The 53,958-nt window shown below is 57.3% G+C and carries 42 protein-coding genes, 6 tRNA genes and 1 riboswitch; of the genes, 14 read left to right on the forward strand and 34 right to left on the reverse strand.

The genetic code is table 11. The annotated features are described in order from the left end of the window. Window positions 1-109: 109 nt before the first annotated feature. A riboswitch (Lysine riboswitch) is annotated at window positions 110-282 on the reverse strand. A 52-nt stretch (window positions 283-334) separates the two neighbouring features. Then, window positions 335-1,363, forward strand: coding sequence for a tRNA preQ1(34) S-adenosylmethionine ribosyltransferase-isomerase QueA (gene queA, locus ACMLHZ_RS06990; RefSeq protein WP_418667051.1), 1,029 nt, complete (start codon window positions 335-337; stop codon window positions 1,361-1,363). Between the two features lie 167 nt (window positions 1,364-1,530). On the opposite strand, the gene ACMLHZ_RS06995 is transcribed toward queA, so the two are convergent. Continuing rightward, window positions 1,531-1,932 (reverse strand): NifB/NifX family molybdenum-iron cluster-binding protein, encoded by a 402-nt coding sequence (locus ACMLHZ_RS06995; RefSeq protein WP_418667052.1) that lies wholly within the window; start codon window positions 1,930-1,932, stop codon window positions 1,531-1,533. Window positions 1,933-1,975: 43 nt separating this feature from the next. Next, a complete protein-coding gene (locus ACMLHZ_RS07000; protein WP_418667053.1) occupies window positions 1,976-2,386 on the reverse strand; it encodes a DUF134 domain-containing protein in 411 nt (136 codons plus the stop codon). 443 nt (window positions 2,387-2,829) lie between these two features. Here ACMLHZ_RS07000 and ACMLHZ_RS07005 point away from each other — a divergent pair, with 443 nt between their 5' ends. The 4 genes from ACMLHZ_RS07005 (at window position 2,830) to ACMLHZ_RS07020 (ending at window position 11,274) form a co-directional block, all read left to right on the forward strand. Continuing rightward, window positions 2,830-4,299, forward strand: coding sequence for a GntR family transcriptional regulator (locus tag ACMLHZ_RS07005; protein WP_418667054.1), 1,470 nt, complete (start codon window positions 2,830-2,832; stop codon window positions 4,297-4,299). 73 nt (window positions 4,300-4,372) lie between these two features. Continuing rightward, window positions 4,373-6,505 (forward strand): hybrid sensor histidine kinase/response regulator, encoded by a 2,133-nt coding sequence (locus ACMLHZ_RS07010; RefSeq protein ID WP_418667055.1) that lies wholly within the window; start codon window positions 4,373-4,375, stop codon window positions 6,503-6,505. 14 nt (window positions 6,506-6,519) lie between these two features. Beyond that, window positions 6,520-8,391, forward strand: a complete 1,872-nt coding sequence (locus tag ACMLHZ_RS07015; protein ID WP_418667056.1) for an extracellular solute-binding protein — start codon at window positions 6,520-6,522, stop codon at window positions 8,389-8,391. A 72-nt stretch (window positions 8,392-8,463) separates the two neighbouring features. Continuing rightward, entirely contained in the window at window positions 8,464-11,274 is a 2,811-nt protein-coding gene (locus ACMLHZ_RS07020; protein WP_418667057.1) for an ATP-binding protein, read from the forward strand. Between the two features lie 126 nt (window positions 11,275-11,400). On the opposite strand, the gene ACMLHZ_RS07025 is transcribed toward ACMLHZ_RS07020, so the two are convergent. Next, entirely contained in the window at window positions 11,401-12,891 is a 1,491-nt protein-coding gene (locus ACMLHZ_RS07025; RefSeq protein ID WP_418667058.1) for a GntR family transcriptional regulator, read from the reverse strand. A 170-nt stretch (window positions 12,892-13,061) separates the two neighbouring features. Here ACMLHZ_RS07025 and ACMLHZ_RS07030 point away from each other — a divergent pair, with 170 nt between their 5' ends. The 8 genes from ACMLHZ_RS07030 (at window position 13,062) to ACMLHZ_RS07065 (ending at window position 23,223) form a co-directional block, all read left to right on the forward strand. Next, a complete protein-coding gene (locus ACMLHZ_RS07030) occupies window positions 13,062-15,677 on the forward strand; it encodes an EAL domain-containing protein (protein ID WP_418667059.1) in 2,616 nt (871 codons plus the stop codon). A gap of 12 nt (window positions 15,678-15,689) precedes the next feature. Then, complete coding sequence (locus tag ACMLHZ_RS07035) at window positions 15,690-16,043, forward strand: Hpt domain-containing protein (RefSeq protein WP_418667060.1); 354 nt, start codon at window positions 15,690-15,692, stop codon at window positions 16,041-16,043. Between the two features lie 157 nt (window positions 16,044-16,200). Further along, the gene (locus ACMLHZ_RS07040) at window positions 16,201-18,351 is read left to right on the forward strand and encodes a hybrid sensor histidine kinase/response regulator (protein ID WP_418667061.1); all 2,151 of its coding nucleotides are present in this window, start codon (window positions 16,201-16,203) and stop codon (window positions 18,349-18,351) included. Window position 18,352: 1 nt separating this feature from the next. Continuing rightward, window positions 18,353-20,134, forward strand: a complete 1,782-nt coding sequence (locus ACMLHZ_RS07045) for an extracellular solute-binding protein (RefSeq protein ID WP_418667062.1) — start codon at window positions 18,353-18,355, stop codon at window positions 20,132-20,134. A gap of 187 nt (window positions 20,135-20,321) precedes the next feature. Continuing rightward, window positions 20,322-21,455 carry a tRNA guanosine(34) transglycosylase Tgt gene (tgt, locus tag ACMLHZ_RS07050; protein WP_418667063.1) on the forward strand — a complete coding sequence of 378 codons (1,134 nt, stop codon included), beginning with the start codon at window positions 20,322-20,324 and terminating at the stop codon, window positions 21,453-21,455. An 85-nt stretch (window positions 21,456-21,540) separates the two neighbouring features. Then, window positions 21,541-21,876, forward strand: a complete 336-nt coding sequence (yajC, locus tag ACMLHZ_RS07055; RefSeq protein WP_418667064.1) for a preprotein translocase subunit YajC — start codon at window positions 21,541-21,543, stop codon at window positions 21,874-21,876. 57 nt (window positions 21,877-21,933) lie between these two features. Next, window positions 21,934-22,374 (forward strand): TIGR04086 family membrane protein, encoded by a 441-nt coding sequence (locus tag ACMLHZ_RS07060; protein WP_177563830.1) that lies wholly within the window; start codon window positions 21,934-21,936, stop codon window positions 22,372-22,374. Window positions 22,375-22,638: 264 nt separating this feature from the next. Continuing rightward, window positions 22,639-23,223 carry a hypothetical protein gene (locus ACMLHZ_RS07065; protein WP_418667065.1) on the forward strand — a complete coding sequence of 195 codons (585 nt, stop codon included), beginning with the start codon at window positions 22,639-22,641 and terminating at the stop codon, window positions 23,221-23,223. On the opposite strand, the gene ACMLHZ_RS07070 is transcribed toward ACMLHZ_RS07065, so the two are convergent. The 19 genes from ACMLHZ_RS07070 to ACMLHZ_RS07160 all read right to left on the reverse strand — a co-directional run bounded on the left by ACMLHZ_RS07070 (window position 23,197) and on the right by ACMLHZ_RS07160 (window position 40,408). Next, window positions 23,197-24,273 (reverse strand): tyrosine recombinase XerC, encoded by a 1,077-nt coding sequence (locus tag ACMLHZ_RS07070; protein ID WP_418667066.1) that lies wholly within the window; start codon window positions 24,271-24,273, stop codon window positions 23,197-23,199. The genes ACMLHZ_RS07065 and ACMLHZ_RS07070 overlap by 27 nt on opposite strands. A gap of 352 nt (window positions 24,274-24,625) precedes the next feature. After that, entirely contained in the window at window positions 24,626-26,017 is a 1,392-nt protein-coding gene (gene radA, locus ACMLHZ_RS07075; RefSeq protein WP_418667067.1) for a DNA repair protein RadA, read from the reverse strand. Between the two features lie 22 nt (window positions 26,018-26,039). After that, window positions 26,040-26,528 carry a deoxycytidylate deaminase gene (locus tag ACMLHZ_RS07080; protein WP_418667068.1) on the reverse strand — a complete coding sequence of 163 codons (489 nt, stop codon included), beginning with the start codon at window positions 26,526-26,528 and terminating at the stop codon, window positions 26,040-26,042. A 110-nt stretch (window positions 26,529-26,638) separates the two neighbouring features. Further along, window positions 26,639-29,161, reverse strand: coding sequence for a response regulator (locus tag ACMLHZ_RS07085; RefSeq protein WP_418667069.1), 2,523 nt, complete (start codon window positions 29,159-29,161; stop codon window positions 26,639-26,641). Window positions 29,162-29,169: 8 nt separating this feature from the next. Then, on the reverse strand, window positions 29,170-30,459 hold the full coding sequence (locus ACMLHZ_RS07090) for an ABC transporter substrate-binding protein (protein WP_418667070.1): 1,290 nt from the start codon (window positions 30,457-30,459) through the stop codon (window positions 29,170-29,172). 266 nt (window positions 30,460-30,725) lie between these two features. Beyond that, window positions 30,726-30,800 (reverse strand) — tRNA-Cys (locus ACMLHZ_RS07095). Between the two features lie 32 nt (window positions 30,801-30,832). Then, a tRNA-Gly gene (locus ACMLHZ_RS07100) sits at window positions 30,833-30,908 on the reverse strand. Between the two features lie 4 nt (window positions 30,909-30,912). Then, window positions 30,913-30,988: transfer RNA gene (locus ACMLHZ_RS07105), tRNA-Phe, on the reverse strand. A gap of 3 nt (window positions 30,989-30,991) precedes the next feature. Continuing rightward, window positions 30,992-31,068: transfer RNA gene (locus tag ACMLHZ_RS07110), tRNA-Asp, on the reverse strand. A gap of 3 nt (window positions 31,069-31,071) precedes the next feature. Continuing rightward, window positions 31,072-31,147: transfer RNA gene (locus tag ACMLHZ_RS07115), tRNA-Val, on the reverse strand. Window positions 31,148-31,150: 3 nt separating this feature from the next. Further along, window positions 31,151-31,226 (reverse strand) — tRNA-Gly (locus ACMLHZ_RS07120). 212 nt (window positions 31,227-31,438) lie between these two features. Further along, window positions 31,439-32,305 (reverse strand): Hsp33 family molecular chaperone HslO, encoded by an 867-nt coding sequence (hslO, locus tag ACMLHZ_RS07125; protein ID WP_418667071.1) that lies wholly within the window; start codon window positions 32,303-32,305, stop codon window positions 31,439-31,441. Then, window positions 32,298-33,068, reverse strand: coding sequence for a class I SAM-dependent DNA methyltransferase (locus ACMLHZ_RS07130; RefSeq protein WP_418667072.1), 771 nt, complete (start codon window positions 33,066-33,068; stop codon window positions 32,298-32,300). The genes hslO and ACMLHZ_RS07130 overlap by 8 nt, the downstream gene beginning before the upstream one ends. A 4-nt stretch (window positions 33,069-33,072) precedes the next feature. After that, a complete protein-coding gene (gene yihA / locus ACMLHZ_RS07135; protein WP_418667073.1) occupies window positions 33,073-33,663 on the reverse strand; it encodes a ribosome biogenesis GTP-binding protein YihA/YsxC in 591 nt (196 codons plus the stop codon). An 18-nt stretch (window positions 33,664-33,681) separates the two neighbouring features. Beyond that, window positions 33,682-36,126, reverse strand: a complete 2,445-nt coding sequence (gene lon / locus ACMLHZ_RS07140; RefSeq protein ID WP_418667074.1) for an endopeptidase La — start codon at window positions 36,124-36,126, stop codon at window positions 33,682-33,684. A 187-nt stretch (window positions 36,127-36,313) separates the two neighbouring features. Further along, window positions 36,314-37,633 carry an ATP-dependent Clp protease ATP-binding subunit ClpX gene (clpX, locus tag ACMLHZ_RS07145; protein ID WP_418667075.1) on the reverse strand — a complete coding sequence of 440 codons (1,320 nt, stop codon included), beginning with the start codon at window positions 37,631-37,633 and terminating at the stop codon, window positions 36,314-36,316. A gap of 24 nt (window positions 37,634-37,657) precedes the next feature. Then, window positions 37,658-38,242, reverse strand: coding sequence for an ATP-dependent Clp protease proteolytic subunit (locus ACMLHZ_RS07150; protein WP_177564105.1), 585 nt, complete (start codon window positions 38,240-38,242; stop codon window positions 37,658-37,660). A gap of 112 nt (window positions 38,243-38,354) precedes the next feature. Beyond that, complete coding sequence (tig, locus tag ACMLHZ_RS07155; RefSeq protein WP_418667076.1) at window positions 38,355-39,659, reverse strand: trigger factor; 1,305 nt, start codon at window positions 39,657-39,659, stop codon at window positions 38,355-38,357. A gap of 65 nt (window positions 39,660-39,724) precedes the next feature. Then, window positions 39,725-40,408 carry a metallophosphoesterase gene (locus ACMLHZ_RS07160; RefSeq protein WP_418667077.1) on the reverse strand — a complete coding sequence of 228 codons (684 nt, stop codon included), beginning with the start codon at window positions 40,406-40,408 and terminating at the stop codon, window positions 39,725-39,727. Window positions 40,409-40,471: 63 nt separating this feature from the next. Between ACMLHZ_RS07160 and ACMLHZ_RS07165 the strand changes: the two genes are divergently transcribed. Further along, entirely contained in the window at window positions 40,472-40,633 is a 162-nt protein-coding gene (locus ACMLHZ_RS07165; protein ID WP_177564114.1) for a DUF1540 domain-containing protein, read from the forward strand. A gap of 74 nt (window positions 40,634-40,707) precedes the next feature. Here the strand turns inward: ACMLHZ_RS07165 and thrC are convergent, their stop codons facing one another. From thrC to ppk1, 12 genes are all read right to left on the reverse strand, one after another. Continuing rightward, on the reverse strand, window positions 40,708-42,177 hold the full coding sequence (gene thrC / locus ACMLHZ_RS07170) for a threonine synthase (RefSeq protein WP_418667078.1): 1,470 nt from the start codon (window positions 42,175-42,177) through the stop codon (window positions 40,708-40,710). A gap of 49 nt (window positions 42,178-42,226) precedes the next feature. Next, window positions 42,227-42,592 carry a YraN family protein gene (locus ACMLHZ_RS07175; protein ID WP_418667079.1) on the reverse strand — a complete coding sequence of 122 codons (366 nt, stop codon included), beginning with the start codon at window positions 42,590-42,592 and terminating at the stop codon, window positions 42,227-42,229. Between the two features lies 1 nt (window position 42,593). Beyond that, window positions 42,594-43,199: a ribonuclease HII gene (locus ACMLHZ_RS07180; protein WP_418667080.1), complete on the reverse strand. Its 606-nt coding sequence runs from the start codon at window positions 43,197-43,199 to the stop codon at window positions 42,594-42,596. Beyond that, a complete protein-coding gene (gene ylqF, locus ACMLHZ_RS07185; RefSeq protein WP_418667081.1) occupies window positions 43,180-44,085 on the reverse strand; it encodes a ribosome biogenesis GTPase YlqF in 906 nt (301 codons plus the stop codon). Before ylqF ends, ACMLHZ_RS07180 begins: the two co-directional genes overlap by 20 nt. Next, window positions 44,082-44,621, reverse strand: coding sequence for a signal peptidase I (lepB, locus tag ACMLHZ_RS07190; protein WP_418667082.1), 540 nt, complete (start codon window positions 44,619-44,621; stop codon window positions 44,082-44,084). Before lepB ends, ylqF begins: the two co-directional genes overlap by 4 nt. 133 nt (window positions 44,622-44,754) lie before the next feature. Next, window positions 44,755-45,096 (reverse strand): 50S ribosomal protein L19, encoded by a 342-nt coding sequence (gene rplS, locus ACMLHZ_RS07195; protein ID WP_418667083.1) that lies wholly within the window; start codon window positions 45,094-45,096, stop codon window positions 44,755-44,757. Between the two features lie 151 nt (window positions 45,097-45,247). Continuing rightward, a complete protein-coding gene (locus ACMLHZ_RS07200; protein ID WP_418667084.1) occupies window positions 45,248-45,892 on the reverse strand; it encodes a TIGR03936 family radical SAM-associated protein in 645 nt (214 codons plus the stop codon). Beyond that, the gene (locus ACMLHZ_RS07205) at window positions 45,864-47,726 is read right to left on the reverse strand and encodes a TIGR03960 family B12-binding radical SAM protein (protein WP_418667085.1); all 1,863 of its coding nucleotides are present in this window, start codon (window positions 47,724-47,726) and stop codon (window positions 45,864-45,866) included. Before ACMLHZ_RS07205 ends, ACMLHZ_RS07200 begins: the two co-directional genes overlap by 29 nt. 31 nt (window positions 47,727-47,757) lie before the next feature. Beyond that, window positions 47,758-48,219, reverse strand: coding sequence for a peptidase (locus ACMLHZ_RS07210; protein WP_418667086.1), 462 nt, complete (start codon window positions 48,217-48,219; stop codon window positions 47,758-47,760). Continuing rightward, window positions 48,216-49,055 (reverse strand): M23 family metallopeptidase, encoded by an 840-nt coding sequence (locus tag ACMLHZ_RS07215; RefSeq protein WP_418667087.1) that lies wholly within the window; start codon window positions 49,053-49,055, stop codon window positions 48,216-48,218. Before ACMLHZ_RS07215 ends, ACMLHZ_RS07210 begins: the two co-directional genes overlap by 4 nt. A gap of 113 nt (window positions 49,056-49,168) precedes the next feature. Then, window positions 49,169-51,319: an N-acetylmuramoyl-L-alanine amidase gene (locus tag ACMLHZ_RS07220; protein WP_418667089.1), complete on the reverse strand. Its 2,151-nt coding sequence runs from the start codon at window positions 51,317-51,319 to the stop codon at window positions 49,169-49,171. 832 nt (window positions 51,320-52,151) lie between these two features. Beyond that, window positions 52,152-53,958: polyphosphate kinase 1 (gene ppk1, locus ACMLHZ_RS07225; protein WP_418667088.1), on the reverse strand; the 1,807-nt coding region annotated here is incomplete at its 5' end.

Raw genomic sequence — 53,958 nt, forward strand, 5'->3', positions numbered from 1 at the left:
TTTCGTTCCCACAAAAGCACCCTTTATTTTTTGTTTTTGAACGCCGGATACAAAAAAAACCGGCTTGAAAACCGGCAACGTATGCAATATAATAAATTAGATTGCATAACACATGCACAGCGCACCATGCCCTGTGGGGCATGACAGCTTCAGGCCTTTCGGCGTTGAAGCCAGGCACGTGGTTGCCGAACACGTCCTTCGGCGGTTGCCCCTTTCACCCCCAGCATATGGCTTGGCAGCCAGCCGGACGCTACTCATGAAAACCGCGCCTCTGTACATGTTCTTACTATAGCATTGCGCTTTTGCAATGTCAATTAAGAGAGGCAAATTATCCATGCTGAAAAAAGATTTTTGGTTTGATCTTCCCCAGGAGCTCATTGCGCAGCAGCCGGCCGACCCCCGCGATTCCGCCCGGCTGCTGTGCCTGGACCGCGCCACCGGCGAAATGCAGCACCGCGTATTCCGCGACCTGGTTGACCTATTAAATGCCGGTGATTTGCTGGTTGTGAACAATTCCAAGGTTTTGCCTGCCCGTTTGATCGGTGCAAAACCCGAAACCGGCGGCATTTGTGAACTTTTGCTGCTGCGCCAGGTGAAGGGGGATGTGTGGGAGTGCCTGGCAAAGCCGGGCAAGCGCCTGCGCCCCGGCCAGCGGGTAATGTTTGGCGACGGTACCCTGACCGCCGCCGTTTTGGAAACCGCAGAGGACGGCAACAAACTGGTGGAATTCACCTACGACACCCAGACCCTGTATGAAAAGCTGGATGCGTTCGGAAAAATGCCCCTGCCGCCCTATATTACCGAGCAGCTGGAGGACCAGAGCCAGTACCAGACCGTGTACGCCAAGGAGCTGGGCAGCGCGGCTGCGCCCACGGCGGGCCTGCATTTTACCCCGCAGCTGATGGAAAGGCTTCAGCAAAAGGGGGTGGGCATTGCCGAGGTGACGCTGCATGTGGGGTTGGGGACCTTCCGGCCGGTCAAGGAGGAGGACATCGCAGACCACCAGATGCACTCGGAGTGGTACAGCGTGAGCGAGGAGACCGCGCGGCGCATCAACGAGACAAAGGCCGCCGGCCACCGGGTGATCTGCGTGGGGACCACCAGCTGCCGCACCCTGGAATCGGTGGCGGCAAAATACGGCGAGATTCGGGCGTGCAGCGGCGATACCGATATTTTTTTGTACCCCGGGTGCGAGTTCCGCTGCATGGACGGCCTGATCACCAACTTCCACCTGCCCGAAAGCACGCTCATCATGCTGGTGAGCGCCTTTTGTGGCTACGAGCGCACCATGGCCGCCTACAAAGAGGCGGTGGACCGGCGTTACCGCTTTTTCAGCTTTGGGGACGCAATGCTCATAGTATAAATGAAAATCCCGGCATAAAAGAACCCGCAAAAGCCCAGTAAGCCTGGGCTTTTGCGGGTTCTTGACGTATGATCTCAAAAAACTTTTGGGGCGTTTGGGGCCAAGATCGGGATGAAAACTCTTTGGGGCAGCCGGAGAGCAGGGAAGAATACCGGGTGCGCTTTCCTTTATGCGCCGCAGGTATGCCCGCCGCCCCCACATCCATGCTCACCGCAGGCTTGGCCCTGCTCATGGCTGTGATGGCCGCAGTTGGCCTGGGTGCTGAAGGCCAATGTGCCGCTGAGCAGGTTTTTCACCGCTGTGTCGGCATCGCCGGACACGCCTGCATATAATTTTATACCGACCCGGGCCAGCGCCGTCTGGGCTCCGCCGCCAATGCCGCCGCAGATCAGGGCGCCCACGCCCTGATCTGCAAGGAACCCCGCCAGGGCGCCATGGCCGCTGCCGTTGGTATCCAGAATTTCGCTGCGCACCACTTTACCGTCTGCTGCCTCATAAACCTTAAAGTGCTCGGTGTGCCCGAAGTGCTGAAAGATCTGGCCGTCGCTATAAGTTACTGCGATCTTCATTTTGTGTTTTGCTCCTTTTAAAATCATTTTTTGCAACACGCTGTCAGAGCTCCCGGCGGGGCGGTGGAGGCTTTCGGTGTTTTTTACAGCCTTTGCGACAGCACAGGCCGCCGTGGCCGGCTTTTGCCCTTTCACACAGGCGATAATTCCCGCCATCTATTGTCAATCGCTTTCCATTGACCAGCGCGTCGGCCAGTTTGCGGCGCGCGCTGTTGTAGATGTTGGTCACCGTGCTGCGGGCGATCTCCATCTGCGCGGCACATTCCTCCTGGGTCAGCCCTTCCAGATCCAGAAGCCGCAGAGCTTCGTATTCGTCCACGCTCATCACCACGGCTCCTTCCCCGCAGTCGGACATGCCCGAAGGCATAAAACCCGTACAGCGGGGGGCAGCGCATACAAGCCTGCATTTCAGCGGTCTGGGCATAAGTTCCACCTCATATCTGACATATGTCATCTATAGTTTAACCCCTTTTATGGCATATGTCAATAATGCCGGCGTGCCCATTTCAGAATGGTGCGTTTGGGCTGTATGCCGGTGATCGGGCCGCAACGCGCCATGGATCGAGCTTACGAGCGGCAATTGAGCCGGAGGATCAAATTCCTCCGGCTCAATTTTCCCATATGGCCTCTGGCATGTCGTTTGCCGAAAATCGGTGCATTTCGTTGACTTTTGCAATCTGGGGTGCTAAGCTTATTTGGTACAGGTACACAGAGTGCTGCTTGCTTGCACACGACCATTTTTTATAAAAACACAGAACAAGTTATTATTGCCCCAACACGATCAAAGGTCGATGCGGCAGCTCTTTATGGCGCAAGGCAAAGGGCAGGGGCGGTATTGTAGTTATGGCGACTTTTGCCCGTTCCCTCAAAAGAAATGCTTCGTGAGGAACAGATGAGATGAAATACGATAAATTTCAATATGACAGGATATTTGGAATTTTAAAAAACAAAATCGAATCCGGTCTTATGCCGAAAGGCACGGCCCTTCCTTCTTATACCGAGCTTTGCAAGGAATACAATGTATCCAACAAAACGATACGCCGCGTGGTGGCAATGCTGGCCGACGCGGGGCTCATTGAGACAAAGGAGCGGCAGCTTTCAGTGGTCGTTTTTGAGCAGGCAGACCCCGAAGGCGATCGTGCGGACAATTTGGAAGAGCCGAATGTTTCTGTTATGGCAGATATCCTGAAAACAGCGGAAATTCTTTACTATCCCTTTATATGCCACGGAATTTCTCTGTGCGATAAGTACGATTGGGATATCCCCGAAAAAATTGTTCGGCAATTGAACCCTGAGATACCAAAACTTTTTTGGAAAAACACCAAACTGGTCTGGCGCTTTTTTATTGCCAGATGCGAAAACGAGTTGAGCCTTCATATCGTTGATGCGCTTGGCTTTTTGGGGGTTGAATACAGGGAAAACAACTTTTACTCACGTGTTTTATATCAGCAGACACTCCTCGAGTTTATTCAAAGAAGCCGGATCTCGGCACCTGCAAGCAACGCTGTGAGAGGTTTTCTTGCGCATATCCATTCGATCACGATCTCAAGAGAAGATTTTCAATGCTATGTTCCTGCTGATTCGCCCTTCCGCATCGGTGTTCAGGGGCTTGATCAGTGGATGAAAACAGCGGAAGAGCGTTATTCCAGCGTATACCTGGATATCCTGGGGCTTATCGCGATCGGTTATTATCGGCCGGGAGACAGGCTTCCTTCTCATGCCCAGATGCAAAAGCAATATGGCGTCAGTGTAAATACCATGACCCAAGCCATTCAATGCCTGCAAAAATGGGGCATTGTAGAGGCGACCCGAGGGAAAGGGATTTTTGTTTCTACAGATTTGGCGGCGTTAAACGATATTCATGTGGACCCCAGGTTAATTGCCAGCCATCTCAGAAGATATTTCGAGTGCCTGGAACTTCTTTCCCTCACGGCGGAGGGAGTGGCTTACCATGCTGCAGCTCATGTTTCTTACGCGGAAACTGAAAAATTACTGCGGCGACTGGACGAAACGAAAAGCTGCGATGGTTTATACCAACCTGCGCCTGTTATTTTGCTGGAATTTTTAACAGAACATATTCCTTTTGACGCCTTGCGATCGGTCTATACGATCATGCTTAAAAACTATCGGATCGGCCGAAAAATACCAAAACTGATCAACCGGGCCAACGCATCCGGAAAATTGGAGATACACCACAAGTGTGCCGAAGCGGCAAACGCACTGCTCCGCGCAGATCAAAGCGCCTTTGCAGAGCAAGCTGCGGAGATGTTCAAGTATACCCATCGACTCATCATCGAGGAGTGCAAAAAGCTGGGGTACTGGAGGACGGTCGGGGATCTGTATGATGGTTCCCAGCTGTGGAAATAGGATCGATCCTGTAATTTCACATATCGACCGGTAAGCACAGCGCCATTCTATGCCGAGAGGGCGGGAGAGCAAAATGAAAAGAAAAATGAATGGCGGGGCAAAAAATGCGAGAGAAGAGATCCTGCCGCGGGTAAGAAAAACAACCATTCTGCTGGCGGCTCTGCTCATCTCGGAGATCTTTATCTTTACCGCTACATATCGCCATTTGAACCAAGCCATTCAAAACGAACGGATCGACTCCATCGAGCAAATGAGCACTCTTATTTCGGAAAAGCTGCTTCTGTTGAGGAAAAGCTATGTGGACAAGGTACGGCAGGCCGCCCTCGTCATCTCGAGCAGTCAGATCCGGTCGTTGGACTATGGGCAGGAACAGCTTTTGGGGTTTGAGCAGTTGTACCTGTTGGCTGAAGACGGTTCCTGCGTCTCGTTGGCGGGAGAAAAAATCGTACTGTCCGAATCGGAAGAGGTCAAGAAGCTTAAAATTTCGGACGAGGTTCGGACGGACTTCTGCACGGTACAGACCAAAGGCGATTTTTGGGTTTTTATGGCTCCTCTCTCCCAGGTGACGATAGGCGGCGAAGAGTTCTTCGGCGTTATCATGCTGGTGGATTCAAATACCTACGCGGAGACCGCGGCCACTGCCTTATATGAGAATCAGGGCGCTTCTTATGTGGTGAATCAGCTGGGGGTGATCGAACTGCGGCCGGCAAAGTCAACTGCCAACGATTGTTTTGGCGGCTACAACCTGCTCCATACCCTGCGGGAGAAAAAGGTGGACGAACAGCACATTCTTGCGCTGCAGCAGGGGCTGGAACAGCAGCACAAGGTGGAATTTATTACAAAAATAGGCGGGGAAACCTGGCGTATTCAAAGCTTTCCGGAAAGCGAGGGCAACAGCATCGTTATTGCGGTGCCCGTTTCGATCACCGCCAAGGCGACCTTTGACGGGATGCGGCATGTGATCATTATGATCGTGCTCACCCTCTCAACCGTGGTGGCCATAGCTGTGGCCTGGATTTACTACTACGTGAAAAAAGGGCAGCAAGTGAAGCTGGAGCAGGCAAAAGCCACTCTAAAGAGCGACTTCATGAATAAGGTCTCCCATGATATCCGCACACCGCTGACCGCCGTGATCGGGCTGAACGACCTGCTGCTGCACAATGCGGACAACCCGGATATTGTAGCGGACTGCGCGCACAAAGCGAAAAAGTCCGGCGAATATCTGATTTCCATTATCAACGACGTATTGGATATGAGCCGGATCGAAAGCGGCAAGCTGCGGATCTCCCATACGGTTTTTGATATGAAGGAGCTGCTGGAGACTGTTATTCAGCTGGAGACCTATCCTTCAGGCGAGAAGGCGCTGCGCTTTCGCCTGGACTGCCCGGACAACTTCCACCGGGGATTTTTGGGAGATGCTGTCCGCATCAAGCAATGCCTTGTAAACTTGATTTCGAATGCCATTAAGTTTACCCCCGAGCATGGAGCCGTGACCCTTACCTACCGGGAAAACCCGGAACGCGGCGGGTATACACGCGCCTGCTTTATTGTGGAGGACACGGGGATCGGCATGAGCGAAGCGTTTATGCAGCAGATGTTCCATCCTTTTGAACAGGAACAATCTTCTCTCATCTCCGCCCATGTGGGCAGCGGTTTGGGGCTGGCGATCGTACACAGCCTTGTGAGCCTGATGAACGGTACCATCTGCGCAGAAAGCAGCCTGAACAAAGGGAGCAGATTTGTTATGGAGCTTCCTTTGGAACGAACCGAGCTGAGCGAGCCGGCCCTCCAGAACGGGCGTGCCGATGAATTGCCCGGATCTATGCTTGGAAAAAGGATCCTGCTGGTAGAAGATAACCAAATCAATCGCGAAATCGTTGCCGCACTTTTGGCGGGGCTAGGCTTTGCGGTCGATGGGGCGGTGAACGGCGCAGAGGCTGTGAAGCGCTTCGAACATTCTTCCAGAGGGTATTATTCCATCATTTTAATGGACATCCAAATGCCGGTGATGAATGGCCTGGAGGCCGCCGCAGCCATTCGCGCCTCCGCTCATGCGGACGCTCAAAGCATCCCCATCATAGCCTTGTCGGCAAACGCTTTTGAAGAGGATGTGGAAAAATCGCTTGCCCACGGCATGCAGGCCCATATCAGCAAACCGGTGGATATAGAAGTGGTAAAAAAAATATTCGTGGAGTATATCCGTTAAGAAGGGGGCCCCCTGTGAAAAAGCAAAAACTATTGAGCTTGTTGCTGGCAGGCGCCATATTGCCGGGGGCAACCGGCTGCACTGCGGCACCGCACAAAACAGGCATGGAGGCGCGCTTTTGCGCGGGCAATGAAATTTTGAGCTATGAACCGGTGGATCTTGATAAAACAGTTATCACCATTGGGACATACGCGCCCTGCAGCGCAAAGCCGGTGGAGCTGGCCATCGAAACCGAATTTCCAAATGTTGACATTGTTGTTCTGGAACAGCCCAGCATCCCCGATATTCAGGAATATGTGAAAAACCCCGAGGTGCAGGGGGACCTGGAGGATATTATTTTTACAGGCGCCATAAAAGACATGGCGATAAACAGCAACATTTTTTATGATTTGTCGGCAGAGGATTTCACTTCCCGGTACAATCAATCCGCACTGAACAGTTTGAGCTCTGAGGGGAAGCTCTATCAGCTCCCGATCAACAGCTCGGTACAGGGGATCTTTTACAACAAAACCCTATTTGATGCCCACGGCTGGGAAATCCCGGAGACCATCGATGCGTTTTACACCCTGTGCGATGAAATTTCCGCCCAAGACATCCGCCCTTTTGTACCTTGTTTTAAATACTCCATGGAAGGGGTCGGCCTGGGGTTCAGCAACCGCACCCTCTTTTCGACTGCGGAAAAGAGGGAACAATACGCGCTGTTTTGCAACGGACAGGCCTCCTGTGAAGGGGTGTTGGAACCCTATTTTGCCGTCCATAAAGAATTGTATGACCGTGGCATCGTGGTGGACGACGACTTTTCCTCCAGCCTGACAAAAAACCGCCATGCCTTTTATGCCGGCGAGATCGCCATGCTGCCGGAACAACTGACCATGTTTTCCCTGTACGAGGATGAGCAGCCGGAATGTGAGGTCGGCTTTTTTGGCTACCCCACCGACACGCCCGGGGAACGCTGGATGCAGATGACGCCGGGACGCAGTATGGCACTGTCGAAAGCATCCATGGAGGATGCCAATAAAAGGCAGATATTGCTGGATATCTTTGCATTTTTGAGCACCGATAAAGGACAGCAAGCCTTGCTGGAGCTCTATTCGGGGCTGAGCAGCGTGAAATCCGCCCAAGCGAATTTGAGAGAAGAATTTTGGGACGTGCAGAAGTGTATTGAAAGCGGACAGATCTTTTTCGCAGACAGCATGGGCGATGCTCTCCAGAATCAAACAATGAAAGAGTATTTAACAGGCGATCTGACCCTGGAGCAGGTCATTGCCGAAACGGACACCACGGTTGAAAAAGCCAAGACCGGCCAGGCGCTGGAAGAGCCTGCCGGCACCGCAACAGAGGAGTTTACCGTTCTTGAAACCAGCAGCTTTGTTGCCGACGCCATGCGTTCCGCCACTGGGGCGGAGATCGCTCTGATCCCCCACCGCACCTATTATACCGGGAATTTTGCCAAATTTTATAAGGGCGATGTTACAATGCTGTATCGCTTTTATCTGAGAGGCCTGAGTGATGACGACCACCTGACCACTTATGGGATCACCGGGGCGAACCTGAAAGCCCTCATGGAGCACCCCATCATCAACGGAGAGGAGATCAACGCCATGTATGCGTTTTCCGGCCTTGCCATGGAATACGCTCCCTGGCGGGAGAAAAGTGAAAATGTTATCAAGTTGACCTTGGCCGACGGCAGTGAGATCGAGGACGGCCGGATCTATACCGTGGCCGCCTGGGCCAGCTCCATTGACGAAGCGTATATATTTTCCACCGTAAACGTCCATGGCGAGGCCGGCAGCAATATTGATCTGGTGACCGCCACCGTCAGGCAGGCGGGAACCATCTCCCCGGCAAAGGATGGCCGGCTTACACTGCGGTGGGATCAAGAGTAAGAGCACACACAGGGAAATATCTCACAGAAACAATATGTTTTTGCAAAACATCTATTTTAAGTAGGAGTCTATATGAAACATTGGGTCAAACAGTCAAAAAAACATAATGTGAAAGTTTTTTCTGTGGCGATCTTGCTTGCTGTTTTGCTTTCAAGCGCCGTTCCGTCTTTTGCTGCCCCAGAGCCGCCCGTTCGCCTCAGGGTCCCATTCCCGCAAGCGGAAGGCTTTACGATGACCGACGAAAACGGGAAGCGCTTCGGCCTGGTGGTGGATTATTTATATGAAATCGCAAAATACACCGGTTGGTCCTACGAGTTTATTGATACCGACGCCAATGACATGACGAGGGATTTTATTGCCGGTCAATATGATATTATGGGCGGCACCTACTATTCACAGGCGTTTGAAGAGTACTTTGCCTACCCGGATCACAGCTGCGGCAATACCAAGGCGGTATTGCTGGCCCGCCAGGATGACACCGCCATTAAGGGCTATGATCTCAGGGATCTGAACGGAAAAACCATAGGCGTTGTGGAGAGGGCAACCGAGAATGTGCGCCGGCTGAAAGAGTACCTTTCGGCCAATGGCCTGAACTGCACCCTCAAACCCTATACCTCCAAAGAGGTCGCCGCCGATCAAATCGATCTGGATCTGGAAGCCGGAAAAATAGACCTGAAGCTTGGAAATGCAACGGACGACACCGGTAGGTTCCGCGCGGTAGTATATTTCGACGCACAACCTCATTATCTGGTGGTGCAGCCGGGCAACCAGGAGCTGCTTGATCAGCTGAATTGGGCAATGGAGCGCATTGCGTTATCAGACCCTCACTTTTCAGAAGAAGTGTATAAGCGATATTTTGATGATACAGGCGTGGAAAACCTGCTGCTGACCGAGGAAGAAAAAGACTATATTGAACAAAAGGGCACAGTGACCGTGGCGGTCCCCAACTATTTTCATCCGCTTTACTGCATTGGTTATGAGGACGGCGACCACGTTGGCCTGGTTCCGGAGCTGCTGGATAAAATCGCTGCGCGGTATGGGATCAAATTTTCCTACATATTTGCGGATTCCTATGCCGACGCGCAACAACTCGTTATCCAAGGCAAAGCCGATATGGCCGGCATCTTTTTCGATGATGCCGCGGATGCCATGCGGAGTGAACTGGCACAGACCAAACCCTATGCCGCGTTGAACGACCTGATCGTGCGCAACCGTTCCGTGACCTATCCGGAGGACGGATTGACCTGCGGCCTTTTGGAAGGCCGCCAACTGCCTTCTTATGCCAAAGCGAGTAAAGTGACGTATTTCAGGACCATTGAAGAGGTTTTGGCTGCCGTGAATACCGGTAAGGTGGATTTTGCCTGTGGGCTTTCCGCGCGGGTGGAACAGATGATGCAGGACAACGTTTATACCAACGTGGTCCCTGTTACCTTATCGGCAAACCGCATGAGCATCAGCTTTGCGATGCCCATGCCCGCAAATCCGGAACTGCTGTCCATTATGAACAAAGGCATCAACAGCTTATCCGAAGATGACCGAAATTCTCTTTTGGACCACAATCTGGTCTCGATCGGAGATGCCAAGGTATCGCTGAAAAATTTTGTGGAGACCAACCCCATTTTATCGATCACCGCTATTTCGGCTTTTTTGCTGCTCGTCACAACGGTGATTGTGATAATGGCGAATATGCGTGTAAAGAACGCCAATATGCAAAAGGATATTGCGAAAGCAGAGGCGGATAACAAGGCAAAAAGCGCCTTTCTTTCCAGAATGAGCCACGAAATCCGCACGCCGATGAATGCCATCGTTGGAACCACCGCGCTCATTGCCATGAAGGACGATGTGCCTGAAAGCATAAAAGGAAATTTGGCGAAACTGAGCTCAACTTCACAGTATTTGTTGGGGCTGATCAACGACATTTTGGATATGAGCCGGATTGATAACGGGATGCTTTCCATTGCAGCGGAAGACTTCTGCCTGCGCCAGCTGCTCGATGAACTTTGCAGCATGATGCAAACACAGGCGCAGGCCCGGGAAATAGAGCTTTGCTGTGAAACGGATTTCAGGCATTCTGATCTGAAAGGAGATGCGATCCGGTTAAAGCAGGTTTTAATGAACTTGCTTTCCAATGCCATTAAATTTACGCCGCCGGGGGGAACGGTGCGGCTGAGCGTGGAGGAAACGGAGGCCTCCGGCCAGCAAGCCATCTATTTGTTTAAGGTTTCGGATACCGGCATTGGTATCAAAGCAGAGGATCTGGAACGTATTTTTGAATCCTTCGAACAGGTCGGGAGCAATCAAATGCGCAGCCAAGGGACTGGGCTGGGCCTGCCGATCAGCCGGAACATCGTGCACCTTATGGGCGGCGCTTTGAATGTGAAAAGCAAAATAAATGCTGGCAGCGAATTTTTCTTTTGCATTCCACTTTCCTTTGGAAAGCCCATGGAATTCAAAATGCCGCTTGCGTCTTCTGTCCATTTTGAAAATGTGCGGGTCCTGTTGGCTGAAGATCACCCCATCAATGCAGAGATCGCTATTGACATATTGGAGTCAAAGGGGATAAAGGTGGAGCTTGCCAAGGATGGTGCAAAGGCAGTTCGCTGCTTTGAGAAAAGCAGCCCCGGATATTTCGACCTGATTTTGATGGATCTGAGGATGCCCAACATGGGCGGTGTGGAGGCAACGAAAACAATACGGGTCTCCAGCCACCCTGACGCGAAAAAGATCCCCATTATTGCCCTGACCGCAAACTCATTTCAAGAGGATAAAGACATGGCAAAAGAAGCGGGAATGAACGATTTCCTTTCTAAACCATTGGAAATAGATCTGCTTTATGCGGTGCTTCAAAAGTGGATGCCCGGCAAACAGAATGCCCGGCAATAACCTGCGGCTTGACGGCGTTAAAACCCAGGCATAAAAAACAGCCCGGCTGAAGGAAACACCCCCGGATCAGTGATCCGGGGGTGTTTCCTTCAGCCCGTTCCATCGGGCGAAGCAGCAAAGCTGCCCTTAAGCCTCAAATTGGGGCGCCGTTGGGCTGCCGGTCTGGTAATACCGCCGGGCAGACGGGGACATTTGGAGCGCCGTGTGTTCAATTCCGAAGAGATTGAGATATTTTTCTATGGAAGGAAGCGCAATGGAGATAAACTCTCTGAACGCGGCGGCACAGGAACCCATGTCATCTGCCGTCAAGTGCTGCACAAGAGACTGCGCCAGCCAGACCGCTTTGTCGTCAACAGCAGGATATTTTTCCCGCGAGGTTTTTAAAGGATACCCCCAGAGGGCCAGGCCGTAAATGTTTGCGTAGATCTCCCGGATCCCCTGCAGAGGCGCCCGCATCGCCACGGTGATAAAGATACACCAGGGAGCAAGCTCGCAATTTCCTGCATCAATATAGCTTTTCAGCTGCCGGATCAATTTGCCTTTTTCTTCTTGATCCAGCAACGACAGGGTGCGGCGGACAATCTCCTCGCAGGAATAAAGCAGCAGCTCGAACGACTGAAAGAAAAGGGCCAAATTCCGAACGATGGCCGGAACGGTCAAATCCGGCTGCTCGGTACGCTCTCCCAAGGAAAAAACCCGAATCCCTTTGCCGCTTATAGGGCAGGTCACACCAAGGTGCGTGAGCAAGCGAATGGTCCGGCGCACCGTATTGACCGACACACAGTATTCCTGCGCCAATTTTTCATAAGAGGGGAGGAACCGCTGCCCCCGATAACGCCCCAGATAAATCTCATACATGAAACGGGTCGCCAGATTGTAACAAATTTGCGGGCGGCCCCGGTAGATCCGCCAGGAAAAGGAAATCTGCCGGTCTGCCGGTATGGGAAGCAAGGAAGGCCCAATGGAGTTTGCTGCCGACGTCACAAACTCTTTCCAGAAGGCGGACAAAAGTTCATCGAGCCGCTGCCAATCCTGTGCTTTTGCTGTGCAGATGATCTCCTGCAAACGTTTTTGCGCAATCGCCGCCGAATAATGTTCCAGAGTGCGGTCGCTGATATAGGGAAAGCCCAAAAACAGCAGGCACTCCCAAAACAGATTCATGATCAATGGATTTTTCATTTTTTGCAGAGCAAAGCAATAAAAGTGGATCAGATTTTCAAGGTCCGCCCGCTCCGCAAAAGAAGAAAGAAGGGCAAAATCGCTCGGATCAAGCCGCCGAAAGCTCTCTATAAGCAACGGCTGAAAAACGACCTCCACCGTTTGGCCCAGATCCGAAAAAACATTCCATCGCTCCGAAAAAAATTGGCGGATATACGCATTGCTCTGTTCCTCGGTCTGCTGAAAAATGACCCGGGCGGGCCTGCCCCGCTGGACCGAGATATAGCCTTCTTCCCGCAACTGTTTCAGCGCGGACTTCACCGTCTGGTCAGCAACATTGAATTTTTTACAACAAATGTTGACAGAAGGAAGGGCGTCTGCGTATCTGTAGCGCTGGAAGTGAAAGCATTTGAGAAAATATTCATAGATAAAACCGGTAAAATCCTGTGCGCTCTCCATTTTTACCCCTCCCTTGCCCATGTTCCTTATTTTAACATTCTTCGAGCCGAAAATCCACAAAACCAGTTGAAAATCCGGCGTTTATTCTTTATAATATAAGTTAGGTAATTATGGACAAGGTTCGCGCTTTTTCCATTTGGACTTGCCGAGGAAAAGGGGGTGACATGCAGATGCCCATGCTGAAGACCGTATTGATCGTGGAGGACAACGAGATCAATCGCGAGGTGCTGCACAGGTTGTTGGCTTCTGAGTATCAGGTTTTAGAAGCAGAAAACGGACAGGCAGCGCTTGATGTTTTACAGGCCCATTATGAAGAGATCGCGCTGATCCTATTGGACATCAATATGCCCATTATGGATGGATACACCTTTCTTTCCCATATCAAGGCCAATTCGACCTTTTCCTCGATCCCGGTCATTGTGACGACCCAGAGCGACAGTGAGGCGGATGAAGTGAGCGTCCTCTCCCACGGGGCCAGCGATTTTGTGCCCAAGCCATATAAGGCCCAGATCATCCTTCACCGGGTCGCCAGCATTATCCGCCTGCGTGAGACCGCCGCCATGATCAATCAGTTTCAGTACGACCGCCTCACCGGGCTGTTCAGTAAGGAATTTTTTTACCAGCGGGTGCGGGAAATGCTGCAGCGATATCCGGAGCGCCAGTTCAATATCATCGCCTCCGATATTGAAAATTTTAAACTCATCAACGACATTTTCGGCGTGGCGGCGGGAGACCGGCTTTTGCAGGGCATTGCGGAGCAATATCGCCGGATCGTGGGGGACAAAGGCATTTACGGGCGCCTGAATGCAGACCAATTTGTCTGTTTGATGGAAAACAGCTGCGAGTATACAGCCGGCATGTTTGCCCAGGCCCTGGAAAAGGTCAATGCGCTTCCCAACGCCCAAAACGTTGTGATGAAGTGGGGGATCTATTATGTTGAAGACCGAAGGATCCCTGTGGAGCAGATGTGCGACCGGGCGCTGCTGGCGGCGCACAGCATCAAAGGGCAATACGGAAAGCATTTTGCAGCGTATGACGATAAGCTGAGGGGGGAATTGCTGCGCCAGCAGGCCATCATCGCCGGCATGGAAACCGCCCTGGCGGACGGTCAGTTTTTGCTTTATTTCCAGCCCAAATACAGGATCAGGGATCACAAGCTGGTGGGCGCGGAAGCATTGGTCCGCTGGGATCATCCGGAATGGGGATTCCAGTTTCCAGCCAAGTTCATCCCCCTATTCGAAAAGAACGGTTTCATTACCAAACTGGATCAATTTGTCTGGGATAAGGCCTGTGCCATTTTGCGTGAATGGGACGACAAGGGTTATCTGCCCATATCCATCTCGGTCAATGTATCCAGGGCGGACATTTACAATATGAATATTTCCGAAATCCTGATGGATATGATCCGCAGGCATGGGCTAAAGCCTTCCCGGCTCCATCTGGAGATCACGGAAAGCGCCTACACGGAACAGCCCACCCAGATTATCGAAACCGTTACAAAACTGCGCAAACTTGGTTTTGTGATCGAGATGGACGATTTCGGCAGCGGGTACTCCTCGCTGAATATGCTCAACCAAATGCCTCTCGACATTTTAAAGCTGGATATGAAATTTGTTCAGGGGGAAGCGGGAAAAAGCGTGGGCCAGGGGATCTTGCAGACCATTGTGGAGCTTGCGCGCCGGATGCGGCTGAGCGTAGTGGCGGAGGGGGTGGAAACCCAAGAGCAGCTGAACCGGGTGGCAGAAACCGGATGCGATTATGTGCAGGGGTATTATTTTTCCAAACCCATGCCAGCTCAGGAATTGGAATTGCTGTTAAAGGAAAAGCAAACCGTTGGGCTGCGGGAGGAGGAGGCTGCGCGCTGCGAGGGGCCGCACTTTGGCATGAGGCTCAGACCCAGGCGGCAGCTGCTTTTAATTGCCGACGAAGATCCGGATTATCGGAATGAGGTAAAAAAAACATTTTCCACGCATTTTCAGGTCGAGCATTGTGCACAGGCGGATGCCGCGCTGGCCTTTGTCACCCGGTATAAAGACCAGCTTGCCGCTGTTCTGCTAAGTAAGTCGCTGCCGGGCCTGCACAGCCCTGTTGTATATGAAATGCTGAAAGATGAACTGGCCGTGTGGAATATACCGGTTTTGGTAACGGGAACGCAGGATCCGCAAGCGGAGGAGCGAGCGCTTGAACTGGGCGCTTTGGACTATGCGGGCAAGCCGCACACAGCAAAGAGCCTGCTTAAAAGAACTCTGCATGCGATCTGGCTGTCGACCTTTCATGAGCGGGAAAACGCGCTGCAAAACGAGGCCAACCGGGATCATATGACGGGGTTTCTCAACCGCCGTGGGCTGGAAACCGCGATCCATACAATGAAAAAGGAAGATGCTCCGTTCGCGTTTTGTCTGTTTGATCTGGACAATCTGAAGCAGACCAATGATACGCTGGGCCATATACAAGGGGACCGGCTTATCGAAGAGGTCACCAAGCTGATCCGCGCGCAATCCAGAAAAAGCGACATTTTGGCCCGTTACGGCGGCGACGAGTTTATTGTGATCCTAAAGCAAATACAGTCTGCCGATGTGGTGGTGAAAAAAGCGGAGGGGATCTGCCAGGCGCTGAAAAAGATCGCGTTTGAGCAGGATATACGGGCCTCTGCTTCTGTGGGGATTGTGATCTCAGATAATATGGACAACGGGATGGATGAAGTGTTCAAGCAGGCGGATATGGCGCTTTACCGCGCAAAATCAAACCATAAAGGCAGTTGCTGTTTATGGGAAAGCGAGGATTAAGGATTGCAAAGTTTGAGAGAAATTTTGGAAAGTTACGGCTCCAACTATGAAGAGACCATGGAACGATTTTTGGAAGATGAAACCTTCTATTTGAAAATACTGGGAATGCTGCTGAAAGACGCAAGCATGAAAAAACTGCATGATGCGCTGGACAGCAAGGATGTGGCCGCCGCATTTGATGCCGCGCACACGTTGAAGGGCATTTCGGGCAATTTGGGGCTGACGCCGTTTTATGCCGCAGTTTGCACAATGGTGGAAGCGCTTCGCGGCAGGGATCCGGAAGGGGACTATTTTGCCCTTTACCAATGTGTTGAAGCCGAATACAAAAGAGTGGAACTGCTTTGGCAGGAGCTGCACGAAATATAGCAGGGTATGAGCAGGCGGGACCGACCGCCCAAGATCGCGGCTTTGACGGAAATCAGCAAATTACAGCGATGCTGCCATTTCCCCCAACGGAGTGTGGCGGCATTTTGCTTTATCCGGGGTGAAGCGCTTCGGGATCAAGTTTAGAGGGGGGATGCCGGTGAGCGACAAGATGAAAAAAGCGGCCCTTCACAAGCGCAATTACATTCTTCCGTTGATGCTGATCGCGGTTGCATTGGTGCTGGTGCTATGTGCGCTTTTTGCCGCCTCATTGGATGAACAGTTATACACCCAGCGGCTGTATAGCATGGAACAGAATGCAAAAAAGAGTTCGGAATTGGTCAACCTTTCCATTCGGAGCGAATGGGAAAAGCTGCATCAGCTGGTCTATACCATACAGCGGTTTCCAGCGTGCAGCTCCCAGCAGCTGATGGAGAGCCTTGTGGATATGAGCCAAAACAGCGATGGTCACTCCCCCTGGACTTTCGGCTGCATTGATTCCAACAGCAACAGCTATAACTGGGACGGTACCGTCACGCGCTGGCCGCTGCCAAAAATGCTGCCAGCGGATCTTCCTGACCACCAGATCGCAATCCGTGAATCCAGTATCGCTGCCACCGAGCAGATGCTCTTCCTTCAGCGGCTGCCGCACCCCATAATGCTTGCCGATGGAGTGGAGCTGACACATGTCACCCTTACAATTGATATGCATATTCTGCTTCCCGAACTGGAAGTTTCCTCCTTTGGCATAGGCAACGCCACCTACATCACAAAGACAGACGGCACGCGGCTGTATCATCAAACCTCCAGCGTGGAGATCCTGCCGTCCTATAATGTTGTAACCGCGCTGAGAAACGCCGAATTTTTATATGATACCAGCCACGAGGCGTTTGAAAAGGCAGTACAGACCCAGGGCTTTTTTACGGGTGAGGTCGTCTTTCAGGGGATGCGGTATTTCGTCTCCAGCGCCCCTGTGGCGCAGCGTTGGACGATGATCCTATTTGTACCAGAGGAAAATGTAAGCGGCGGCACCATGGAACTGGTGCAGAAGCTGATCCTGCAGATGGCGGGGATCGCCTTTGCGCTGTCTGTTGTGCTGATCTTATTCATGCGCCTGAATGCACACAGAACGCTGCAAGCACAGCGGGCAGCCCTGCAGGCGGCGGAACAGGCCAGCCAATCCAAGAGCAATTTTCTTTCCAATATGTCCCACGACATCCGCACACCCCTCAACGGCATTATGGGGATGTGCCATCTTGCCATGCGGGACTACGACGACCCGGGGGGTTATCTGAGCAAGATCAACCAAAGTTCCCATCAACTAATGCTGCTGATCAACGATGTTCTGGATATGTCCCGGATCGAACAGGGCAAGGTGGAGGTCCACGCAGCGCCCCTGGACATTCCGGCACTGCTGCGCGGGTGTATTACCAACATCGAGGCTTTGGCCCGAGAAAAAAACATTGCGGTCCGGGTAGAGACCAGCGGTCTGAAAGACTGCTGTGTGGAGAGCGACGAACTGCTGCTCAATCAAATTTTGACCAACCTGCTGGGCAATGCGGTAAAGTTTACCCCTGAAAAGGGCGTCATCGACCTGCGCGCCGCCCAAAAGGAGCCCCGGGATGGGCTTGCGCTGTATACCTTTGAGGTGCGCGATACCGGGATTGGTATGTCCGCGGAATTTGTGACCCGTATGTTTGAACCCTTCAGCCAGGAAAACAGCGGCAGCCGCACGCAGTATAAAGGCACAGGATTGGGGCTGTCCATTGTAAAAATCCTGGTGGAAAAGCTCCAGGGAGACATTCAGGTGGAGAGTGCCCCTGGAAAAGGGAGCTGCTTTTCCGTGACCCTGCCCCTTACCATCGCGCCGCCGATCCAGGTGCCTGAGGAGGTGGGGGAGCTGACGGACCAGGCATCCGGCATGCGGGTGCTGCTGGCGGAGGACAACGAGCTCAACTTGCTGATCGCATCGGACATCCTGGGTGAGTTTGGTGTGACCGTGGATACGGCCGCCGACGGGCAGCAGGCCGTGGATCGGTTTGCCGCCTCCCCCGAGGGGCAGTACCATCTCATATTCATGGATCTGCGCATGCCTGTGATGGACGGCCTGGCCGCCGCCTGCGCCATCCGCAGCATGCCCCGCGGCGACGCCAACGTGCCCATTGTGGCGATGACGGCGGATGCTTTTGCCGAGGATGTGGAGAAGACCCGGGCGGCCGGCATGAACGATCACCTTGTAAAGCCCCTGGATCTCGACCGGCTCAAGGCCGTTCTCTATAAATACCACCCTGACCGAAAAAAAGGAGAGTAGGATGAAAAAAATATCCGCCTTATCCCGCGCAATGGCCACAGCGCTGACCGCCGTGGTGCTGGCGAGCACCTTTTCCGGGTGCGGCAGCACGGCGAAGGATCATTCCCTCAGCATTCTGACCCCAAGCCAAAGCATTGAGCCGCTGATAAACAAGCTGACTGCGGAAACCCCCGGCGTCACCTTTGATGTGCAGCCCTATTTTGGAGCCGGCGTATCTGTGCATATCCAGGAGCGATTTAAGCAGAACGATCTGCCCGACATCATTCTTGCCACCTACGCCCCCGAGGGCAGCATCCAGAAGGAGACCTTGCTGGACCTGTCCGGCTACGGCTTTGTGCAGAACTATAAAGCCAGCGTTCTGTCCAACCTTTCGGTGGATGGCGGAATCTACCTGCTGGAGGGTCCCTCGACCCCGCGGGGCATCGCCTATAACAAAACATTGTTCGCAGAAAAGGGTTGGGAGGTCCCCACCAATCACGAGGAATTTATCTCCTTGGTAAAAACCATCCGTGCCGAGACCGACATACTGCCCATGACGCTGCCCGGGCTGTATTCCGGCACTTACTTTACCCTGATGAGCGAGTTGTCACACTGCGATTTTTTGATGACAGCGGACGGCGTTACCTGGGCTCAGGAGTTCGCCCAGGGCCAGGCATCCTCCAGGCAGGGCTTCGGCACCGGCATTGAGCTTGTGAAGGATTGGGCGAACGCGGGGGTGTTCGATGCGGCGCAGGTGGATATGAGCGATCAGCAGGGCATCAAAATGCTGATCAACCGAGAGTGCGCCATGACGTATCTGGTGGGCGGGCAGTCCTTTTTTCTGGGAAAGATCAAGGAGTCCGCGGACGAGTTTGGGACCTTTCCCCTACAGGGCCTGGGAAGTGACAGTGAGTTCTGCGCCACCAACTACGGCATTAAAATAGGTCTTAACAAGCGCCTGGGCGAGCCGGGCAACGAGAAGAAACTGGAAAGCGCCCTGAAACTGTTGGAGCTTTTCTCCACCGAGGAGGGCCAGGAAATGTTCCGATCGAGCGAAGCGGACATTCTGCCCCTTGCCGGCACGGCCGCCCGGCTGCCGGAGGAGTTCATTCCCCTGAACGAGACCATGAACCGGGGACATGCGGCGCCATTTTTGTACCCCGGGTACGAGGATGTGCTGGCCGTTACGGGAGAATACCTGCGGGAGGCCATCACTGCCGGCGGCGACCTGGATGGGGTGTTTGAGCTGATGGATTCCATTCGCCAGAACACCATCCAAGAGCAGGATACCGGTAATGCACTGGCTGTGGTGAGCGAGGATCTGACCGAGGAGCAGACCGCCAGGCTGGTGGTCAACGCCCTCTATGCCACGGGAATAGGGGACATTGCACTGTGTACGGTACAGCGGTATACCCCGGGCATTCGCCTGGCTGCGGCGGCCAACGGCAAATACTATCAGGGCGAGCTGGACACCACGAACATTGATGTCCCCATCGGTCCCCGGTACAACGATCCGATCTGCACCCAGGACATGACCGGCGCCGAGATCAAACAACTTTTGGAAACGGGCCTGGTGGTCGCCAACGACGCGGGCATTACCGATTATCTGCCCTTCATCAGCGCGGGGCTCGACCCGAAGAAACTGGCAGACGGCGAAACCTACAGGGTGATCTTTTCGCCCAGTGACTGCGGAGAAAAATCTCCTCTGGAGAAATCCACGGTCCCAAGCGATATCGTCTGGAAGGAGTTCTGGCGTGAATATATCATCGGGCTTGGTACCATTACGCCCGAATGCGCCCGGTAAAATAGGCCCCGCGGCGCCACGGAGAGCGCTGCCGGCAAGGCCAATTTTTCGTTGACTTTTTTGCCCGGATTTTCTATAATCATATTGAGCGGCGGTGGGGTCACCCATCGCCGCTCACTTTTTGGCTCTGCCGGCCCTGCGCCGCAGCGGAGCGTGCCCTGCGCAAAAAAGAAAGGACCCGATCTATATGCCTTATCGCCTGCTTAAAAACGAGCACACCGCCCGCCGGGGGGAGTTCTGCACCGTTCATGGCACCGTGCAGACCCCCGCGTTTATGAACGTGGCCACCGCCGCCGCCATCAAGGGCGGCCTTTCCGCGCTCGATCTGAAGGACATCCGCTGCCAAGTGATGCTGTGCAACACCTACCATCTGCACCTGCGGCCGGGCGACGGCCTGGTGGCCGGGCTGGGCGGCCTGCACCACTTTACCCGGTGGGACGGGCCCATTTTGACCGACAGCGGCGGGTTTCAGGTGTTCAGCCTGGCAAAGCTGCGCCAGATCACCGAGGAGGGGGTGACCTTTCACTCCCACCTGGACGGACATGAAATTTTTATGGGGCCCGAGGAGAGCATGCGCATCCAGGCAAACCTGGGCTCCACCATCGCCATGGCCTTTGACGAGTGCGTGGAGAACCCGGCGCAGCACGACTACTCCAAGGCCAGCTGCGAGCGCACCACCCGCTGGCTTGCCCGCTGCAAGGGCGAGCTTGGCCGGCTGAAGGCCGAGGGCAAGGCCGTGAACCCGCACCAGCTGCTGTTCGGCATCAACCAGGGCTGCACCTTTGCGGACCTGCGGGTGGAGCACATGAAGCGCATCGCGGAGATGGAGCTGGACGGCTATGCCATCGGCGGGCTGGCGGTGGGTGAGCCGGCCGCAGAGATGTACCGCATCATCACCGCCGTGGAGCCCTTTATGCCCAAAGATAAGATCCGCTACCTGATGGGGGTGGGCACACCGGGCAACATTCTGGAGGGCGTGCGGCGGGGGGTGGACCTGTTCGACTGTGTGATGCCCAGCCGCAACGCGCGCCACGGCCATTTGAACACCTGGGGCGGCGTGATCAACATCAAAAACCTGAAATACGAGCGGGACGAGAGCCCCATCGACCCGCAGTGCGACTGCCCGGTGTGCCGCAATTTCAGCCGAGCGTATCTGCGCCATCTGTTCAAGGCCGACGAGCTGCTGGGCATGCACCTGGCGGTGATGCACAACCTCTATTTTTACAACCGCCTGATGGAGCGCATCCGCGCCGCGCTGGACGAGGGAAGCTTTGAGGCCTTCCACGATCAATATGTGACCCTGCTGGACACGCGCATCTAAAATGCCCGTTTTCTATTGCATAAAGCCGGTTTATGGGCTATAATGATAGCATTGGAACCCATTTCGAGAGGAGTTTTAAAAAACTATGAATTTTGCGTTTTTGACCACTGCCGCGGACGGAACTGCCGGGATGGCCAGCATGTTCATCATGCTGGGCGTGATGGTGGTGGTGATGTACCTGTTTTTGTATCGCCCCCAGAAAAAGCAGCAGAAAAAAGAGGCCGAGATGCGCAACTCGCTGGAGATCGGCGATGAGGTGACCACCATCGGCGGCATCATCGGGCGGGTGATCGCCATCAAGGAAGACACCTTTGTGATGGAGACCGGCAGCGACCGCACCAAGATCCGGTTCCGCCGCGCCGCCATTCAGGCCGTGGAAAAGCTGAACATGGACCCCGCCGCCACCCCCGAAAAGAAATAAATGTTTTAAAAGAACACCTTCCTGCATACGATGTGGTGTGCATGGAGGTGTTTTTTTATGCCAAAGAACAATCGGCCCGGCCCCCGGCCGGCACAATCCGCCCAAGCCGCAAAACAGTTTGCACCGGTGGCGGCAGCTCTGGTGTGCGGCCTTGCCGCAACCTTTATACTGTTGCTTATTTTCAGTTGGCTGTTCACAAAGACCCAGATCCCGGCCTGGTGGGCCGTGCCCCTCGCAACCGCGGCCGTGTGCGTGGGGTGTTTTGTAAGCGCCCATGTGCTGGCCAAAAAGATCAAAAAGAACGGTCTGTTCTGCGGCCTTTGCGCCGGCGCGTTTTTCTTTGTGATCTACCTGGCGGCAGCGCTTTTAAACGGCCAGTTCGAATTTACCACGTTGGCCTCCATCAAGCTGGTGTGCTATCTGCTGGCAGGCTGCTTTGGCGGTTATCTTGGTATTTTGGCCGCAGAAAAGCAGCTGCGCACGCACCACGCAAAATAAAAACAGCGGCAGGGAACAGGGCTTTTTGCCCTTTGATCCCTGCCGCTTGTCATACCCGGAGCGCCGCGCGCATAAATTGTTACCAAAAAACAAAAGAGGTACAAGCTTATGTGGACGTATCACAGCCCGGCACTGGAATCGGCAGCTCCTGCACCGCGGCCGGCGCCGCCCCAAAGGCCGCAGCCCCCCGCACCCCCACCGCGGCCGCCCAAACCCAAGCCGGCGCCTGCACCCCTGCCTTCCCATGCCGTAAAAGCAGGCGCCGTGCACCGCAGGCGGGCCAACCGGCTCGCCTGCGGCATGGGCGCGCTGTACCTGGCAGGCCTTGCCGCGGGAGCGGTATGTGTGAGCTTTTTGAGCGAAAAATTGCTGGCCTATGCAGCGTATTTTACCCAGTTCAACCTGAATCTGCACAAAACAGGCAACCAGCCGCTTATTTTCAGCACAAGCTTTTTATCGCTGTTTGTACAGCTCACCCTGGTGCTTATGCTGGGTTTTTGTGTGCTCGGCTGCGGCCTCATCCCTTTGTTTTTAGTGGTCAAGGGCGCGGGAACCGGTTGTTTTTTCGCCCTGCTCTATACCCAGGTGGGCACTGTAAAAGGCCTGTTTTTGCAGGCGTTGATATTTTGGCTGCCCGAGGTGTTGGGCAGCCTTATTGTAATACTGTTAAGTGCATTTGCCTTACGCGTGTCGCTCGGGCTGGCCCAGGGCTGCACCGGGCAGTTCCCCCCGGCGCTGCGCCAAAGCTCCAAGCGCCTGGTGCATCGCTACCTGGCGCTGTGTTTTGCAGCCATGGTCCCGTGCGCCAGCTCTGTGGCGCTTTCACTCTGGTTCGCCGGCATCTTTTGAATCGGGAGGCTGGCCGGCCTCCGGTTCGGCGGGCAGGTCGCTCTGGGGCTGAAACTTCATGCGGGAAAGGGGAGTGGAGCTGGCCGCCTGACGCAGCTTTTCCGTGTTGATGTGGGTATAGATCTCGGTGGTGGACACATGCTCGTGGCCCAGGATCTCTTTTAATTCCAGCATATCCACGTTGCCGTGGCGGTACATCAGGGTGGCGGCGGTGTGCCGCAGCTTGTGGGGCGAATAGCCCTTGCCGGAAAGCCCGGCAGCCTGCAGGCAGCGCTCGATGATCTGCTCCACGCGCCGCGTGCCCAGCCGTTTGCCGGTGCGCTTTGAGACAAACAGGGCTTGTTTGTCCTGTAAATTGGGCAGGGCGGCCCGGGCGGCGCAGTAATGGTGCAGTGCGTCGGTGCAGGCGCCGTTCAGGTAGACAAGGCGCTCTTTGTTGCCCTTGCCCACAATGCGGATCGTATCGTTCTGGAAATCCTTCAGCTCGATGCCCACCAGTTCCACCAGGCGCATGCCGCAGTTCAGAAAAAGGGTAACGATGCAAAAGTCACGCTCGTAAAAATCGCTTTGTATATTTTTTAACAATTCAATGCTTTCTTCCAGCGACAGGTATTTGGGCAGCGTCTTTTTTAAGGATGGAACCGAAATATCCTTTGCAGGGTCCTGCAAAAGGCGGTTTGACTTTACCGTCATGAACTTAAAAAAGCTTTTCACAGCACTGAGCTTGCGTGCACGGGCCGCCGGCTCGTTTTCACGCTCGTTTTTCAGATAATACAGATATTCGTAGATCTCGGCCTGTGTGATTTGGCCGATGAAGGCGGTGTCCACGCCGCGGATGTCAATTTCGTCAAAAGCAGCGCTTTGGGAAAGGCCGCGGGCCCGAACGAGAAAACGGAAAAAGGTGCGCAGGTCAATGTAATAACCGTTCACCGTGCGCGGGGACCGGTTCAGGATCGCGCCCATATAATTTAAAAAATCGCGCAGGTCCTTGGGGATATCCTCGTAGGGGGTGTGCTGGTTTGGTTTCAGCGGATTCAAATAAGTACTCATACAATCCTGCGCTCCTGAAAAGTTAAAATAATGTTGCGGCGGGCGGCGCGGAGCTGCCCGCCGGCTTTGAGACCAAAGCGCTTTTTACCAAACGCTCCGGAACTGGCGTTTCATCGAAAATGCCAGTTTGCCCTCCCCTGTATTTCGCTAAATTTTTATTTAGCGAAATTAGATTTGTTTTTTTAAAGTATACCTCCCCTGAGGCTGTTTGTCAACAAGCCCGGTTTAGCAATGCCGGCCGGGCAGTCTCTGGCCAAGCCGCGGGCACGATCTCCGTTTTGGTCCTGCGGGCAAAAAAACGGGCGGCCTTTCAGGCGCTGCAGTATGCGCGCCAAAAACCGCCCGTTTTTTATTATTTGATCGCGTTGATGGCTTCGCGCAGATAACTTACGCCCACCAGCTCCAGGCCGTAAAATTCTTTTACGTTCAGCTGTTTCAGATTGTGCTTTGGAACGATCGCCTTATTAAAACCAATGCGCTGGGCTTCCCGCAGGCGCGTTTCCAGAAAGGTGACGCTGCGCACTTCGCCCCCAAGCCCGACCTCGCCGATGGCGACGGTCTTATCCCCTATCGGCTGATCCAGCAGCGACGAAACCATGGCAAGGCAAACCGAGAGATCACAGGCCGTTTCGTCCAGCTGCAGGCCGCCCACGATGTTCAGGTAGACGTCCAGGCTTCCGAAAAAATAGCCCGCGCGCTTTTCCAGCACGGCCACAAGCAGGTTCGCACGGTTGAAATCGAACCCGCTGGCGGTGCGGCGTGGCACGTTGAAGCTGCTCTTGGTTACCAGGGCCTGCACCTCGCTTAAAATAGGCCGCGTGCCCTCCATGGTGCAGGCCACGCAGTTGCCGCTGGTCCCAAGGGGCCGGCCCTCCAACAGCAGCTGGGAAGGGTTTTCGATCTCGGCCAGGCCGCTGCCGGTCATATCGAACATGCCGATCTCGTTGGTGGAGCCATACCGGTTCTTTGCGGCCCGCAGCACCCGGTACGGCAGGGTTTTGTCCCCCTCGAAATACAGCACTGTATCCACAATATGCTCCATGACCTTGGGGCCCGCGATTGCGCCGTCCTTGTTTACATGGCCCACAATAAAGGTGGGGATCTCGAGGGCCTTGGCCACAGCCAGCAGCCGGGCCGTGCACTCTTTGACCTGCGAAACGCTGCCTGCCGAACTGGATACGTCGGCGCAGTGCATGGTCTGGATCGAATCGATGACCACAAGCTCGGGCTTTGCCTGCTCAATCAGGCCGCAGATCTCGTCGATCTCGGTCTCGGCGGCAAGGCTGATGTTTTCCTGCGCCACCTTCAGGCGGTTGGCCCGCAGCTTGATCTGGCGGGTGGATTCCTCGCCGGTGATATACAGCACCTCGTGCCGCAGCGAGATCGCGCCGCACAGCTGCAGCAGAAGGGTTGATTTGCCGGCCCCCGGCTCGCCCCCCAGCAGCACCACGCTGCCCAGCACCACGCCGCCGCCCAGAACCCGATCCAGCTCCGAAATGCCGGTGACGATGCGGCTTTTTTCCTCGGTGGTGCTGATACCGGAAAGCCGGTCCGCCACCAGGCTGGTCACGCCGGCAGGCCTGGCCCCCGCCGCTTTGCGCGCCGCGGACTTCGGTTCGGGAACCACAACATCCTCCGCCATGGTGTTCCACTCGCCGCAGGAGGGGCAGCGCCCCATCCACCGGGGGCTGGTTTCACCGCAGTTGGAACACACATAAACCGTTTTTAATTTGCTGTCCTTCAAAATACCTGCTCCGCCTTTTTATTTAATATCCGAAAACGCCGTCCAGCGATTCGTCGTTCTCCACCCATTCGTTCACTTCCACCACCCGGTACTCGTTCTTGCTGTCGCGGATGTAGATCTTTTCGATCCCCGCGTTGATGACCAGGCGCTTGCACATGGAGCAGCTGTTCGCGTTTTTTACATAGTCGCCGGTGGCCATGTCGATGCCCACCAGGTACAGGGAGCTTCCCAACATTTTGTCCCGCGGGGCGCTGATGATGGCGTTGGCCTCGGCGTGGACGCTGCGGCACAGCTCATACCGCTCGCCCCGGGGGATCCCGAGCTTTTCGCGCAGGCACATATTCATGTCGGTGCAGTTTTTGCGGCCCCGGGGCGCGCCCACATAGCCGGTGGAGATGACCTCATCGTTTTTTACGATCACCGCGCCGTAATGCCGCCGGAGGCAGGTGCCCCGCTGGGACACGCTCTCGGCCAGGTCAAGATAATAATTCACCTTATCGCGCCGCTCCATCTTTAGTCTTGCCACCTTTCGCCACAAATTATTTATTTTCCATTATAGCACAAAGCGCCGAAAAAGCAAAAGCGCCCCCCGGAAAGGGCGCTTTTGCCCGCTTTGCAAGTTCAGGCGCGCAGATATTTTTGTATCTCCTCCATCATGAGCGGAATATCCAGCGGCTTTGCCAGGTGGCTGTTCATACCGGCCCGCCTGGCGGCCTCCACATCCTCGGCAAAGGCGTCGGCCGTGATCGCAAAGATGGGAATGGCAGCGGCGTCGGTGCGGGCCATGGCGCGGATCTGGCGGGCCGCCTCGTAGCCGTTCATGACGGGCATTTGTACGTCCATCAAGATAAGATCAAACTCGCCCGGCGCCGACTGCGCGAACCGCTCCACACATTTTTTGCCGTTGTCCACGATCTCGACCCGGGCGCCGGCGCCCTCCAGCAGCTCGCGGGTGATCTCCTGGTTGAGCTCGTTGTCCTCGGCCATCAGGATACGCCTGCCCCCCAGCTTTACCTCGTTGGCGTTGGCGTGAAGGGGCAGATCCTTGTGCAGGACATATTGAAGGATGCAGCGATACAGCGTGGACTTGAAAAACGGCTTCTGGATGAAGCCCGTGACCCCAGCCTCGGTGGCCTCCTGCTCAATGGGCGCCCAATCGTACGCGGAAAAAATAATGACCGGTACCTCATGCCCTGTTTCCTTTCGGATTGCGCGCACTGTCTGTACGCCGTTTACGCCGGGCATCTTCCAGTCCAGCAGAATGAGATCGTAGTCCCTGCCCTGCCGGTGGGCTTCGAGGGCTTTCTCCACAGCCGCATGGCCGCTTTGAAGCACATCTGCCCGCACGCCCAGCTCACGCAAAAAGCCTTCGGCCAAGCGGCAGGTGGCAGGGTCGTCGTCCGCCACCAGCAGCCGCAGGGCGGGCAGCGGCTGCTGCTCAGACTCGTCGCAGGCCAGCTGCAGATCCAGCTCCACCGTGAAGACCGTGCCCCTGCCCGGCTCACTTTCCACCTGGATCGCGCCGCCCATCATATCCACGATCATTTTGGTGATCGCCATCCCCAGGCCGCTGCCCTCGATCTTATCCACCCGGCTGTCTTTTTCGCGGGTGAACGACTCGAACAGATTTGCCACAAATTCCGGCTTCATCCCAATGCCGCTGTCGGCCACGCGGAAGATAAAATGTGCGCAGCCGGGCTTCTGCGACGCGGTCTCGGTCACATCGACGCTGATCTTGCCCTCCTCGGGTGTGAATTTGGTGGCGTTGGAAAGCAGGTTCAGCAGCACCTGGTTAAGGCGCAGGGAATCAAAGCACAGGATCTCGTGCCGGATTTCATGCAGGCGGATATCAAAGGTCTGATTCCGCTTGCGCACCAAGGGCTGAATGATATTTACCAGCTCTGTCAGGAGCCGCTCCAGGGAAGCCGTGTCGTTGTTGAGGGTCATTTTTCCGCTCTCGATCTTCGACAGATCCAGAATGTCGTTGATCAGCCCGACCAACAGCTGCCCCGACATGGAAATGTTTTTGAGATACTCCCTCACCTTTTCCGGCTCGGCCGCATGGTCCGAGGCCAGCCTTGCCATGCCCACGATGGCGTTCATCGGGGTGCGGATATCGTGCGACATGTTGGACAAGAACTGGCTCTTGGCCAAATTGGCGCTCTCGGCGGCTTTGCGGGCCTTTTCCTCGGCCTTGAGCACCTGGCGGGCGGAATCGCGCGACACCACAAGGAAAGCGGCCAAGATAAAAATGCTGATCACCACAATGAGGAAGAAGATCTGTGAGTTCTGCATGATCGTGTTGGCCTGCTCCATAATGACCCGGTCCGGCACGATGGATACCACATACCAGCCCTCCACAGTTTCCATGGGAACATAGCAAAACACATAGTCTTCCTGCTGGTAGCGAAAACGCGCCACGCCGCGCCGGCCGTTCTCCAACGCGCCGCGAAAGTCCGTGATCTGCTGCGCATCGTTGCCCTGAAGATCAATGATGTCGAACAGATTTTGGAAGGTGCGGTTGCTGTTGGGGTGAAGGGAGCGGATCATGATATCGCCCTGCTGGTTCACCACGTAAGAGAAGCCCGTGTCGCCGTAAAAGCTGAGAGAAAAGCGCTGGGCGATCTCTTTGAGAGGCCGTGTTTTCTGCACATACCCGGGCACCCCGTCCGAAAAGGTAAAGCGCTGGTAGATCCCGATGGTCCACACGCCGGTATAATCATCGATGAACGGTTCGCGAATTCCCCGCCCGCCTTCCAGCCGCTCAAAAACTTCCGCCTGTGCCTCCTCCAGCCTGTACGCCTGATCGGACCGGTTCGTATAGGCGAGGCGCTCCTGCAGATCCGCGCACACATACAGCGCGTCGGCGCCGGCGGCTGCCCCAAGCTGCTCCAAAACGGCGGCGCCTTCGGTCGAGGCCACCTTTTCCAGCCCGGAGGTGATGAACTGGAGGTTCTCCTGATCCTTTTCCACATAAGTGTCCAGCGCGTGGCGGCCCTGGACCGTGACCTCCAAAATATCCGTGACCGCCTTGTTCCAAAGGGAATTCTGCACATTATAAAGGTAATACCACCCCGCCGCCAGAAATGCTGCGATCGCAGCAAGCACGGGGAATAAAAATTTCCGTTTGCGCTTTGATTCCATATGCCATATCACCTTTTCGTGCCGTCCCACTGTTCCAGCAGCGTCCGCATTTGGGCCACCGCCTCGTCCGCATCTCCCCCTTGCAGCATCTCCACGACGCACTGGCGGGTCATATCCCAGATGGGAAAACGGAAGTTATCGTCTGACCCCAACACACTGCGGCCATTGGTCAGATAAGGGCCGATGGCCTGGATGGCGGCGTCCTCTGCCAGCCGGTTTTCGGCCAGGGGGCTGAAGGAGCTTTGGCTGTTCACGAATTCCCACATCACATCGCTGCGGGTGAGATATTCCACAAACGCTTTAGCCTCTTGCAGATGCGGGCTTTCTGCGTTGACGCTGATGCGGGTGTCCACATTTATCACCAGCACGCTGCCGTCCGGCAGGATGGGATACGGGCGCACGTCAAATTTAAAATCCGGCTCCAGTTCCCTCAGGCGCGGCACCGCCCAGGCCCCGGTCAGCATGAACGGCTGTTGGCCCTGTGCAAAAAGAAGCAGGTCGTCCCTGGTCTTTGCCGTTTCCAGCGCCTGTGCGGGGGCGACCCAGCCGCGTCGGATCATTTGCTCCACCAGCTCGAAGCCCGGCCGAAGCGCGGCGGCCAGGTCCTCCCCACCGCTGTTGAAGCGCTCGATCTGCAGGGCGGTGTCACCGCTTTGATACAGGGGGAGAAGGCTTTTTGCAATCACGACCGTTTTCAGGGAAATATCGTTGTTCGCCACGATGGGAACGATACCCTGCGCTGCAAAGTAATCACACACCGCCTCCAGCTCCGCAAGGTTCTCCGGCACTTTTTGCCCGTGCTGCTTTAAGAGGTCCAGATTGCAGTAAAGGCCGAACGCAGAGATGGAGGTGGGCACATACTGAATGGAGCCGGCGGCCGCCATTTGGCTTTGGGCAAGGGGGCTGAAATCCGCCAGCGTGGACAGGTCGGATAGATCCGCCAGCCGCCCCCCGGCGCCCAGCTCCAGCGCGCGCTCGTGATCCACCATAAAAATATCATCGCCGTTGCCGGTGGAAATGCGCTTTTCCAACACATCAAAATACCCCGGGCTTTTAATCCCGTCGTACGAGATCGAGACCTGGGGGTTTTCATCCATATAAGCGTGCAGCGCATCCTCGATGGCGAACACGTTCAGCGCTTCGTACTTGAAGCCAAAAAAGGTGAGCTCGGTCTGGGGGCCGCTGTTCTGGGAACTTACATCGAATACAAGATTCCGACTGCCGGAGGAGCATCCCGCCAGCAGGCCGGCCGCCGCCAGCCCTGCGCAGGCGGCCAGCGCACGTTTGGACTTTTGCATAGGCCATCTTGCCCTTCTTGGGTGAAACCTGTCACCCACCAATTTGTTGGAACGATTTCGCGCCGGTCTTGCGGCGCGGTGCCATGCACCGCAGATAACTGTTTTTATTATAACATGGAAAAAACGAGGGCACAACAAAGAAGCTTCACCGATCGCCTCTTTTTTGCCCGGCTCTTTTGCGCTTTTGCGGGCCGCCCGGCATTCCAGGCGGCCGGGATCAACAAAAACGGGCTTTTGAAATCACTTCAAAAGCCCGTTTTCTGAATTGGAGGTGCCGACCAGATTTGAACTGGTGAATGAAGGTTTTGCAGACCTTTGCCTTACCACTTGGCCACGGCACCGTATATGACCGGCAAAGCCGGTATTTTATGTGTGGAGCGGCTTACGAGGCTCGAACTCGCTACCTCCACCTTGGCAAGGTGGCGCTCTACCAGATGAGCTAAAGCCGCAAAATGGTGCCTCCGATCGGAATCGAACCAATGACACGGGGATTTTCAGTCCCCTGCTCTACCAACTGAGCTACAGAGGCAAATGGCGACCCGGATGAGGCTCGAACTCACGACCTCTAGCGTGACAGGCTAGCGTTCTAACCAACTGAACTACCGGGCCACATGGTGGAAGTTAACGGGCTCGAACCGCTGACCCTCTGCTTGTAAGGCAGATGCTCTCCCAGCTGAGCTAAACTTCCAAATGGAGCGGCTTACGAGGCTCGAACTCGCTACCTCCACCTTGGCAAGGTGGCGCTCTACCAGATGAGCTAAAGCCGCAGACCATGGGGTTTTGAGCCGCCTTGCGTCTGCCGGCGACGTTGATTATTTTACCGTATCTTGCCTGTTTTGTCAAGTCAATTGTGGAACTTTTTTTAGTTTGCGCTCTTTGCCCTGAAAGCATACGGCAAAGAGCGCTTTTTTACACAAAACACAAAAAAACAGCTGCGGGCACTTTGCCGCCCGGTGTGCGGCGGCAGCAGGCTGCACGGTCAAAGCTCGCGCAGCAGTTGTGCCGCATCCACCCGATATTTTTTGTCGCAGAACTGGCAGTTCACTTCTACCGTGCCCTCTTTTTCGGCCATGTCGGCCAGTTCTTCTCTGCCCATGCTCACAAGGGCGCGTTCCACCCGCTCGCGGGAGCAATCGCAGCGGTAGGCCACCGTATGTTCATCCAGCACCTGGGGGGCAAAACCTTCCATTACCCGCTCCATGATCTGTTTTGGGCCCAGCCCCTCCTGCAAGAGCGCCGTAACGCCGGGAAGGGCGGCCACATTCGCCTCCAGCCGGCTGATCTCCTGCTCGGTGGCACCGGGCAGCAGCTGCACCAGGTACCCCCCCGCGCAGGCTACCGTGAGATCCGGGTTGACCAGCACCCCCAGCGCGCACACGGTGGGAATCTGCTCGCTGACGGCATAATAAGCGGTGATATCCTCCGCCACCTCGCCGGAGACCAGGGGGATCTGCCCCACATAGGGCTCTTTCAGCCCCAGGTCGCGCACCACGCTCAAGGTTCCCGCCCTGCCCACAGCGGCGCCCACGTTCAGCTTGCCGTCCGGCCGCAGGGGCAGTTCCACCACAGGGTTCTGCACATACCCCTTCACGCAGCCCCTGCCGTCGGCCACCGCCAGAACAATGCCTGCCGGGCCGCCGCCGTTCATGCGCAGCGTGATGGAATCCCGCTCGCTTTTCAGCATGACGCCCATCATGGCGGCCGCCGTGAGCAGGCGCCCCAGCGCCGCGCTGGTGACCGCACTGGTGGCGTGGATTCGTTCGGCCTCCCGCGCCAGGGCGGTGGAATCCACCCCGCAGAACACCACGCCTCCATCCTCGGAAATTCCCCGTATCATGTTATACATTCGATTGTTTCTCCATCTGTGTATATTGTTTGACCGCGGTAAAACACATGCGCTGGCTTTCCGGGCGCAGGGGACCGAAGGTTTCCCCGTCGCAGACCGTCTCCACCGAGAAGCCGCAGCGCTCCAGCACCGCCCGCACATAGTCCAGTTCGTAGGTATACTCGGTGAATTCTTCCTGAAAGCTCTCCCCTGTGTCCAGGTAAGAAATCTGAAGGGAGATATCCACCCGGTCGCCCGACACGCTGCAGCGGTTTTGCCAGCGGCACACCGCATCCGGCCCCTCCACCTGAAAGGTGTTGTGCGCCAGGATCTGCCGGTGCTTGTAGGGGGTGTTCAGGTCGAACACAAACACGCCGCCCTTTTCCATAAAAAAGGCCGCCCGATACACAGCCTGCTCAAAATGCTCTTTGGGGCCGATGTGGTTGAGGGTATCGAAGGTGGACACCGCCGCGTGGATGGTACCGTAAAGATCCAGCGCCAGAATATCCTGCTGCAGCAAAAGCAGGCGGCCGGCCACCCCCAATTCCTCGGCTTTTTCCCGCAGCACCGCCAGCATCTCTTCCGATTGATCCACCCCGATCATATCATAGCCGGCCTGGGTCAGCATGAGGGTAAGATCGCCGGTGCCGCACCCCAGATCCGCCACAATCCCGGTTTCAAGGCCGTGGTCTTTCAGCCGCGCCCGCACATAGGTGTAAAGGGCCTCGTAATCGGCCTCGCCGTTCAACTCATCATAAAAATAGGCGAACTCGTTGTAAGCCACGGCGTTATTCCCCGCTTTCCAGGCTGCTTTGCAGAAATGCCTGCAATTCGGGGATGCCCGTGCCCTTTTCGCTGCTGGTAAGCACAACGGCTTTACACCCATAAGGTATGCAAAGAGCCTCAAATTCAGCGGGAACGGCGGCGGCCTCGCTCTTTTTCAGCTTGTCGGCCTTGGTCAGGGCCACAAGAAACGGGATTTTGCGAAAGCGCAGGTATTCCAGCATTTGAAGATCGTCGGCCGAGGGGGCGTGCCGGCAGTCCAGCAGCTGCACCAGCAGCACGCTTTGGCGGCCGGCGTCGAAATAGCTGTTGATAAGCTCATCCCAGCGCTGCCGGTCCGCGCCGGACACCTTGGCATAGCCATACCCCGGCAAGTCCACGAAATAGACGCCGTCCACCGTGTAAAAGTTGATCGTGGCAGTTTTGCCCGGGGTGGAACTGACCCGCGCCAGGTTTTTGCGGCTGCACAGGCGGTTGATCAGGCTGGATTTACCCACGTTGGACCGGCCGGAAAACACAAATTCCGGCCGGTCGCTTTCCGGCAGCTGGCTGGAAAGCCCGTAGGAAGCTTTAAATTCTGCTTTTTGATAGTTCATACCGTTTGCTTTGCTCCTTTATTGGCGCACCGCCTGTGGGGCGGGCTGCACGCCCCGCTGCCCCAGCGGAACAGCGGCTGCGGCCGCTTTTTTCCCCTGCGGCTTTTCCAGCGCTTTGGGCCAGAGGAGGGCCTGATGCAGCACCTCGTCCAATTCATTCACAGGCACAAAACGGATCGCCTTTTTTACCTCTTCGTCCACCTCGTACAGATCGCTCAGGTTCCCCTGCGGGATCAATACGGTCTTGATCCCCTCCCGATACGCGGCCATGCTCTTTTCCTTCAGGCCGCCTATGGGCAGCACATTGCCGTGCAGGGTGATCTCACCGGTCATGGCCACATCTGCCCGCACCGGCATGCCGGAAAGGCAGGAGATCAGGGCGGTGGTCAGGGTAACGCCCGCGCTGGGGCCGTCTTTTGGCACGGCGCCCTCGGGCGCGTGAATGTGCAGATCGCAGCTTTTAAGGCAGGCGGGGTCGATGCCGTAGGCCGCCGCATGCACCCGGGCATAGGTGACGGCAAGCTTTGCACTTTCCTTCATCACATCTCCCAGCGAGCCTGTGAGCTCGATCTTGCCGGTTCCCCCGGGCACAGCCTGAACCTCGATGGGCAGCAGTTCGCCGCCCACGCTGGTCCAGGCCAGGCCGTTTGTAATGCCCACCGCATTGGTGCGGTTGTGGAAGTCCGGCTTGATGCGCCGCGGCCCCAAAAGCTTTTCCAGGCCGGCCGCCGTCACTGTTACCTTTTCGGTTTCGCCCGCCGCGATCTGCCGGGCGCATTTGCGCAGCACATCGGTGATCGCGCGTTCCAGCCCGCGCACGCCCGCTTCCCGGGTGTAACCGTCGATCAGGCCGTACAGCGCGCCCTGGGTCAGGTTCACCTTTCCCGCAAGGCCGTTGTTCCTGAGCTGCTTCGGCAGCAAATGGCGCTTTGCAATGTTGTATTTTTCCACCCTTGTATAGCTGGGCAGTTCGATCACATCCATCCGGTCCAGCAGGGGCGCCGGCACGGTGGACAGGTCGTTGGCCGTGGTGATGAAAAGCACCTGCGACAGATCGAACGGGATATCCAGATAATGATCCTTAAAGGTCTTGTTCTGCTCCGGGTCCAGAGCTTCCAGCAGCGCCGCGGCCGGGTCGCCCCGAAAGTCGCTTGCGAGCTTATCGATCTCATCCAAAAGAAGCAGCGGATTCATGCTTTTGGCAGTGTTTACCGCGCTGATGATTTTGCCCGGCATTGCGCCGATATACGTGCGCCGATGACCCCGGATCTCGGCTTCGTCCCGCACGCCGCCCAGGCTCATGCGGGCGTAGCGGCGGTTCATGCAGGCGGCGATGGAACGCGCAATGCTGGTCTTGCCCACACCGGGAGGGCCCACCAGGCAAATGATCTGGCCTTTTACTTCCGGGCTTAGTTTGCGCACGGCCAGCAGTTCCAGAATGCGGTCCTTCACCTTTTTCAGGCCGTAATGCTCCCGGTCCAGCAGCGCTGCGGCACGGCCGATGTCCAGATCATCTTGGGTATATTGCCCCCAGGGCAGCCCAAGGCAGGTGTCCAGATAGGTGCGGATCACCGCCGCCTCCTGGCCGCTGGCCTGCATGCGTGCAAAGCGCTCGGCCTCTTTTACCAGCTTTTCCCGGGCTTCCTCCGGCAGTTCCAGCGAGTTGATCTGCTCCAGGTACCGCTCGGCCTCAAAACGCACGTCATCATCCTCGTCCAGTTCGGTGGCGATGGCGCGCATCTGCTCCCGCAGGTAATAGTCCCGCTGGTTTTTTTCCATCTGGTCGTTGACCTTGTCCTGAATTTCTTTTTCCAGCTCCAGCACCTGGTTTTCCCGCCCCAAAAGCTCCAGCGTAACCTGCAGCCGGCCCAGCAGGGTGCTCTCGTCCAGCACGGCCTGTTTATCCTGGTATTTAAAAAGCAGGTTGGCTGCCATATATTCGCTCAAAAATTCCGGGCTGGAATTCGTGAGGATGTTGTAGACCACGTCCTTGGGCATGCGGGGGTTCAGGGTAAGATAGCGCTCAAATCCGGCCTTCAGGCTGCGCACCACAGCCTCGGCTTCCACGCCGCGCCCTGAGCGCAGACCGCGCACCGGCGCATCCTTAATGGAGGCCATGAGCATGGTTTCCCCCTGTTCCAGGCCCACCAGCCGCGCGCGGTGCTTGCCCTCGACCAGGATCTTTACCAGCTCGTCGGACACGCGCAGCAGCTGCTTGACCTCGGCCACCACGCCGTAGCGGTACAGGTCCTCGGTGGCGGGCTCTTCGGTGTCCATCTCGCGCTGTGTTACCAGAAAGATCTGGCTGTTATTGGCCATTGCCCACTCTACCGCCGCAATGCTTTTGGCGCGCCCCACTTCAAAGTGCACCACATTGTTGGGGAATACCACCAAGCCCCGCAGTGCGATGGCGGGCAGGCGCTGCACGTTGTGTTCGACCTTGACTTTTACTCGTTCCGACATGGTGAGGGACCTCCCTATAAAAGCGCCCTTCTCAGGGCGGGAATGATTGTTTATAGTTCCTTATTATACACAAAAAAGGTGGACGGTTCAAGCACAGCGTTCTTTTGCGGCATTTTTTAAGAATATATACTGATAAAAAAGAGCGCCCCGGAAGCCTGGGGCGCTCTGACGCGCTTGCGAGGGGTGGTTATACCACCGGAACAGTGCTTTTATACCGTTTACGCACAGCGCCGTATTCCAGCTGGGGCTTTTCGCCCTCCACCGCCTCCGGGGTAACAATTACCCGAATGATGGTGGGGTCGCTGGGTACCTCGAACATGATGGGGATCAAAAGGCCCTCCACCACGCTGCGCAGGCCCCGGGCGCCGCTCTTTCGCTCAATGGTTTTTTTCGCCACTGCGCGCAGGGCTTCGTCGGTAAATTCCAGCTCCACATTGTCCATGCGGAACAGGGCCTGATATTGCTTTACGATGCTGTCCTTCGGTTCTTTGAGCACCCGGATCAGGGCGTCCTCGTCCAGCGGGTCCAGCACAGTGACCACGGGCAGCCGGCCGATCAGCTCGGGGATCAGCCCGAATTTGACCAGGTCGTGGGGTTCCACCTTGCGCAGCAGGTTCTGCTTTTCGCGCAGCGAAGTATCCTTCAGCTGGCTGTTAAAGCCCAGCGCCGAGGTATCGGTGCGGCGCTGAATGTATTTTTCCAGGCCGTCGAACGCGCCGCCGCAGATAAACAGGATGTTTTTGGTGTTGATCTGAATGAACTCCTGCTGCGGATGCTTGCGGCCGCCCTGGGGGGGCACGTTGCTCACAGTGCCCTCCAGGATCTTGAGCAGCGCCTGCTGCACGCCCTCGCCGCCCACATCACGGGTGATGGAGGGGTTTTCGCTTTTGCGGGTGATCTTGTCGATCTCATCAATATAAATGATGCCGATCTCGGCGCGCTGCACATCGAAATCCGCCGCCTGAATGAGCTTGAGCAGAATGTTTTCCACATCCTCGCCCACATAGCCCGCCTCGGTAAGGGTGGTGGCGTCCGCAATGGCAAAGGGAACGCCCAGCATTTTGGCCAGGGTCTGGGCCAAAAGGGTCTTGCCCACGCCGGAGGGGCCCAGCAGCAGAACGTTGCTCTTCTGCAGCTCCACATCGCCGCCCTGGCCGCTCAGAATGCGCTTGTAGTGGTTGTACACCGACACCGCCAGCACCCGTTTGGCTTCGTCCTGCCCAATGACGTACTGATCCAGCCCCGCCTTGATCTCGGCAGGGGTAAGCACGTTCACGGGCTCGCGCGTGGGGGCGGCATGGCTTTGCCCGCGCCGGCCGGGACCCGCCTTGGGCGGCACGTCCGGCTTGCCTTCCTCGTCCAGCAAGGAATGGCACAGGGTGATACACTCGTTGCAGATGTTCACCCCGGGACCAATGATCATGCGCTCCACATCGTCCTGGCTTTTACCGCAGAAGCTGCAGTGAAGCGTTTTTTCCTTCTCTTTCCCGGAATTGTTGTTCGGCATAAATCGCTTTTCCTTTTTTCGGTTTTATCGGTGTTCGATCACGGCATCGATCAAGCCGTACTCGGCCGCGGCCTGCGCCGAAAGGAAATTATCCCGCTCGGTGTCGGCGGCGATCTTTTCCAGCGGCTGGCCGGTATACTGGCTGAGCAGCTCGTTCATCTTCTGGCGGGTGCGCACCAGGTGGTCGGCGTGGATCTTGATGTCGGTGGTCTGGCCCTGCAGCCCGCTCATCAGGGGCTGATGGATCAGGATCTCCGCGTTCGGCAGCGCAAGGCGTTTGCCCTTTGTGCCGCTGGCCAGCAGAAACGCGCCCATAGAGGCGGCCAGGCCCATGCAGATGGTGGAAACATCGCACTTGATGTATTTCATGGTGTCGTGAATGGCCATGCCGGCACTGATGGAGCCGCCCGGGCTGTTGATATACAGGCTGATATCCTTGTCGGGGTCCTGCCCCTCAAGATACAGCAGCTGGGCCACCACCAGGCTGGCGGTGGTGTCGTTCACCTCGTCGCTCAGCATGATGATGCGGTCGTTCAAAAGGCGGGAAAAAATGTCGTAAGAGCGCTCGCCGCGGGCAGTTTGTTCGATCACGTAAGGAACCAAACTCATAGTAATGCCTCCTGTTTTGAAAGTGCAAGCTGCCTGCAAATTGACCGACACGGCAGCGAGTGCGCGCATCGGTCAACGCAGAGCAGCTTATGTAACGGTGCGCAAAAACAAATTACTCCTTGTCTTTTGCGACCTTGTTTTCGATGATCTCGGCCTTTTCCTTAATGAAGTCGATGGCCTTGTTCACGGCCAGGTCCTTTTTGACCTCGGCCTCGCTCACCAGCTCCTTGACCTTTTCGACCTCCATCTTGTAGGCGTCGGCAATGCGCTGCATCTCGGCCTCAAAGTCTTCCTGGCTGGCCTCGATCTTTTCCTGGGCGGCCACGGCCTCCAGGGCCAGGCGGATCTTGACCTGCTTTTCAGCCTGCTCCTTAAAGGAGGCGCGGAAGGTCTCCATGGTCTGGCCCATGTACTGCAGATACATCTCCAGCTTCAGGCCCTGCTGCTGCAGCCGGTACTCAAAGTCGCGCACCAATTCGTCCAGCCGGCTCTCGTACATGGCGTCGGGGATATCGCCCTCGATCGTGCCAATGACCTGGTCCACCAGATCGTTTTCCACCTGCAGCGAAGCCTGCTTCTCGTTTTGCTCTTCCATGCCCTTGCGGATGCTGGCTTTCAGCTCATCCAGGGTGTCGTACTCGCTCACGTCCTTGGCGAACTCGTCGTCCAGAACGGGCATCTCCTTGGTCTTGACCTCGTGCAGCTTGATCTTGAACACAGCGGCCTTGCCGGCCAGCTCGGCGGCCTGGTACTCCTCGGGGAAGGTTACGTTCACCTCGAACTCCTCGCCGGCGGCGTGGCCCACCACCTGCTCTTCAAAGCCGGGGATGAAGCTGCCGCTGCCCAGCACCAGGCTGTAATGCTCGGCCTTGCCGCCCTCGAAGGCCTCGCCGTCCACAAAGCCCTCAAAGTCCAGATCCGCGGTATCGCCGTTTTCGGCTGCGCCCTCACGGGTCACGATGCGGGCGTTGCGGTCCTGCATGCGGGCCAGCTCGGCGTCCACGTCGGCGTCGCTCACAGTATTGACGTTCTTGGTGGCCTTTAAACCAGTGTAGCCGCCCACCTTGATCTCGGGCTTAACGGGCACGGTGACCTTGAGCACCACGCCCTCTTCCAGATTTTCAGAAACAACATCCGCCTCGGGGCGGCCCACCGGCTCAATGGCTGCCTCTTTCACCGCAGCCTCATAAGCTTCCGGGAACAGGTCGTTGATGGCATCATAGTGGAAGATATCGGCGCCATACATTTTTTCGATCACGGTGCGGGGCGCATGGCCCTTGCGGAAGCCGGGCACATTGTACTTTTTGCCCTCGCGCTTGAACGCTTTATCGATGGCAGCCTTAAAAGTTTCGGCGTCGACCGAAAATTGCAGTTCATGCATGCTCTTTTCGAGCTTTTCACTTTTGACGAGATTCATTCTATTTCCTCCATACAAAGAAATTCAGTTTATTATAGCACGCCCGGCATGAAAAAGCTAGGGTTTCACAAAACTTTATAGGGGCAAAAGCCCAGGGAATCCGCCGAAATCAGGCGGTATTCCACCCCATCCACAACGCCCTGCACCGCCCGGCGGATCGAGGCCCCGTGCAGGTGCCCATAAAAGCAGCGCTTTACGCCGTATTCGCCCAGCATCGCCGTGATTTGGGGCGCCGAAGCCCCGGGAAACACCGGCGGGTAGTGCAGAAAGACCAGCTTTTCCAGCCCTGCCCCCGCCGCCTCCAGGCTCATGCGCAGGCGCCCCAGCTCCCGGGCCATGACCTTTTCGTCGTGCGCCTCGCCCGGCTCGAACATCCAGCTGCGGGTGCCGCACAGGGCTTTTCCCTCCGCCGTGCAGGAGTTGTTGTGCAAAAGGCGCAGGCTGCCAAAGCCCTGTGCGGCAAACCAGGTTTCCATTTTGCGGGCGGTGCACCACCAATAGTCGTGGTTGCCCTTGAGCAGCAGCTTTTGGCCGGGCAGCCCCTCTAAAAAAGCAAAATCTGCCGCTGTGTCCTCCAATTTCATGGCCCAGCTGATGTCCCCCGCGATCACCACCGTGTCCTGCGGCTGCACCAGCCTGCGCCAATTGGCTTCGAGCCGCTGCACATATCCCTGCCAGCCCGGGAACACGTCCATGGGTTTTTGCGCCCCCAGCGAGAGGTGCAGGTCCCCAATTGCAAAAATTGCCATAAAAAACTCCTTATAAGCCGCGCGAAAGAGCGCACAATAGACAGCGTAAAGGGGGAAATGAAGATGGAAAATAAAAATGAGCCGATCATCAACGGCGTCTGCTGCGACGTTATGAACTGTGTTTACAATAACGGCGCCTGCTGCTGCACTGCGGGTACCATCCAAGTAAACAACTGTTCCGACGATCCCGGCAGAACAAAATGCGAGACCTTCCGCGAGGTATAAATACACCCGCGGGGCCCCGCCCGAAACGGCCCGCTAAAGCCTTGGGGTTTAGCGGGCCGTTTTTTTGTTTGCTTTTACTTTCTGCCAAGGGCCACATCGGCGATTTCTTCGGGCCGGATGGTCTGCCGAAAACGCTCGGGTAGGGTGCGCAGGCCCGCCAGAGCAGCCGGCGCAGGCTGGCCTGTGTGCCTTGCCAGAGCCTCCATGGCCTCAAATTCGCCCTGCGGCGCGGGCTGGCCCAGCGCCGCCAGCACATCTCCCGGGAATTTGAAGGGGCTGGCGGTGGAGAGCACCACCATGGGCGCCGCGCCGCCACTGCGGGCGCGGTATTCTCGGGCAGCCTTAAAAGCCACTGCGGTGTGGGGATCGCACAGGTAACCCGCCCTTTCGAACTGGGTGCGAAGCTCTGCCGCGGCCTGCGCGTTGTCGGCGCAGCCGGCGGCAAACTCTGCGCGGATGCGCTCCATCACGGCGGGCTCCACCTCGTACCGGCCGTTGCTGGCCAGGCTTTCCATCCAGCCGCGCACCTTCGCTGCATCCCCGGCCGCATGGTACAAAAGCCGTTCCAGGTTCGAGGAAACAAGGATATCCATGGAGGGCGAGGTGGTGCGGAAAAACGCGCGCCGGGCGTCGTATACGCCGGTGGCAAAAAAATCGGTGAGCACATTGTTTTGGTTGGAGGCGCACACCAGCATCCCTACGGGCAGGCCCATGCGCTTTGCATACCAGCCGGCCAGGATATCGCCAAAATTGCCGGTGGGAACACAAAAATCGACCTTGTCCCCCAGGGTTACGGCCCCCTGCTCCAGCAGCTGCTGGTAAGCGGCGAAGTAATAAACGATCTGCGGCACCAGCCGCCCCCAGTTGATGGAGTTTGCACTGGACAGCTGCACACCCCGCTGCGCCAGTTCGTCCTGCACCATCCGGCTTCCAAACACCAGTTTCACGCCGCTTTGTGCGTCGTCAAAATTGCCCTGCACCGCGTAAACCGCCACGTTTTCGCCGGGCTGGGTGGTCATTTGCAGGCGCTGTATCTCACTGGTGCCATGGCTGGGATAAAACACCGCAATGCGCGCCCCGGGCACGTCCCGGTAGCCTTCCAGGGCGGCTTTGCCCGTGTCGCCGGAGGTGGCCACCAAAATAAAGGTGGTCTCTTCCCTGCCCAGGCTTCGCTTTGCCTCCACCAGCAGGCGCGGCATGAGCTGAAGCGCGTAATCCTTAAAGGCACAGGTGGGGCCGTGCCACAACTCCAGCGCATACATGCCGTCGGCAGCCCGCGCCAGCGGGGCGGGCCTTGCGCCGAAGCGCGGGCCATAGACCTCTGCGGCGGCCCGCCGCAGGAACGCCGGGTCATAATCGGTCAAAAAAGCGCCCAGCACTTCCGCGGCCAGGGCGGGATACTCCCGCTTGGCAAGCAGCACTTCCAGGTCCGCTGCCGGAATCTGTGCGGGCACGAACAGCCCGCCGTCCTCTGAAAGGCCCTGTGTGATCGCCTGCCGAGCGCCGGCAAAGCGCCCCGCATCCCTTGTGCTGCAAAACTGCATGTTGTTTCCCCCTTCTTTCCCTCTTCAGCAAAGCCGGCGGGGCGCCGCCCTACAGCCCGGCCTCAAATGCGCTTTTGATACAATGGATCCGGTACCCGCCCGGCACACAGCCCACTTCCACCACATCGAACCGCACCTGGCGTTCGGTGAGGCCATTTTGCTGCAAATAGCGCTTCGCGGCCAGCAAAATGCGGCGCTGCTTTGCCGTGTCCACCGCCTCCGCCCCGGAAAACAGGGCGCGCTGGCCCCGGGTCTTCACCTCAGCAACAACAATGACGCCCCGGTCCTCCAGGATCAGATCCAGCTCGCCCTGGCGGGTGCGGTATCCGTGGGCCAGCAGCCGGCAGCCCCGGTCCAGATAATACTTTGCCGCAGCCGCCTCGCCCCGCCGGCCGCGCTCCTGCCGGTCCGTCACCTCAATACCCCTGCTTTTTCAAAAAAGAGCGGCGGTAAAAGGGCTGAAGCCCGTACTGCGCCAAAAGCTCATAGTGCAGCTTTGTGGGGTAGCCCTTGTGCTTTGCCAGCTGATATTGCGGGTACTGGGCGTCCAGCTCCCGCATATAGCGGTCCCTGCTGACCTTGGCCAGAACCGATGCGGCGGCAATGCTGGCGCTGCACGCGTCGCCTTTTACCTGGGCCGCGGCGGCGATGGCAAGGCCCGGGGGCACGCGGTTGCCGTCCACCAAAACGAACCCGGGCGCCGGGCAAACCCCTTCCACCGCCTGGCGCATGCCGTCCATGGTGGCCCAGAGAATGTTCTTCCGGTCAATCTCCTCCGGCCCCACAAACACGATGCTGCAGGCCAGCGCGCGGGCTTTGATCTGTTCAAACAGCGCCTCGCGCTTTTTTTCGCTGAGCTTTTTGGAATCGTTCACGCCATCGATCGGGTCGGCCGGATTCAAAATGACCGCCGCACAGCACACCGGGCCGCAAAGCGGGCCGCGGCCCGCCTCGTCGACCCCGCAGAACACCCCGTGGGCAGCGCGCACCCCGTCGTCAAACTCATACAATGGGCTGTTCATCCGGCTTTCCTTTCTGCGGGGGCGCTTCCAGGGTGATCCGCCCCCACTTGCTGGCCCTGAATTCATCCACCACCATCACGGCGGCCCGCTCGGTGTTCACCTCGCCGCCGCTGACCAGCATGCCGCGCCTGCGGCCGATCTCCTGCAGCAGCTCCCAGGGGGCGAGCCCCAGCTGCTGGGCGCTGAGCTTGTAGCGCCCGGCCAGCTTTTCCGGGCAGACCGCCTGCATCTGCGCCAAAAGGCCCATGGCCAGCTCTTCGATATCCAGAATATCATCTTTTATGGAGCCAATAAAGGCAAGGTTTGTGGCGGTTTCCAAACTGTCGAACTTTTTCCATAAAACGCCCGGCATGTCCAAAAGGTCGTAGCCTTCCGCCGTTACCCATTGTTTGCCGCGGGTCACGCCCGGCCGGTCCGCGGCCTTGGCGCGGGCCTCGCCCGCAAAATTATTGATAAAAGTGGATTTGCCCACATTGGGAATGCCCACCACCATGACCCGGGTGCGGGCGCCGGCCATGCCCTTGCCCGCCCGGCGGGCAAGCAAGGCCTCCAGCTCCCGCCCAATGGCTGTGCGCACCTTTGCGGCGCTGCCCTTTTGTTTTGCGCTGATCGCCACACAGCCCGCGCCCTCCCGGTGAAAATAGTCCACCCAGGCGCGGGTGAGCGCGTCGTCGGCCAGGTCGGCCTTATTCAGCACATACAGCCGGGGCTTGCCCGCGGTGAGCTGCTGGAGCTCGGGGTTCAGGCTGCTTTGGGGAATGCGGGCGTCCAGAAGCTGCAAAACCACATCCACGTTTTTCAGATCCGCCTCGATCAGGCGCAGAGTCTTTGCCATGTGGCCCGGAAACCACTGGATGCTGCGGCGGTTCACAAATTCCTGGCTCATTGGATGCTCCCTATCTTGTTCAATGGGAAAACGCGCAGGAGCACCTTTCCCAAAATATCGCGCTCGTCGATAAAGCCCACGCTGGCAAAACGGCTGTCGGTGGAATGCTGGCGGTTATCGCCCATGAGGAAAAGCGAGCCCTCCGGCACGGTGAGCGGAAAGGGCATGTTGCCCGCCACCCGGGTGAGCTCGGCGGTATACGGCTCGTCCAGGGCCTTGCCGTTCACATAGACCACGCCTTCGTCGGTGTTCAGGTCCACCAGGTCGCCGCCCTTTGCGATGACCCGCTTTACCAGGGGCTTTCCATAGTTGATGTAGCCGTCCAGCACCACCACGTCGCCCCGCTGCGGGGTGTAAAAGGTGCTTTGAATCAGCAGCCGGTCGCCGTTTTGCAGGGTGTGTTCCATCGAGTGGCCGCTCACCACCACAATGCGCGCCGCAAAGGTGAACACCAGCACCAGAACAGCCAGCGCGAACACCAGGGCGTCGTACCAATCCAAAAGATCCAGGTTGCGCTGAAAACGCTTTTCTTCCATTGTGCGCGGCCCTCCCCGCCTGCCGCCCGGCCACTGGGGCCCCGCGGCACAAAATTGCCCAAAACAGGCTTTTTTTATTTTACCATATAACGAAAAAAGGGACAATATACATTGTCCCTTTTGTTCGCGATGATCAGATGCGTTCCTTGACCTTGGCAGCCTTGCCGGTGCGGCTCCGCAGATAGAAAAGCTTCGCACGGCGGACCTTACCGCGGCGAACGACCTCCACTTTTTCCACGAAGGGCGAATTGATGGGGAACACGCGCTCCACGCCCACGCCGTAAGAAGTGCGGCGAACGGTAAAGGTTTCGGCCACGCCGCCATGCTTTTTGGCGATCACGGTGCCCTCGAAGGCCTGGATGCGCTCGCGCTCGCCTTCCTTGATGCGGACCGACACGCGAACAGTGTCACCCACTTCAAATTTGGGCTTGTTCTCTTTGATCATGCCCTCGGTGATGATCTTCATTGCGTCCATTGATGAATCCTCCATTTTTTTGCGGCGTTCATACCCGGCACACCGGCAGAGGACCGCCCGTTTAATGATGCACATTAACCCCGCTGGTGGTGCCAGCGAACACTAACGCCTAAATATGATAGCACGTCCCCGCGCGCTTTGCAAGCCTTTTTTAGCTGAAATCCTGCCTATTTTCCAAAAGCAGCCCGGTTCTGAGCACGTTCGCCCGGGTGCTGTCCACCCCGAACCGCTCCTGCAAAAAGCCCAGCCACAGGGCGGGGTTCAGGTTCAGCCCCTCGCCCGCGGGCAGGGTCATTTCAAACGCCGCGCTCTCGCCTTCCACAGCAAAGTCCAGCGTTTTGGCATACGCTTTCAGCTCGATCGGCTTTTGCCCCCGCTTGGATTTTTTCAGCACCACAGCGCTTTCCAGCGTGTTGTATTGTTCCAGCGCCCCGGCGCTTTGGGCCGGCAGACGCACCGTATAGCGCGCAAAGGCGATCCCGCCGGCTTTGTGCGCGGGCAGCGCCACCCGGACCACCTCCAGCCCCAGGGGCATGGCCGGCGCCAGGGCCTGCCGCCAGGCTTCAAGGTCGGGGGCCTCGGTTTCGGTCTTCACATCCACGCTCTCCACCAGGCTCTCCTGCCCCAGGGGCAGCGGGCAGGCAAAGGTCATGTAAATGTGTGGGTTAAACCCCAATGTATACCATACCGGCAGGCCGCTGCGCTTCAGGGCCCGCTGCATGACCCGCTGCAGGTCCAGCAGCGAGATATAGCTGGCCTCGCCGGTTTTAGTGAACCAGATCCTGACTGTAGTCAAAGCAGGCACCCCCTACCAGTTTGTTTGCGCCGCAGCCGCTGCAGCGCCGGTTGCAGGGCGGCGTTGTTTGCGCTTCCAGCGCCTTTTTGTACTCCCGCACCAAAAATTCGTGGCTGACCCCATAGTCCAGGTGGCTCCAGGGGGTCGTTTCCTCCAGCCCGATGGGCCGGCCCGCATAAAAAGCGGTATCCAACCCACACTGCCGGAAGGCTTCAAGCCAGGTGTCGTAATGGAAGCACTCGTCCCAGCCGTCAAAAAAGCAGCCCTTGCGGTAGGCGGCTACCAGCACCTGTGCCAGCCGCCGGTCCCCCTTGGCGAACACGGCCTCCAAAAAGCTGGTGGAGCTGTCGTGATAATTCACGTTGATCTTTTTGCTGCGCACGCTGTGCAGAAGGTGCTGCTGCTTGGCCTTCAGGCTTTCTTCGGTGTCCTGCGGGACAAACTGGAAGGGCGTGTGGGGCTTTGGCACAAAACAGGCCACGCTGATGGTCACCTGCACGCCTTTGCCCTTGGGCTTGTCCGGGTTTGCATAATACAGATCAACAATCTGCTGGGCGGTGTTTGCAATGCCCTCAATGTCCTCCAGCGTTTCGGTGGGAAGGCCCATCATAAAATACAGCTTTACCGAGGTATACCCCGCCTTAAAGGCGATCTTGCAGCTTTTTTCGATTTCTTCCCAGGTGATATTTTTGTTGATGACGTCCCGCAGGCGCTGGGTCCCTGCCTCGGGCGCAAAGGTAAGGCCGCTCTTGCGCACCTTTGTGGTCTTTTCGATCAGGCTTTCGGTAAAATTATCGATCCGCAGGCTGGGCAGAGAAATGCTCACATGATCCTTTTCCACCCAGGGGGCCATCTCGTCCAGCAGCTGTTCCAGCTGGCTGTGATCCGAGGTGGAAAGGCTGGTCAGGCTGATCTCCTCGTAGCCGGTATTCCCGCACAGATCCCGCGCGGCGGCGTTGAGCTTGTCCGCGCTGCGCTGGCGCATGGGGCGGTACAAAAAGCCGGCCTGGCAAAAGCGGCAGCCCCGCACACAACCGCGCAGCACCTCGATCTGGGCGCGGTCGTGCACCGCGCCCACCATGGGCACCACAAAGTTGGTGGGCAGCTTCTGGCTGTCCATATCCGGGATGATGGCTTTGGTCACCACCGCGGGGGCGGCGGGGTCATTGGGAAGGATGGAGGCAATGCGGCCGTCGGGCTGATAGCTTACCCCGTAAAACGAGGGCACATAACACCCCTCGATCCGCGCGATACGGCGCAGCAGCTCTTTTTTGCCGATCCCCTCTTTTTTTGCGCGCTCCACCTCCGCGCACACCGCGGGCAGCTGCAGCTCCCCCTCGCCCAGCATCATCATGTCAAAAAAGTCGGCCACCGGCTCGGCGTTGCACACGCAGGGGCCGCCCGCCACGATCAGCGGCCACTCCTCCCCCCGGTCACGGGAATAAAAAGGGATGCCCGCCAGATCCAGCATCGCCAGGATGTTGGTGTAGGACAGCTCGTACTGCAGGGTGAAACCCACAACATCGAAGGAGGTAAGCGGATCCTTGCTCTCAAGAGCATAAAGGGGCAGCCCCAGGCGCTCCATCTCCTCTTTCATATCCAGCCAGGGCATGAAAGCGCGCTCGCACCACCAGTTCGGCCGTTCATTCAGCAGCTCGTACAGGATCTTCATGCCCAAAAACGACATCCCCACCTCGTAGGTATCGGGAAAGCAGAACGCAAAGCGCAGGTCCACCCCCGCCTTGTCTTTTATCACGCAACCGGGCTCGCCGCCGGTGTAGCGGCCGGGCTTTTGCACCCGGGCCAGAGCCTCTTTGAGTTTTGGGTCAAACAATTTGCAATTCCTCCACAAAAAACGATTCAGTTTATTGTAGCCCATTTGAGCGGGAATTGCAAACGGGGCCAGGGCGCCGGCGCAGGGCCGCCAGCATCTGCCGCCCATCCAGGGGGCCGAAGGGCAGCATGTTGAACCCCCCCAGCACCAGATTGGCGGCGGCAAAAAAGTAGCCCCAGTAGCTGGCCCTGTGCTGAAGGGCGGCCAGCGTTACGGCGCAGGCCCCCAGGTTTACCGCCGGCCCCGCCAGGGCCAGAAAAAAGGTCTGGCAGCGGCCGAGCACCGCGCGGGAGGTATCCAGCCCAATGCCGCCGGTGGAGAACCGCAGCACCGGCAGGGTGCGGGTGATCGCCGCCCAGGCCAGCACATGCCCGCTCTCGTGTAAAAGCGCCGCCAGAAGGCCGATGCGCGCAAGGCCGGTGTGGTCGTTGTAAAGCAGCCACCAAAGCGCCGCCAGCACCAGCACCGGGCGGCGGGCGCGCAGGTGCCTCATTCCAGCCCCAGCGCCTTTGCCGGGTCATAGCGGACATCGTCGTGCAGAAGCTCAAAGTGCAGATGTGGCCCCGTGGCAACACCGGTCTGGCCCACTGTGCCCAGCACCGTGTCCAGCTGCACCGGCTCGCCCTGGCGCACGAACACGTACTGCATGTGGCAGTAACGGGTGGCAACGCCGTCTGTGTGGAGCACCAGCACGTTGTTGCCGTACGAGGGATCAAGCCCTGTTTTCAGCACGATCCCCTCCGCTGCGGGATGAATGGGCGTGCCCTGCGCCACTGCCAGGTCCGCGCCGGTGTGAAAATCGCTTTTTTTTGTGAGGGGATGACGGCGCCAGCCGTATTCCGAGGTGAGGTTATAGCCGGTGACAGGCTGCGCCAGCTCAAAATCCGGCAGGTAGCTCTTTGTGGAGCAGCCCTCCGGCGCTTTGGGCCACAGCGCCGGCTGCAGCCCCCCCGCGCCGGTGAGTTCGGGGGCGGCTTGCTCCTGCCCAAACGCGGCCTCGGCCCCGGCCATGACCTGCCGGGCTGTCTGCTGCACGTCGTCCAGCGCTTTGGATGCGAACTTGATCAGCTCTTCCTGCCCCGAAAGCGTGACCCCCTCGCCCATGGCCTGGCCGTAGGCGTTCCGGCAGGGCTCGTAAAAGGCCAGGTCCAGGTGCTTTGCCGCCAGCGCCAGCACGACAAGGGCCGCGCAGAGCGCAAGCTGAACCCGCAGCAGATAGTTGGGGGCCTGCTTTTCCCTTGGCGTGATGGGCGGAGTGACGGCCGCCTTCAGTTCCGCACCGGGCGGCATGAGCTGTTCGTTCTGCTGGGCAGTTTGGTTCTCCCACATAGCTGGTGCATTCCCCTTTCTTTTTACAGCCGTTTCCAATGCTATAAACCTATGCCGCAGAGCGCAAAAAAAGAAGAGCCGGCGGGACAAACCTGTCCCGCCGGCTCTTCCGCTCACTGCATGGAAGAAAGGGTATTCTGGATCGCATCTGCAACGGCGGCGGCCATTGCATTTTTATAATCATCGTTCTGCAGCTTGCTGAGCTCGTCCGGGTTCGTCAAAAACCCGCACTCCACCAGCACTGCCGGGAAGTCCATGTGGGTCGTCACCCGGTATGCGCCGTATTTTGCGCCCCGGTCACGGGTTCCCAGCGCGCCCGCCACCCTGCCGGAAAGATTGCTTGCCAGCAGCCGGGAGTAGGGGTTGAAATAATACGCCTCGGTGCCGCTGGCACTGGAAACGCCGGAATTGTGGTGGAGGCTCACAAACAAATGCGGGCTGTAGCTCTGGGACTGGCTCACCCGTGCATCCAGCGAAACATAGCCGGACGTATCGGTCACCTGCACGCTGGCGCCCCGGTCCCGCAGGATGGAGGCGACCCGGTTTGCCAGATCGGCGTTCATGCTTTTCTCGGTGTACATGCCCGCGATGGAGGTGCCGCCGTCATAGCCTCCATGGCCCGGGTCGATATAAATCTTCGCCCCCGAAAGCCCGGAGGGGATCTGGTTGAACCGGAACACAAGGTTGCCGCCGTCGTAATAAGCCCGGTAGCCCAAAAATGCTCCTGCCCTGCGCAGGTCAAGGGTGAGTACCGTGTTGTTGCCGTCCTGCGAGAGGCTCGCGCCGGAAAGGAGATTGTTGCCCGCCAGCTCCGGGCTGCCGGTATCGAGCCGGGTGTCCTTCAGGACCACGCGCATCTGCCCTGCGCCAAAGCCGGTGGCGCCGCCGCCCGAGGAATAGCCGGTGCCGGGAAATTCCACGGTATAGGCGGTCTTACGGCCGCTGCGGGCAAGGCTCACATACACATATTGCCCGTCCGCCCAGGAGCTTGTGCCGGAAACCGACGACAATTCCCATTCCGCCTCGCCCAGGCTGGTCACATCGCCCGCGCTCACCCGCACGCCGCAGCCCAGGATATAATATTCACCATGGCCGTAGTCGCCGTCGTAGGTGAGCTTGTCGCTCACGATGTAATCCACCGTATCTTTCGGCAGTGGGAAGCAGTTGCCGTAAGGGTCGTTGTTCAGCACCCCTGCGGGGTAGGTGCGGGCCTGGCTGGCGGTGACCTGCACCAGGTTGCCCTTTTGCCCCTCCACATTAGGGGCCTGCCGGGGCAGCGCCGCCACATACACCCGCGCGGCCGATACGCTCTGGGTGATCCCGCTCCAAACGGCGCTCACAGCAATGTTGCCCACGTCCTGTTCGCTCTCGCCCGCCGCGGGCACGGTGAGCATTCCCTTAAAGGGCACATAGCTGGAGGTGTTGCCGTCGGCGTCGTCGGTGGCCAGCTCCTGCTCGGTCAGAGTCACGCTCGCGCCCCCCAGGCTTGCGGTAACGGTCGAACCGGAGTAGGCCATCACGGTCATGCCGATCTGGGTCCCGCCCTCCACCGTCATGCTGCCGCTGGGTGCGGCCTCCTTAATGATGACCACCTCGCGGGTGATGTTATAGGTAATCGTTTTTTCCTTGTGTTCAAACACAAAGGTATTCTGCCCAGGCGCCAGATCCATTTCCAGGCTGAATACGCCTTCCCCGTTGCGCTCCAGCTCCTTGCCGTTGATGCTCAAGGGGAAATTCGGGTCGGAAGCGCCGTAGAAGTTCACCTGGGGCTCCTGGGTGGTAAAGGTGCGCTTTTCGGGCGTGCTCACCGAGAGATCGGTCAGGATGTCGTTCTCCTCGATCTGGTCGGCATAATAGCGCAGCAGCACGTCCGTGGAGCCGCCTGTGTTTTCCTGCAGGGCAGGCAGCGAGGCGAACACTGCCCCCCCGCACCCGGGAATCTCCCTCGTTTGGATGACCTGGCGCATCACCTGGTCCGGCGCCTTCCAGCCCGCCTCGTCGCCGCCCAGCTTATCGTTGTAAATATAGGCGGCAACCGAGGCGCCATGCTGCTGCGCCACGCCCGCCCACCAACTGAGCACGGTGCCGAACGCAGTGTTTTCGTCCGCCAGAGAGCCCGGGCAGCGCACCAGCACCTGGTCGATGCTGCTCCAGGTGAAAATGGCGTTCAGGTCCACAAAGCCTCCGGTGAGCATTTCAAACGAGGCACTGGTGGCGCTGCCGGCCGGGTCGGAAGCAACGTTTGCCCACACCGGGTCAGCCATAAGGCCGAACACCGCTTCGCCCCGCTGGCCCTTCACCGCCTGCGACGCATTTACCACCAGGGAGGTGACGCATTCGCGTACCCAGTTCTCATACCCCATCGAGGCGCCCTCGGCGCGGTACAGGCTCATGCTGCCGGCATCCTTATGGTTATAATAACCGGCAAGATAAACCCCATTCGGCTGGTAGCGGGCCGTCAGATCGGCCAGCACCTGGCAGGCACTCTGCACCGCCGCGGCGGAAAGGGCGCTGTGCGGCCCATAGCCTCCGCCGGTCTGCAGGCCGAAGGCCGCATCGAATACCGGGTACAGATAAAGCTCCTTCGCCGCGGCCTCCTGCTGCGCACACTCCAGCAGGTCGAACCCGGCGGCCATGGGCCAATGCTCGCTAACAAACAGCGCGCCCGAGGCTGTATTCACCGGCAAAAACACGGCGTTCATCCCGTATTCGGCCGCCTGGGAAAAGGCCGCCTTCAGCTGCACCCTGCAGTCCTCTTCGGAAGCGGCAGGGTCAAAATCGCGCCCGGGGGCAAGATAGACCGCCCGAAGCTCCTGGGGCTGTTGAAGGGCGGGCGAAGCGCCCTCCTCCGCCCGGGCGGCCGTTCCCATAAGGCACAGCCCACACGCAAGGGCCGCCGCGAAACGCAATATTTTTTTCATGGCGCCCCCTTTCGTCTTCCGGCTGTTCAAGGCGTTTCTTACTTACATATAGTAACAGTTTTCGCGGCAAAATCAAGCAAAAAATGCGCATTCAAGCGCTTTTGTGGTTGTACAGTCAAAGCACTTTACATACAAAAAAATGTCACCGCACGAAGTCGCGCGGTGACAAGGCAATTTACTTGCCGCGACGCAGCAGGGCGTCAAACCTCTTCCACAGGCCGGCTTTTTTATTCCTGTGGGGCTCTTTTTCCGGAACCGCGGCCCCAAAGCCGGCGGAAAAATACTCATAGAGCTCCATCTGGCTGTCGATACAGCGCTCCCCCGGGCCAGGCTTTACCTTGCTGTAGCTGCCGTCAGGCTTCATTTCCCGGGCATTCACGTTATCGGCCAGCTGCAGCTGCAAAAGCCCCCACAGCTTTTCTTTCAGGCTGCGGTCCTCAATGCGGATGCCCACCTCCACCCGGCGCTCGGTATTGCGGGTCAGAAAATCGCCGGAGGCGATATAGATCCGAAGATTTTCCCCCTCACCGAAGGCGTAGATGCGCGAGTGCTCCAGATACCGCCCCACAATGCTGCGCACCCGAAGGTTTTCGGTGTGGCCGGGCACCCCGGCGCGCACACAGCAGATCCCCCGCACGATCATGTCCGTTGCAACGCCCGCGCAGGAGGCTTCCTCCAATTTTTCGATCACGTTTTTGTCGCTGATGGAATTGTTTTTTAAGGTGATGCGGGCGGGCAGGCCCATGCGTGCCTGGTCGATCTCGCGGTCGATCTCGGCCAGCAGAACGCTTTTAAAGCACAGGGGAGCCACCAAAAGATACCGCGTATCGTCTGTAAGGCGTTCCACCGCCAGGTTGTTGAACACGGCGGCGGCCTCTTCCCCAATCTCCTGGCTGGTGGTAACGAATGCCAGATCGGTATACTGTTCGCTTGTTTTTTCGTTGTAGTTGCCGGTTCCCACCTGGGTGGTATAGTGATATTTCCCGGCGCGCTTGCGGGTGATCAGGGTGAGCTTGGAATGCACCTTGTATTCATCCAAACCGTAGATCACCGTACAGCCCGCCTCTTCCAGCTGTTTGGACCAGTCGATGTTGTTCTGTTCGTCGAACCTTGCCCGAAGCTCCACCACCGTGACCACCTCTTTGCCGTTTTCTGCGGCGGCCACCAGCGCCTGCACGATTTGGGAATCGTGGGCCATGCGGTACAGGGTCATTTTGATGCTGATGACCTCCGGATCAAACGCCGCGGCCATAAGCATTTTGATAAAGGGGCGCATGCTCTGATACGGGTAGGCCAAAAGCATGTCGTGCGTTTCCACCTCGCGCCCCAGGCGGTACCCTGCCGGCGCCTGCAAGGGCTTTGCGGGCGGATAGAACAGCTCGCTGCGGCCGTCCGCCTGCAGGCGGGCCGCCAGCTTGAAAAAGCAGGACAGGTCCAAAGGCGCCGCCTGGGCAAAGCATTGTTTTTGCGGCAGCACCAGCTTGTCACAGAGATATTTTTCAATTTCCTGGGGCGGCTGGTTCCAGAACTGCAACCGCACGGCCGCCAACTTGCGGCGCTTTTTCAGCAGCTCGCTCATTACCTGCCGGTAGTCGATATCCTGGTCGAACATGCCCTCTTTCACATCAATGTCCGCATTGCGGGTGACCCGGAACAGGCACTTTTTCTGCAGCATCCCCTTGGGAAACACCAGCTGGGCAAAATGGAAGATCAACTCTTCCGCCAGGCCATATTCCACCGTTTCTTCCTTTTTCAGGTACAGCAGGCGCTCAAACTGGCTGCCGATGGGGATCAGGCCAAACGAAACCTCCTCGTCCCCCTTTGCTTTCAGGGTGGCGCATAGGTAGATCTCTTGGTTGCGCAAAAACGGGAACGGGTGCCGGTGGTCAATGATCTGGGGCGACAAAACCGGATACAGCTCGTTCTGAAAATACTTTTTCCAGAACTTTTCATCTTCCCTGTCCAGCTTTTCAAAATCGATG

This window comes from Allofournierella sp., assembly GCF_048388525.1.
Lineage (GTDB): Bacteria > Bacillota > Clostridia > Oscillospirales > Ruminococcaceae > BQOK01.

Bases quoted from the DNA above. Each gene is read 5' to 3' on its own strand.
- queA (WP_418667051.1), top strand. From the start codon at position 335: ATGCTGAAAAAAGATTTTTGGTTTGATCTTCCCCAGGAGCTCATTGCG.
- ACMLHZ_RS06995 (WP_418667052.1), bottom strand. From the start codon at position 1,932: ATGAAGATCGCAGTAACTTATAGCGACGGCCAGATCTTTCAGCACTTC.
- ACMLHZ_RS07000 (WP_418667053.1), bottom strand. From the start codon at position 2,386: ATGACATATGTCAGATATGAGGTGGAACTTATGCCCAGACCGCTGAAA.
- ACMLHZ_RS07005 (WP_418667054.1), top strand. From the start codon at position 2,830: ATGAAATACGATAAATTTCAATATGACAGGATATTTGGAATTTTAAAA.
- ACMLHZ_RS07010 (WP_418667055.1), top strand. From the start codon at position 4,373: ATGAAAAGAAAAATGAATGGCGGGGCAAAAAATGCGAGAGAAGAGATC.
- ACMLHZ_RS07020 (WP_418667057.1), top strand. From the start codon at position 8,464: ATGAAACATTGGGTCAAACAGTCAAAAAAACATAATGTGAAAGTTTTT.
- ACMLHZ_RS07025 (WP_418667058.1), bottom strand. From the start codon at position 12,891: ATGGAGAGCGCACAGGATTTTACCGGTTTTATCTATGAATATTTTCTC.
- ACMLHZ_RS07030 (WP_418667059.1), top strand. From the start codon at position 13,062: ATGCCCATGCTGAAGACCGTATTGATCGTGGAGGACAACGAGATCAAT.
- ACMLHZ_RS07045 (WP_418667062.1), top strand. From the start codon at position 18,353: ATGAAAAAAATATCCGCCTTATCCCGCGCAATGGCCACAGCGCTGACC.
- tgt (WP_418667063.1), top strand. From the start codon at position 20,322: ATGCCTTATCGCCTGCTTAAAAACGAGCACACCGCCCGCCGGGGGGAG.
- yajC (WP_418667064.1), top strand. From the start codon at position 21,541: ATGAATTTTGCGTTTTTGACCACTGCCGCGGACGGAACTGCCGGGATG.
- ACMLHZ_RS07060 (WP_177563830.1), top strand. From the start codon at position 21,934: ATGCCAAAGAACAATCGGCCCGGCCCCCGGCCGGCACAATCCGCCCAA.
- ACMLHZ_RS07070 (WP_418667066.1), bottom strand. From the start codon at position 24,273: ATGAGTACTTATTTGAATCCGCTGAAACCAAACCAGCACACCCCCTAC.
- ACMLHZ_RS07080 (WP_418667068.1), bottom strand. From the start codon at position 26,528: ATGGAGCGGCGCGATAAGGTGAATTATTATCTTGACCTGGCCGAGAGC.
- ACMLHZ_RS07085 (WP_418667069.1), bottom strand. From the start codon at position 29,161: ATGGAATCAAAGCGCAAACGGAAATTTTTATTCCCCGTGCTTGCTGCG.
- ACMLHZ_RS07090 (WP_418667070.1), bottom strand. From the start codon at position 30,459: ATGCAAAAGTCCAAACGTGCGCTGGCCGCCTGCGCAGGGCTGGCGGCG.
- hslO (WP_418667071.1), bottom strand. From the start codon at position 32,305: ATGTATAACATGATACGGGGAATTTCCGAGGATGGAGGCGTGGTGTTC.
- yihA (WP_418667073.1), bottom strand. From the start codon at position 33,663: ATGAACTATCAAAAAGCAGAATTTAAAGCTTCCTACGGGCTTTCCAGC.
- lon (WP_418667074.1), bottom strand. From the start codon at position 36,126: ATGTCGGAACGAGTAAAAGTCAAGGTCGAACACAACGTGCAGCGCCTG.
- clpX (WP_418667075.1), bottom strand. From the start codon at position 37,633: ATGCCGAACAACAATTCCGGGAAAGAGAAGGAAAAAACGCTTCACTGC.
- ACMLHZ_RS07150 (WP_177564105.1), bottom strand. From the start codon at position 38,242: ATGAGTTTGGTTCCTTACGTGATCGAACAAACTGCCCGCGGCGAGCGC.
- tig (WP_418667076.1), bottom strand. From the start codon at position 39,659: ATGAATCTCGTCAAAAGTGAAAAGCTCGAAAAGAGCATGCATGAACTG.
- ACMLHZ_RS07160 (WP_418667077.1), bottom strand. From the start codon at position 40,408: ATGGCAATTTTTGCAATTGGGGACCTGCACCTCTCGCTGGGGGCGCAA.
- ACMLHZ_RS07165 (WP_177564114.1), top strand. From the start codon at position 40,472: ATGGAAAATAAAAATGAGCCGATCATCAACGGCGTCTGCTGCGACGTT.
- thrC (WP_418667078.1), bottom strand. From the start codon at position 42,177: ATGCAGTTTTGCAGCACAAGGGATGCGGGGCGCTTTGCCGGCGCTCGG.
- ACMLHZ_RS07180 (WP_418667080.1), bottom strand. From the start codon at position 43,199: ATGAACAGCCCATTGTATGAGTTTGACGACGGGGTGCGCGCTGCCCAC.
- ylqF (WP_418667081.1), bottom strand. From the start codon at position 44,085: ATGAGCCAGGAATTTGTGAACCGCCGCAGCATCCAGTGGTTTCCGGGC.
- lepB (WP_418667082.1), bottom strand. From the start codon at position 44,621: ATGGAAGAAAAGCGTTTTCAGCGCAACCTGGATCTTTTGGATTGGTAC.
- rplS (WP_418667083.1), bottom strand. From the start codon at position 45,096: ATGGACGCAATGAAGATCATCACCGAGGGCATGATCAAAGAGAACAAG.
- ACMLHZ_RS07210 (WP_418667086.1), bottom strand. From the start codon at position 48,219: ATGAGGCACCTGCGCGCCCGCCGCCCGGTGCTGGTGCTGGCGGCGCTT.
- ACMLHZ_RS07215 (WP_418667087.1), bottom strand. From the start codon at position 49,055: ATGTGGGAGAACCAAACTGCCCAGCAGAACGAACAGCTCATGCCGCCC.
- ACMLHZ_RS07220 (WP_418667089.1), bottom strand. From the start codon at position 51,319: ATGGCTGACCCGGTGTGGGCAAACGTTGCTTCCGACCCGGCCGGCAGC.